54 protein-coding genes (2 of these 54 only partly in view) are annotated in these 57,671 nt (G+C 37.0%); 27 read left to right on the forward strand and 27 right to left on the reverse strand.

Features of this window, described 5'->3' with window-relative positions; genetic code table 11:
* Together CA834_RS04990 and CA834_RS04995 are read left to right on the forward strand one after the other, a co-directional pair.
* Nucleotides 1-530: the 3' portion of a 3-oxoacyl-ACP synthase III family protein gene (locus CA834_RS04990; RefSeq protein ID WP_094967568.1), read on the forward strand. Its footprint begins 442 nt before the window's first position; 530 of the gene's 972 nt are visible here — the last part of the coding sequence; the start codon falls outside the window, past its left edge; it ends in the stop codon at nucleotides 528-530.
* Nucleotides 531-543: 13 nt separating this feature from the next.
* Nucleotides 544-1,368 carry an SDR family oxidoreductase gene (locus tag CA834_RS04995; protein WP_094967569.1) on the forward strand — a complete coding sequence of 275 codons (825 nt, stop codon included), beginning with the start codon at nucleotides 544-546 and terminating at the stop codon, nucleotides 1,366-1,368.
* 21 nt (nucleotides 1,369-1,389) lie between these two features.
* On the opposite strand, the gene CA834_RS05000 is transcribed toward CA834_RS04995, so the two are convergent.
* Complete coding sequence (locus CA834_RS05000) at nucleotides 1,390-2,031, reverse strand: alpha/beta hydrolase (protein WP_094967570.1); 642 nt, start codon at nucleotides 2,029-2,031, stop codon at nucleotides 1,390-1,392.
* 45 nt (nucleotides 2,032-2,076) lie between these two features.
* On the opposite strand from CA834_RS05000, the gene CA834_RS05005 reads away from it, so the two are divergent.
* The 5 genes from CA834_RS05005 to CA834_RS05025 all read left to right on the forward strand — a co-directional run bounded on the left by CA834_RS05005 (nucleotide 2,077) and on the right by CA834_RS05025 (nucleotide 6,840).
* Nucleotides 2,077-2,502 carry a PaaI family thioesterase gene (locus tag CA834_RS05005; RefSeq protein WP_094967571.1) on the forward strand — a complete coding sequence of 142 codons (426 nt, stop codon included), beginning with the start codon at nucleotides 2,077-2,079 and terminating at the stop codon, nucleotides 2,500-2,502.
* Between the two features lie 3 nt (nucleotides 2,503-2,505).
* Complete coding sequence (locus CA834_RS05010) at nucleotides 2,506-3,627, forward strand: chorismate-binding protein (RefSeq protein ID WP_094967572.1); 1,122 nt, start codon at nucleotides 2,506-2,508, stop codon at nucleotides 3,625-3,627.
* A 33-nt stretch (nucleotides 3,628-3,660) separates the two neighbouring features.
* Nucleotides 3,661-5,421, forward strand: coding sequence for a 2-succinyl-5-enolpyruvyl-6-hydroxy-3-cyclohexene-1-carboxylate synthase (menD, locus tag CA834_RS05015; RefSeq protein ID WP_094967573.1), 1,761 nt, complete (start codon nucleotides 3,661-3,663; stop codon nucleotides 5,419-5,421).
* A gap of 103 nt (nucleotides 5,422-5,524) precedes the next feature.
* Nucleotides 5,525-5,863 carry a DUF2853 family protein gene (locus tag CA834_RS05020; RefSeq protein WP_094967574.1) on the forward strand — a complete coding sequence of 113 codons (339 nt, stop codon included), beginning with the start codon at nucleotides 5,525-5,527 and terminating at the stop codon, nucleotides 5,861-5,863.
* Between the two features lie 146 nt (nucleotides 5,864-6,009).
* Entirely contained in the window at nucleotides 6,010-6,840 is an 831-nt protein-coding gene (locus CA834_RS05025) for a CvfB family protein (protein ID WP_094967575.1), read from the forward strand.
* A gap of 8 nt (nucleotides 6,841-6,848) precedes the next feature.
* Here CA834_RS05025 and CA834_RS05030 read toward each other — a convergent pair whose 3' ends face one another.
* A complete protein-coding gene (locus CA834_RS05030) occupies nucleotides 6,849-7,235 on the reverse strand; it encodes a hypothetical protein (protein ID WP_133085453.1) in 387 nt (128 codons plus the stop codon).
* A gap of 136 nt (nucleotides 7,236-7,371) precedes the next feature.
* Here CA834_RS05030 and CA834_RS05035 point away from each other — a divergent pair, with 136 nt between their 5' ends.
* The 3 genes from CA834_RS05035 to CA834_RS05045 are packed head-to-tail and all read left to right on the forward strand — an operon-like array spanning nucleotide 7,372 to nucleotide 9,843.
* Nucleotides 7,372-8,211 (forward strand): 1,4-dihydroxy-2-naphthoyl-CoA synthase, encoded by an 840-nt coding sequence (locus tag CA834_RS05035; protein WP_094967577.1) that lies wholly within the window; start codon nucleotides 7,372-7,374, stop codon nucleotides 8,209-8,211.
* 15 nt (nucleotides 8,212-8,226) lie between these two features.
* A complete protein-coding gene (gene menA, locus CA834_RS05040) occupies nucleotides 8,227-9,132 on the forward strand; it encodes a 1,4-dihydroxy-2-naphthoate octaprenyltransferase (protein ID WP_206186844.1) in 906 nt (301 codons plus the stop codon).
* 36 nt (nucleotides 9,133-9,168) lie between these two features.
* Complete coding sequence (locus CA834_RS05045) at nucleotides 9,169-9,843, forward strand: metal-dependent hydrolase (protein WP_094967578.1); 675 nt, start codon at nucleotides 9,169-9,171, stop codon at nucleotides 9,841-9,843.
* Between the two features lie 49 nt (nucleotides 9,844-9,892).
* Here the strand turns inward: CA834_RS05045 and CA834_RS05050 are convergent, their stop codons facing one another.
* A complete protein-coding gene (locus CA834_RS05050) occupies nucleotides 9,893-10,786 on the reverse strand; it encodes a sterol desaturase family protein (RefSeq protein WP_094967579.1) in 894 nt (297 codons plus the stop codon).
* A gap of 123 nt (nucleotides 10,787-10,909) precedes the next feature.
* On the opposite strand from CA834_RS05050, the gene CA834_RS05055 reads away from it, so the two are divergent.
* The 5 genes from CA834_RS05055 to CA834_RS05075 all read left to right on the forward strand — a co-directional run bounded on the left by CA834_RS05055 (nucleotide 10,910) and on the right by CA834_RS05075 (nucleotide 15,541).
* Nucleotides 10,910-11,599, forward strand: coding sequence for a DUF2490 domain-containing protein (locus tag CA834_RS05055; protein ID WP_094967580.1), 690 nt, complete (start codon nucleotides 10,910-10,912; stop codon nucleotides 11,597-11,599).
* A gap of 32 nt (nucleotides 11,600-11,631) precedes the next feature.
* Nucleotides 11,632-12,393 carry a carbonic anhydrase family protein gene (locus CA834_RS05060; protein WP_094967581.1) on the forward strand — a complete coding sequence of 254 codons (762 nt, stop codon included), beginning with the start codon at nucleotides 11,632-11,634 and terminating at the stop codon, nucleotides 12,391-12,393.
* Nucleotides 12,394-12,485: 92 nt separating this feature from the next.
* The gene (locus tag CA834_RS05065; RefSeq protein ID WP_094967582.1) at nucleotides 12,486-13,526 is read left to right on the forward strand and encodes an o-succinylbenzoate synthase; all 1,041 of its coding nucleotides are present in this window, start codon (nucleotides 12,486-12,488) and stop codon (nucleotides 13,524-13,526) included.
* Nucleotides 13,523-14,458: a CPBP family intramembrane glutamic endopeptidase gene (locus CA834_RS05070; RefSeq protein WP_094967583.1), complete on the forward strand. Its 936-nt coding sequence runs from the start codon at nucleotides 13,523-13,525 to the stop codon at nucleotides 14,456-14,458. Before CA834_RS05065 ends, CA834_RS05070 begins: the two co-directional genes overlap by 4 nt.
* A complete protein-coding gene (locus tag CA834_RS05075) occupies nucleotides 14,459-15,541 on the forward strand; it encodes an AMP-binding protein (RefSeq protein WP_094967584.1) in 1,083 nt (360 codons plus the stop codon).
* A gap of 168 nt (nucleotides 15,542-15,709) precedes the next feature.
* On the opposite strand, the gene CA834_RS05080 is transcribed toward CA834_RS05075, so the two are convergent.
* The 3 genes from CA834_RS05080 to CA834_RS05090 all read right to left on the reverse strand — a co-directional run bounded on the left by CA834_RS05080 (nucleotide 15,710) and on the right by CA834_RS05090 (nucleotide 18,113).
* Nucleotides 15,710-16,567, reverse strand: coding sequence for an OmpA/MotB family protein (locus CA834_RS05080; protein ID WP_094967585.1), 858 nt, complete (start codon nucleotides 16,565-16,567; stop codon nucleotides 15,710-15,712).
* Between the two features lie 103 nt (nucleotides 16,568-16,670).
* Complete coding sequence (locus CA834_RS05085; protein ID WP_094967586.1) at nucleotides 16,671-17,663, reverse strand: glycosyltransferase family 2 protein; 993 nt, start codon at nucleotides 17,661-17,663, stop codon at nucleotides 16,671-16,673.
* Nucleotides 17,664-17,672: 9 nt separating this feature from the next.
* On the reverse strand, nucleotides 17,673-18,113 hold the full coding sequence (locus CA834_RS05090; RefSeq protein ID WP_094967587.1) for a type I restriction enzyme HsdR N-terminal domain-containing protein: 441 nt from the start codon (nucleotides 18,111-18,113) through the stop codon (nucleotides 17,673-17,675).
* 137 nt (nucleotides 18,114-18,250) lie between these two features.
* Here CA834_RS05090 and holA point away from each other — a divergent pair, with 137 nt between their 5' ends.
* Nucleotides 18,251-19,255: a DNA polymerase III subunit delta gene (gene holA, locus CA834_RS05095; protein WP_094967588.1), complete on the forward strand. Its 1,005-nt coding sequence runs from the start codon at nucleotides 18,251-18,253 to the stop codon at nucleotides 19,253-19,255.
* A 2-nt stretch (nucleotides 19,256-19,257) separates the two neighbouring features.
* Here the strand turns inward: holA and CA834_RS05100 are convergent, their stop codons facing one another.
* The 3 genes from CA834_RS05100 to CA834_RS05110 form a co-directional block, all read right to left on the reverse strand.
* Nucleotides 19,258-20,355 carry a T9SS type A sorting domain-containing protein gene (locus CA834_RS05100; RefSeq protein ID WP_094967589.1) on the reverse strand — a complete coding sequence of 366 codons (1,098 nt, stop codon included), beginning with the start codon at nucleotides 20,353-20,355 and terminating at the stop codon, nucleotides 19,258-19,260.
* 133 nt (nucleotides 20,356-20,488) lie between these two features.
* A complete protein-coding gene (locus CA834_RS05105) occupies nucleotides 20,489-22,690 on the reverse strand; it encodes a DUF748 domain-containing protein (protein ID WP_165764754.1) in 2,202 nt (733 codons plus the stop codon).
* Between the two features lie 194 nt (nucleotides 22,691-22,884).
* A complete protein-coding gene (locus tag CA834_RS05110) occupies nucleotides 22,885-23,538 on the reverse strand; it encodes a YceI family protein (RefSeq protein ID WP_094967591.1) in 654 nt (217 codons plus the stop codon).
* 145 nt (nucleotides 23,539-23,683) lie between these two features.
* On the opposite strand from CA834_RS05110, the gene CA834_RS05115 reads away from it, so the two are divergent.
* The 8 genes from CA834_RS05115 (at nucleotide 23,684) to CA834_RS05150 (ending at nucleotide 32,373) form a co-directional block, all read left to right on the forward strand.
* A complete protein-coding gene (locus CA834_RS05115; RefSeq protein ID WP_094967592.1) occupies nucleotides 23,684-24,238 on the forward strand; it encodes a nucleotide exchange factor GrpE in 555 nt (184 codons plus the stop codon).
* Between the two features lie 31 nt (nucleotides 24,239-24,269).
* The gene (gene dnaJ, locus CA834_RS05120; protein ID WP_094967593.1) at nucleotides 24,270-25,385 is read left to right on the forward strand and encodes a molecular chaperone DnaJ; all 1,116 of its coding nucleotides are present in this window, start codon (nucleotides 24,270-24,272) and stop codon (nucleotides 25,383-25,385) included.
* A 289-nt stretch (nucleotides 25,386-25,674) separates the two neighbouring features.
* Nucleotides 25,675-26,601: an ABC transporter ATP-binding protein gene (locus tag CA834_RS05125; protein ID WP_094967594.1), complete on the forward strand. Its 927-nt coding sequence runs from the start codon at nucleotides 25,675-25,677 to the stop codon at nucleotides 26,599-26,601.
* A gap of 2 nt (nucleotides 26,602-26,603) precedes the next feature.
* On the forward strand, nucleotides 26,604-27,917 hold the full coding sequence (locus CA834_RS05130; RefSeq protein WP_094967595.1) for an ABC transporter permease: 1,314 nt from the start codon (nucleotides 26,604-26,606) through the stop codon (nucleotides 27,915-27,917).
* Between the two features lies 1 nt (nucleotide 27,918).
* Complete coding sequence (locus CA834_RS05135) at nucleotides 27,919-28,743, forward strand: mechanosensitive ion channel family protein (protein WP_094967596.1); 825 nt, start codon at nucleotides 27,919-27,921, stop codon at nucleotides 28,741-28,743.
* A 155-nt stretch (nucleotides 28,744-28,898) separates the two neighbouring features.
* The gene (locus tag CA834_RS05140) at nucleotides 28,899-30,062 is read left to right on the forward strand and encodes a sigma-54-dependent transcriptional regulator (RefSeq protein WP_094967597.1); all 1,164 of its coding nucleotides are present in this window, start codon (nucleotides 28,899-28,901) and stop codon (nucleotides 30,060-30,062) included.
* A gap of 9 nt (nucleotides 30,063-30,071) precedes the next feature.
* Complete coding sequence (locus CA834_RS05145) at nucleotides 30,072-30,950, forward strand: PPK2 family polyphosphate kinase (protein WP_094967598.1); 879 nt, start codon at nucleotides 30,072-30,074, stop codon at nucleotides 30,948-30,950.
* Between the two features lie 16 nt (nucleotides 30,951-30,966).
* On the forward strand, nucleotides 30,967-32,373 hold the full coding sequence (locus tag CA834_RS05150; RefSeq protein WP_094967742.1) for a M20/M25/M40 family metallo-hydrolase: 1,407 nt from the start codon (nucleotides 30,967-30,969) through the stop codon (nucleotides 32,371-32,373).
* On the opposite strand, the gene CA834_RS14635 is transcribed toward CA834_RS05150, so the two are convergent.
* Complete coding sequence (locus tag CA834_RS14635; RefSeq protein WP_165764755.1) at nucleotides 32,363-32,506, reverse strand: hypothetical protein; 144 nt, start codon at nucleotides 32,504-32,506, stop codon at nucleotides 32,363-32,365. The genes CA834_RS05150 and CA834_RS14635 overlap by 11 nt on opposite strands.
* A gap of 54 nt (nucleotides 32,507-32,560) precedes the next feature.
* Between CA834_RS14635 and CA834_RS05155 the strand changes: the two genes are divergently transcribed.
* Nucleotides 32,561-33,127, forward strand: a complete 567-nt coding sequence (locus CA834_RS05155; RefSeq protein WP_094967599.1) for a hypothetical protein — start codon at nucleotides 32,561-32,563, stop codon at nucleotides 33,125-33,127.
* Here CA834_RS05155 and CA834_RS05160 read toward each other — a convergent pair whose 3' ends face one another.
* The 14 genes from CA834_RS05160 to lysA all read right to left on the reverse strand — a co-directional run bounded on the left by CA834_RS05160 (nucleotide 33,128) and on the right by lysA (nucleotide 54,023).
* Nucleotides 33,128-33,949, reverse strand: a complete 822-nt coding sequence (locus CA834_RS05160; RefSeq protein WP_165764756.1) for a M23 family metallopeptidase — start codon at nucleotides 33,947-33,949, stop codon at nucleotides 33,128-33,130.
* 244 nt (nucleotides 33,950-34,193) lie between these two features.
* On the reverse strand, nucleotides 34,194-36,896 hold the full coding sequence (locus tag CA834_RS05165; RefSeq protein ID WP_094967601.1) for a S9 family peptidase: 2,703 nt from the start codon (nucleotides 36,894-36,896) through the stop codon (nucleotides 34,194-34,196).
* A gap of 24 nt (nucleotides 36,897-36,920) precedes the next feature.
* Nucleotides 36,921-40,184, reverse strand: coding sequence for a S41 family peptidase (locus CA834_RS05170; protein WP_094967602.1), 3,264 nt, complete (start codon nucleotides 40,182-40,184; stop codon nucleotides 36,921-36,923).
* 33 nt (nucleotides 40,185-40,217) lie between these two features.
* Nucleotides 40,218-41,870, reverse strand: a complete 1,653-nt coding sequence (locus CA834_RS05175; protein ID WP_206186845.1) for an arylsulfatase — start codon at nucleotides 41,868-41,870, stop codon at nucleotides 40,218-40,220.
* Nucleotides 41,871-41,901: 31 nt separating this feature from the next.
* Nucleotides 41,902-43,089 (reverse strand): DUF1624 domain-containing protein, encoded by a 1,188-nt coding sequence (locus CA834_RS05180; RefSeq protein WP_094967603.1) that lies wholly within the window; start codon nucleotides 43,087-43,089, stop codon nucleotides 41,902-41,904.
* A gap of 87 nt (nucleotides 43,090-43,176) precedes the next feature.
* Nucleotides 43,177-44,385: an acyltransferase family protein gene (locus CA834_RS05185; protein WP_094967604.1), complete on the reverse strand. Its 1,209-nt coding sequence runs from the start codon at nucleotides 44,383-44,385 to the stop codon at nucleotides 43,177-43,179.
* Nucleotides 44,386-44,501: 116 nt separating this feature from the next.
* Nucleotides 44,502-45,866: an MFS transporter gene (locus CA834_RS05190; protein ID WP_094967605.1), complete on the reverse strand. Its 1,365-nt coding sequence runs from the start codon at nucleotides 45,864-45,866 to the stop codon at nucleotides 44,502-44,504.
* 19 nt (nucleotides 45,867-45,885) lie between these two features.
* Nucleotides 45,886-47,100: an acyltransferase family protein gene (locus CA834_RS05195; RefSeq protein WP_094967606.1), complete on the reverse strand. Its 1,215-nt coding sequence runs from the start codon at nucleotides 47,098-47,100 to the stop codon at nucleotides 45,886-45,888.
* 150 nt (nucleotides 47,101-47,250) lie between these two features.
* Nucleotides 47,251-48,168, reverse strand: a complete 918-nt coding sequence (locus CA834_RS05200; protein ID WP_094967607.1) for an ester cyclase — start codon at nucleotides 48,166-48,168, stop codon at nucleotides 47,251-47,253.
* Nucleotides 48,169-48,180: 12 nt separating this feature from the next.
* Nucleotides 48,181-48,936 (reverse strand): hypothetical protein, encoded by a 756-nt coding sequence (locus CA834_RS05205; protein ID WP_094967608.1) that lies wholly within the window; start codon nucleotides 48,934-48,936, stop codon nucleotides 48,181-48,183.
* 164 nt (nucleotides 48,937-49,100) lie between these two features.
* Nucleotides 49,101-49,844, reverse strand: a complete 744-nt coding sequence (locus tag CA834_RS05210; protein WP_094967609.1) for a LytR/AlgR family response regulator transcription factor — start codon at nucleotides 49,842-49,844, stop codon at nucleotides 49,101-49,103.
* Complete coding sequence (locus tag CA834_RS14695; protein WP_094967610.1) at nucleotides 49,844-51,733, reverse strand: tetratricopeptide repeat-containing sensor histidine kinase; 1,890 nt, start codon at nucleotides 51,731-51,733, stop codon at nucleotides 49,844-49,846. Before CA834_RS14695 ends, CA834_RS05210 begins: the two co-directional genes overlap by 1 nt.
* A 106-nt stretch (nucleotides 51,734-51,839) precedes the next feature.
* Entirely contained in the window at nucleotides 51,840-52,568 is a 729-nt protein-coding gene (locus CA834_RS05220; protein WP_094967611.1) for a hypothetical protein, read from the reverse strand.
* A gap of 234 nt (nucleotides 52,569-52,802) precedes the next feature.
* Nucleotides 52,803-54,023 carry a diaminopimelate decarboxylase gene (gene lysA / locus CA834_RS05225; protein WP_394346594.1) on the reverse strand — a complete coding sequence of 407 codons (1,221 nt, stop codon included), beginning with the start codon at nucleotides 54,021-54,023 and terminating at the stop codon, nucleotides 52,803-52,805.
* Between the two features lie 218 nt (nucleotides 54,024-54,241).
* On the opposite strand from lysA, the gene sucC reads away from it, so the two are divergent.
* On the forward strand, nucleotides 54,242-55,432 hold the full coding sequence (gene sucC / locus CA834_RS05230; protein ID WP_094967612.1) for an ADP-forming succinate--CoA ligase subunit beta: 1,191 nt from the start codon (nucleotides 54,242-54,244) through the stop codon (nucleotides 55,430-55,432).
* A 48-nt stretch (nucleotides 55,433-55,480) separates the two neighbouring features.
* On the opposite strand, the gene CA834_RS05235 is transcribed toward sucC, so the two are convergent.
* Both CA834_RS05235 and CA834_RS05240 read right to left on the reverse strand, forming a co-directional pair.
* A complete protein-coding gene (locus CA834_RS05235; RefSeq protein WP_094967613.1) occupies nucleotides 55,481-56,182 on the reverse strand; it encodes a phosphoadenylyl-sulfate reductase in 702 nt (233 codons plus the stop codon).
* An 83-nt stretch (nucleotides 56,183-56,265) separates the two neighbouring features.
* A complete protein-coding gene (locus CA834_RS05240) occupies nucleotides 56,266-56,508 on the reverse strand; it encodes a DUF1456 family protein (protein WP_094967614.1) in 243 nt (80 codons plus the stop codon).
* 491 nt (nucleotides 56,509-56,999) lie between these two features.
* On the opposite strand from CA834_RS05240, the gene CA834_RS05245 reads away from it, so the two are divergent.
* A complete protein-coding gene (locus CA834_RS05245; protein ID WP_094967615.1) occupies nucleotides 57,000-57,401 on the forward strand; it encodes a hypothetical protein in 402 nt (133 codons plus the stop codon).
* Between the two features lie 69 nt (nucleotides 57,402-57,470).
* Here the strand turns inward: CA834_RS05245 and uvrB are convergent, their stop codons facing one another.
* On the reverse strand, nucleotides 57,471-57,671 hold the 3' portion of the coding sequence (gene uvrB / locus CA834_RS05250) for an excinuclease ABC subunit UvrB (protein ID WP_094967616.1). Its footprint extends 1,806 nt past the window's final position; 201 of the gene's 2,007 nt are visible here — the last part of the coding sequence; its start codon lies off the right edge, out of view — the gene reads right to left on this strand; the stop codon is at nucleotides 57,471-57,473.

Consider the following 57,671-nt stretch of genomic DNA (forward strand, 5'->3'; position numbering starts at 1 on the left):
AACGTAGAGATGCGGTATTTTTTGGGGATGGCGCAGGAGCTATAGTTCTTTCTCAAACAACAGAAGATAAAGGTTTTGTTGAATTTATATTGCATGCTGATGGTACAGGAAAAGACCATTTTTCTATTCCTGCCGGCGGTTCTGAACAGCCAGCATCAGAAGAGAGTGTAAAAAACGGAGATCATTATTTTCAAATGAATGGAAAAGCCGTATATCAAACTGCTACCGAGGTAGTTCCTAAAAGCATCATTGAATTGCTAGAAAAAAACAGGGTATCCATAGATGCTATTAAATATATGATTCCTCATCAACCTAGTATCGGTATTTTAAAAGAAATTGCTAAACAGGTGGGTATACCTTTTGAAAAAGTACAGACCAATATGGACAAATATGCCAATACGTCTGGAGGAACTATTCCCATCGTTTTGGATGAAGTTTTAAAACAGGAGTCAATGGAACCCGGAGATTTATTGTTGTTTGCGGCAGTTGGGGCTGGCTGGACGTGGGGAACAGCTTTATATAAATGGTAAGAACACAAAACGTATGCTGTCAAACAAAACATTTTTAATAACAGGTATATCAGATGAAAATTCTTTGGCCATGTATGTCGCTAAGGAAATCTTAGCTAATGGTGGTCGGGTGATTTGCACGGGTTTAGGGGTTACAAGCCACCACGGGGATTTATCTGAGCGTGCAGCCCAATTTTTAAATACCAATTATAAGGATTTTGAAGACGCCGTAAAGCAGGAATTAGGCGAAGATGTCCAAACTGAAGTGTTGGATGTATCAATAGACAAAAGTATTGAAGACTTAGCTCTTAAATTTGAAGAACAAGGCGTAAAGCTCGATGGCTTTTTACATGCCATAGCTATGGATAAGACCATTAGAGGAAAACAGGTAAAACCTTTGGTACAAGTATCCCTAGATGAGTTTTGTGACACCATGAATGTCTCGGCTTATTCGTTAATCCGACTGAGTCATCATCTACTTAAATCTAATGTATTACAAGATGGGTCCTCCATTTGTTCCTTAAGTTATATTGCTGCCGAGAAGGTGACCTTTCACCCTTACAGAAACATAAGTATAGCGAAGGCTGCCTTAGAGCGCATAACCGTGGAGTTGGCAGATGAATTGGGTCGCTCTAGAAATATTAGGGCTAATGCCATCCGATTTTCAACCTATATTTCCAGTAAAGCAGGTAATGCTACCTTGACCCAAAAAGATGTGGATACGGCCAATAAAATGAGTCCACTACAAAATGCACGTCCAGAAGATTTGGCATACGAAGTCGTACACTTATTTAGACCCGAAGTGAGAATTACAGGCGAAATACGTCATGTCGATGGCGGTTACCATATAACCGGATAGTTTTCTTTTTAATGTAAGGTTTTATACTAAATCGTTGATATAATCTACATTTACTACATGTTTTCCTGTAAAGGGAAGAATGGTCAAACGCGAACCAAATAATCTTAGAGCCGTATCGGTTTCCTGTGCTATACGTTCTTCATTTAAATATTCATCCTCAGTACCATAGATGAGTTTTACTTTGGTATTTTCCGATAAATACTCAAAATCTTTGGACACCAACTCCTTGGGGATACCACCGGAATGAATAACCAATTGGTCGCACTGGATGTTGTGCTTTACCATATATCTCATAGCTACACTAACACCTTGGGAGTAGCCGAAAATGATAAAGGATTTATCTTTTGGGGGTAATTTTTCCTCCTTAAAAATAGCATCAAAATAATTTATGATATTTTTCATGCCGGTTGCCGTATTGTCTTTTGTGAGCCAATTAGCACCGACATACATCTTGGGCTGTATATAGTATTTGCTTGGGGCTTGAGGGGCAATGATATAATTCTTTTCAGCATCCAACCCTTTAAAATACCTTAAAAAATAACGACTTAAATAACCCATGCCATGACAGGCAAACCAGATAGTCTTTGTCCGTTGCGATAAAGTGTTTAAAGTAGAATAGGAGTTATGGTTAGTGTAGTTTATTTCTTTTTCGGTGGAATTCATTATTCTAAGTATCTTTGCAATCGACTTTAAAAATACTGTATTTCTATGCAAAAATCTAAAGAAGATTTTTTGGCCCAGATCAATGCCGTTAGTAAAAACACCTTGATGGAAACCTTGGATATTGAGATTGTTGATTTTGGAGATGACTATTTAATCGCTAGAATGCCAGTCACCAACAAAGTGCACCAGCCAGATGGTATTCTTCACGGTGGTGCAACCGCTGCTTTGGCAGAAAGTGTTGGAAGTTTTGCGTCACACATATTTATCGATACAGATAAATTTTTTGTTCGTGGATTGGAAATAACCGCAAATCATCTCAAAAGTGTAAAATCCGGATTTGTGTATGCTAAGGCCACCTTTTTGCACAAAGGACGCACCACTCAGCTTTTGGATATAAAAATCACGGATGAAGCTGATACTTTAATTTCTATTTGTAGGTTATCAACGATATCATTGCCAAAAGCTAACTAGATAATGTCTGAAGTCAATTCGTTTTTTAAAGATTTAGAAAAACAATTTGCTAATGATCTACCTTTTGTAGTTTACAGTAGACCAATTAATTCAATTATAAAATGTTGGCTTCAAAAGGATGCCGCATTACACCGAACTAATTTATTTGAGGAAAGTGGTTTTGTGTTCGCTCCATTTGATTTAAATGACCCAGCAATCGTTTTTCCTCAGGATAAATGTGAACATCAAATTTTAGAGGTCAATCAACTTGATGTAGACCCATTGGCTATTACAACGTTTTCAACAAATAATACCTCAAGGCAAGCGCATGTGAATCTAGTTTCCGAGGCCGTTGAAGCTATCAATAAAGGACCGCTTAAAAAAGTGGTGTTGTCTCGAGTTGAATCTAGACCAGCAGATCAGATTAATCCAATTGAAACCTTTAAACGCTTATTCAACACCTACAAAAATGCCATGGTGTATTGCTGGTATCATCCCAAGGTTGGTTTGTGGTTAGGGGCGACACCTGAATTGTTATTTAAGGTAGAAGGAAGTCAATTAACAGCAATTTCATTAGCTGGAACTCAGCCTTACAAAGATAATAGTGATCCCACCTGGACATCGAAAGAACTGCAAGAACAGCAAATTGTCACCGATTACATAGCCGAGCAGGTATCACTATATTCAGCCCAAACCAAAATTTCGGAAACCGAATCTATAAAAGCGGGTAATTTATGGCATCTTAAAACTCGGGTAACAAGTGTTTTGCATTCAACATCAAAATTAAAATTGATTATCGAAGCCTTGCATCCAACTCCCGCCGTGTGCGGATTTCCCAAACAAACAGCCAAGGATTTTATACTGAGTCATGAAGGGTATGAGCGCGAGTTTTACACGGGCTTTTTGGGTGAACTTAATTTAAAACAAAGAATGAACAGAAATACCAACAGACGTAATGTCGAGAATAATGCTTATGCATCTGTTAAAACCAATTCTAATTTCTACGTCAATTTACGCTGTATGCAAATTAAGGACGATAAAGTTTTAGTATATGTTGGTGGAGGCATTACCGAGGATTCTGTTCCAGAAAATGAATGGGAGGAAACCTCTAATAAGGCAAAGACAATTAGCAATGTCTTAAGATAAAAAACAGGGTTAATTTATTACTTTTGTTTGTTGATGGATTATTCTAAGATTCCTTTAGCCCAAACGGTCGTAACCTTATGTAAATGGCATAATATTGAACATGTCGTGATTTCTCCAGGAAGCAGAAATGCGCCTCTGACTATAGGCTTTACCAATGATGACTTTTTTAAATGCTTTAGTATTGTCGATGAGCGCTGCGCTGCTTTTTTCGCACTTGGCATTGCGCAGCAAACACAAAAGCCTGTTGCTGTGGTTTGTACCTCTGGAAGCGCGTTATTGAATTATTATCCCGCCATATCAGAAGCTTATTACAGTGATATTCCACTAGTTGTTTTATCGGCAGATAGACCGAAACATTTAGTTGATATTGGTGATGGGCAAACCATAAAACAAAAGAATGTTTATGGGGAGCATGTTCATTTTTCGGCAAATCTAAAATTAGATCTTCGGGATGAGGCCAAAAACCCTAAGCAAGACGAGGTTCCCATTTTTAAATCCATTGAGAATAAATTAGAGCGTATTTTAGGGTTGCAAAAAGATATACAAGCATATAACGAATCGGAAATTCATGAAGCATTGAACCAGAGCGCATTGCATTCGGGCCCAGTGCACATTAATATTCCATTTGACGAGCCTTTATATGATACAGTTAAAGATTTAAGTATTAAGCCTAAGCCCTATAAGCTCCCCAATCGCAACCAAAATATCGATGAATTTGAACTTAGGCCTTGTATAGATATTTGGCACCACGCCAAACGTAAAATGATTTTAGTGGGTGTTCTTGCGCCTAATTCTATAGAAGATAAGTGGTTACAGGAGCTCGCTGATGATGATAGTGTTTTGGTCTTTACCGAAACGACGTCAAATTTACATCACCCAGATTTTTTCCCTGGTATTGATAAGATTATTGCACCACTTAAAGCCGAAGAGTTTAAAGCCCTTCAACCAGATGTATTGTTGACTTTGGGAGGGATGGTAGTATCAAAAAAAATAAAAGCTTTTTTGCGTCAGTACAAACCAAAACATCATTGGCATGTTGGTCCTCATAATGCAAATGATACTTTTTTTTGTCTTGAAGAGCATTTCAGGGTAAGACCAAACACATTTTTTGAAAAATTTATGCCGCTGATTTCGCACCATACGAAAAGTGATTATAAACGACATTGGTTGACTGTACGAGCTAAACGGCGAAAAGAGCATCAAAGGTATTTGGAAACTATTCCTTTTTCAGACTTTGCCGCTTTCGATCTTATTCTAAAGGCTGTCCCAAAACAAAGTCAACTGCAAGTTGGCAATAGTTCAGCCATACGGTATACCCAGTTATTTCAGCTTCGAAAGGATATTAAGGTGTTTTGTAACCGGGGTACTAGTGGTATTGACGGCAGTACAAGCACAGCTATTGGTGCTTCGGTCGCTACAAATGAGCGAACGACCTTTATTGTGGGTGACCTTAGTTTTTTCTATGATAGTAATGCCTTATGGAATAATTATATACCTAATACCTTCAGGATTATTGTTGTCAATAACCAAGGTGGAGGAATTTTCAGGATTCTACCAGGTCACAAGAATACAGACAACTTTGATACATTTTTTGAAACCAAGCATACACTTAACGCTAAACAGTTGTGCCACATGTTTGATATAGAATATTATAGCGTGGCTGATAAAACTAATCTAGAGAATGAATTAAAATCATTTTTTAGTACATCAAAAAAACCTCGACTTCTAGAGGTGTTTACACCGTCGCGCGATAATGATAGCATATTATTGGACTACTTTGATTTTATAAAATAATCATTAGGTCAAATTTCTTTTTAAAGAGACGTCTTCCTTTAGAATGTGCCAAATTTTAGTTATATTTAGTTGATATTGAAGTTAATCTTAAAAATTTAATACAATGAGTAAAAGAGATGAGTTAATCGCTAAATACGCGGCTGATTTAAAAGATAAATGTGGTGTAAATCCTGATATGGATTTGCTAACCAAAGTGACCGTTGGTTTGGGCCCCTCTATTTACAACGCAGATTCGTCAACGGTTTCTGGTTCTGACGAAAAGGAGTTAGCGACGGTAAAGCACAATTTTTTGATTAAAAAGTTAGGCCTTTCAGAGAGTGCCGATTTAGATGGAGCAATTTCTTCCGTGTTAGACACCTATGGTCAGTCCAATAGAAATAAATACAGAGCTGTAGTCTATTATTTGTTGGTAAAGCATTTTAATAAAGCTTCGGTTTACTAATCGTATCTTGCTAAAAGTCGTAGAGCGCCACAATTTGATATTGTTGGCGTTTTTTATTTAATCATTTATGCCATTGAGGTCCACTTGGATGACTTATTTTAAGAGCAATAATTAAATTCTCATGGTTTTATATCTACCTTTGTGTTATGATTAAATTAGGAGAATATAATACACTTGAAATATTAAGAGACACGGAGCCAGGCTTGTTTTTGGGTGATGACGAAGAGAACGAAGTGTTATTACCAAACCGCTATGTGCCGGAAGCTTTTGAAATTGGAGATAAGCTAAAGGTCTTTGTCTATTTAGACAATGAAGAACGCCCCGTGGCTACAACAGACAAACCTTATATAACCAAAGACGGTTTTGCTCTTTTACGATGTAATCAAATAAATAAGTACGGTGCCTTTCTAGATTGGGGTTTGGTAAAGGAATTATTTTGTCCGTTTAAAGAACAAGCCTTTAAAATGAAGGCGGGAGGTTGGTATCTGGTGCACTGTTATTTAGACGAAGAAACAGAGCGCTTAGTGGCTTCAAGCAAGACCAACAGGTTTTTGGATAATAAAGACTTAACCGTTTCGCAATTTGAAGAAGTAGACTTAATTGTCTCTCACCCGTCAGAAATAGGAATGAATGTTATTGTTAACAAAAAGCATCTAGGCTTAATTTATAAGGATGATATTTTTAAGGATATCCAAGTGGGTGATCGTCTCAAGGGCATAGTAAAAAAAGTGCGCAGTGATAACAAATTAGACATCTCCTTAAATCAAATTGGTTACCGTAATATTGAGCCCACCGCAGAATTGATTTTAAACGCGCTTGAGGATAACAGTGGGTTTCTTCCCTTGCATGATAAATCTAGCCCAGACCAAATCAAGGAATTGCTTCAAATGAGTAAAAAAAGTTTTAAAAAGGCAATAGGCTCTTTATATAAGAATCGTCAGATAGAGATAAAGGCAGATGGTATTTATTTGAAATAAATAGTGTTTTATTTCTTAGGATGCAATGAGCTTTCAACCCAAATTATAGCTTCATGGATATTGCTAAAAATTTGCCTATTAAAATGAAAAAAGTGGTTTTCTATTTGATAAATCTTTTCAGTAATTGCTGAATAGGCTATTATAGCATATGCCTTACAATTGGGAAAGGTGGTATTAAACCTTGCAGCATCAGGGAGTACAATTGAATACGAATTAATCCGATTTGCAATAAAAGCAAAAGGTGAATTCCCGTAATGTTTTTTGATAAGTCCATGTATTTCTTCGAAACTGGAGTAATCAATATCCAATCCTTCTTTGAACTCAGCAATAAAATAATGGTCAAAGAAAAACACATCACCCAGATTAGTTTTGTAGTGGTGGTGCGTGTTATTCAAAATACTAGAATTTTTTATGGTCATATCAACTATTGAGCGGGCAAAGATATTGCGAGTACCTCATAAATTCAAACAAAAAATAGCCTTATGGCATTATTATTAATTCCTTATTTTTGCGGTTAAATCGTTGATAAGTATGAGCCAAATCAAATGGAAAGTTGCAAAGTCCTATGAAGATATCACCTACCATAAATGTAATGGTGTTGCGCGCATTGCTTTTAATAGACCAGATGTAAGAAATGCCTTTCGCCCAAAGACAACATCTGAACTCTATGATGCTTTCTACGATGCTAATGAGGACGTAAATATAGGTGTGGTTTTATTAAGTGCGGAGGGGCCATCTACCAAGGACGGTATCTGGAGTTTTTGTTCGGGTGGAGATCAGAAAGCTAGAGGGCATGAGGGATATGTTGGAGATGATGGTTATCATCGCCTAAATATCCTTGAGGTACAACGTCTAATACGATTTATGCCTAAGGCTGTTATAGCAGTGGTTCCCGGTTGGGCTGTTGGCGGTGGTCATAGTTTACATGTGGTTTGTGATTTGACACTGGCCAGTAAAGAGCACGCTATATTTAAGCAAACGGATGCTGATGTTACAAGTTTTGATGGAGGTTATGGCTCCGCTTATCTAGCCAAAATGGTTGGTCAGAAAAAAGCAAGAGAGATTTTCTTTTTAGGCAGAAATTATTCGGCACAGGAGGCCTTTGAAATGGGAATGGTCAATGCGGTAATTCCACATGCGGAATTAGAACAGACAGCCTATGAATGGGCACAGGAAATATTAGCAAAATCCCCTATATCAATAAAGATGTTGAAGTTTGCCATGAACCTTACTGATGATGGCATGGTAGGCCAGCAGGTATTTGCAGGTGAAGCAACACGATTAGCTTATATGACAGATGAAGCCAAAGAGGGCCGTGACGCTTTCCTTGAAAAACGTAAACCCAATTTCAATAAAAAATGGATTCCGTAAACCTACTTAAGTTTTATGAAGAATATTAGACCTTGGCTTTCGGCCATGCGCTTAAGAACACTACCGCTATCTGTTTCAGGAATAATTTTAGGCACTTGTTTTGCTATTTACAATGGCAAGTTCAACTGGTGGGTCATGGTTCTGGCTATTTTAACTACTATTAGTCTTCAGATACTATCCAATTTAGCGAACGATTATGGTGATGGTGTAAAAGGCACCGATAATGAAGATCGAGTTGGCCCAAAAAGAGCCATTCAAAGTGGTGAGATTACACCAGACGATATGCTTGAGGCCATAAAAACCAATATTGTCCTTATTATTATCCTTACGCTAGCCCTTATTTGGGCTGCTTTTGGACCGACAAACTTTTTGTTTTTATTATTATTTGTGTTTCTAGGGGGGCTGTCGGTTTATGCAGCTTTGAATTATACCATGGGAGATTCACCATACGGCTATAGAGCATTGGGCGATATCTTTGTATTCATCTTCTTTGGTTTGCTCAGTACAGCAGGGAGTTACTTATTGTATATGCACACGATAAATCACGTTGTTGTATTGCCAGCTATAGCTTTAGGCTTATTAAGTGTTGGTGTTTTAAACTTAAACAATATGCGTGATATAGAATCAGACCGAAAAGTAGGAAAAATAACCATGGCGGTGAAACTGGGTTTAAGCAGGGCTAAGGCTTATCATTTCTTTTTAATAATCGGTGCCATGGTCATCACATTGGTTTTTTCAATTTTATATTACGTAGAGCCTTATAATTTTTTATATCTCTTGGCTTTTATTCCGTTGACCATGCATATTATTAAGATTAAAAAGGCAAATTCTGCATCTGATTTTGATGCCCAGCTTAAGGTTTTGGCCCTATCAACATTTCTCTTTTCATTATTGTTAGGTATTGGCTATATTTTGTATTAATTTTAGAGGTATATTTAATCCTAAAAATCAGTTATAATGAAGATTACGTATTACGGCCACTCTTGTTTAGGTATACAAATTAAGGATATCAATATTTTGGTAGATCCGTTTATTTCAGGAAATGAAAAGGCGTCCCATATTGATATGGATAAAATTGAGGCGGATTATATTTTGGTGACCCATGCCCATGAAGATCACACCTTAGATGTAGAAGCCATCGCAAAACGAACGGGAGCCGTAATTGTTTCCAATTATGAAATTGTTGTTCATTATCAAAATTTAGGACTTAAGGGACACCCCATGAACCATGGTGGGTCTTGGGAGTTTGATTTTGGAAAATTAAAATATGTTAATGCCATTCACTCATCATCATTTCCCGATGGTACTTATGGTGGTAATCCAGGAGGATTTGTAATACAATCTGAAAAGACTATCTATATAGCAGGCGATACGGCTCTGAACTACGATATGCGCTTAATAGGCAAACGTTTTGATTTAGATTTAGCCGTTTTACCTATTGGCGATAATTTTACCATGGGACCAGAGGATGCAATTCAAGCAAGTCGCTATGTCGATTGTGACCAGATTTTAGGCTGTCATTACGATACCTTCGGCTATATTGAAATAGATAAACCAAGAGCAAAGGCCAAGTTCGATTCGAAACTAAAAAAACTTATTTTATTAGATATTGGTGAGAGCATGGATGTTTAGGTATGTCCAAAAGGATATCTCAGTGCGCTTTACAAAAAATCAGATAAAGCTATTTTAGGCGCCGTGATAACCAGTCCTCACGTAAATCCTCTGATACCTTTCCTGAACCGTCATGCTTCCACCCAGGAGGTCTCACAAGATATAAGAGGCGATGTTTTAAGGACTTTTTACCTAAAAAAGCATCTTTAAAAAGATACCACCATTCCAAAAAAGCAATTTTTACAGGATTATAGGTCTTGATGTTTTTAACCAAACCATAAGTTACTTTTTCATCTTCAAGTTCTGGTTGGAAACTGCCAAATAGCTTATCCCAGATAATTAAAATACCAGCATGGTTGCGGTCTAAATAAATGGGATTACTCCCATGGTGAACCCTATGGTGCGAAGGTGTATTGAAAATAGCTTCAAACCATTTTGGCATTTTATCAATAGCTTCGGTATGAATCCAAAACTGATACAATAAGCTTATGGACATTTGCAAAAGTATCATAGCTGGATGAAAACCTAATAAAGGTAACCATAGCCAAAATATAAATGTGTAAAAGCTACCCGACCACGTTTGCCTTAGAGCGGTACTTAAATTATAGTGCTCAGAGGAGTGGTGAACAACATGCGATGCCCAGAATAAACGACAACGATGTGATATGCGATGAAACCAATAATAGGAAAAATCATCCGCAAAAAATAGAAGTATAAAAGACCACCAAGCAATGGGAATCTCAAAAACCCTGTATGTATCATAAATCCAAAAGAACACCAATAAAACCAAAGCCTTACTTCCAAACCCCAGAATCACATTGCCTAAACCCATGGCAATTGAGGAAAAGGCGTCCTTTGCCTCATAGGTTTTAATGCGCTGTTTTGTCGTTACATACAACTCTAAGAGCATTGCCATAATAAAGAAAGGAATAGCGTATAGAATTATGTTGGGAAAGTCTGGCATCAGTTTTTCCCTAAAAATAAGATTTTTTATAATACTGATATGCGTTAATTATTAGTTAAATAATTTGTAAGATTTTTAACAATGAAAGTATTACTATTATATTTGCAATTGAATTGATTACTTATGAAATTAAAGCTTTTACTTCTAGTCTTGTTTGCCTGTCTTTATAATAGCTATGCTCAAGTAGATGAGTCGCAAACAGGCGCGTGGTATATGTATTTCTATAATCATCAATTCAAAGAGAGTCAGTTTGGGATTCAAGGTGATTTTCAATATCGCGATTGGCAGGGTATAGGTGATATGGAACAACTAATGTTACGTTCTGGTTTAACATTTACTCCAAAAGACAGTGGTGTAATGTTTACACTTGGCTATGCCAATATCACTACTGGGCAATTTGGTGAAAGTGACGACACGTTTGGTGAACATCGTATTTACCAAGAAGCACTAATACCTCAGAAGTTAGGCAATCGGTTTTACCTAGCACATCGTTTTAGGTATGAACAGCGCTTTGTTGAAAATCAAGACTTCAGAACACGTTACCGCTATAATTTATTTTTAAATATGCCCTTGAATAAAAAAGACCTAACGCCAAAGGCTATTTATGCCGCCTTATATAACGAATTATTTATCAATGGTCAAATGGACATAGGTGATAATAGAACTGTAGAATTATTTGATAGAAATAGAACCTATTTAGGCATGGGTTATGTTTTAAATCCCACTATCAGATTTCAATTGGGCTGGATGAATCAGAAGACGGAAAATTGGGGAAAAGGACAGTGGCAACTAAGTATGCATCATAATTTTTAAATAAATAGTAAACAATTAATATATAATTTAATATGAAAAAGTGGTTTAAAGTATTAGGTATCGCAGGTCTAGCGATTGGATTTGTATCCTGTGAAGGTACTGTAAAAAAAGAGGTTACAACCGAATCAAATGACATGATGGAAGTGGCTCAAGCACCAATAAAAAGTATACTCACAGCAGAGGAGCAGGCAGGTATGAGTCCTGATGAAATTATAGGTCGTCTCAAAAAAGGCAATGAAAACTTTGTGAGTAACAATCTTACCCAGCGTGACCATTCCGAGCAAAGACGGATGGCTATGATTGGTCAGTATCCAAAAGCCATTGTTTTATCCTGCGTAGATAGCAGAGTCCCTGTAGAAGACGTCTTCGATTTGGGAATAGGTGATATTTTTGTGGCTCGTGTAGCAGGTAATATCGAGAATAAGGACATTGTCGGCTCTATGGAATTTGCAACGGCAGTAGCGGGTTCTAAGTTGGTTATTGTGCTAGGTCATACTGCATGTGGTGCGGTAAAACACGCCATTGATAATACGGACGCAGCTTCTATGGAGATGAATGCTCTACAAGACCTGCTTAATGAAATTAAACCTTCGGTTGTTGCGACTGAGGTCAATGGCGAGATATCTTCAAAGAACGAAGCGTTTACAAATAGTGTTATAAAGATGAATGCCATAAAGACTGTGGAAGATATTCGTATCACATCACCTAAAATGGCTGCTTTAGAGCAGGAAGGCAAGATTAAGATTGTTGCTGCGGTCTATGATATGGCTACAGGTAAAGTTAAATTTATGTAAGTTTCTTCATAAATAGATTGGTTGGTTAGTTACAATGGCATCAATTTTATGATGCCATTGTTGGTTAAAATAGTTTATTTTTGAGTATTGTTATGAAAGCCAATTACCATAAGTTTATTCTAAAATTTAAGCGACCTAGTGGAACATCCAGAGGGGTTATGACCACTAAGGAAACCTGGTTTATCATTCTTGAAAAAGATGGCAAAACTGGTATTGGCGAGTGTGGTATTTTAAGGGGTCTATCTATTGATGACCGCGCTAATTACGAGGCTAAATTAAAATGGGTCTGCGAAAATATAGATAACGGCCTGGAGGCACTGTCTAATGAGCTCACTGAATGGCCAAGTATCTTTTTTGGACTAGAGATGGCCTTAAAATCCCTGGAAGCGAGCAACCCGTATGTCTTGTTTCCATCTGATTTTACAAACGGTTTAGCTAACATTCCAATAAATGGTTTAGTCTGGATGGGCACTGAAGAATTTATGCGCCAACAGATTAAAGAAAAAATTGAATCTGGTTTTGATTGCATAAAACTAAAAATTGGCGCTTTAGACTTCCACACGGAATTAAATATTTTGAAATCCATAAGAAAGGAGTTTTCTGTGTCGGATATAGAATTGCGTGTAGATGCCAATGGCGCATTTGCAGTGGACGAAGCCCTGATGAAATTAAAACGCCTTTCAGATTACCAATTACATTCCATAGAACAACCCATAAAACCAAGACAAATTGAAGCTATGGCGCAACTTTGCGCGCAATCACCATTGCCCATTGCCTTAGACGAAGAGTTAATAGGTGTTTTTAGTCATGCCGAAAAAGAGCAGCTTCTTCAAACTATTAAACCACAGTACATTATAGTAAAACCAAGTCTTGTGGGTGGGTATTCAGGAAGCCAGGAATGGATAGATATAGCTGAAGATTTACATACAAAGTGGTGGATTACCAGTGCTTTAGAGAGTAACATAGGCTTAAATGCCATTGCGCAATGGACCTTTACTTTAAATAACAGCATGCCTCAAGGTTTGGGCACTGGTGGATTATTTACCAATAATTTTGATTCGCCATTAAAGGTAAAAAATGGTACTTTGCAATATGATTTAGAGAAGAATTGGAACTTTAACTTATACGAATGAATTATATACAATTAGCATACAAAGGACATCGCGAATTCTGGATGTTTTTAATCACCGCCTGTGTTGTAGGTGGTATTTTTCTGGTCAATTTTGTCTTTTATCTCTTTACAGATCCTTCAGAGTTGGACCAGGCTTACGAATTAATGAAGCAAATACCATCAAATATTTCCCTAATAATCAACCTTATACCCTTTGCTTTTCTCTTGGCCTTACTTTTTATATTGGTTAAATTTATGCACCAACGGAGTATTTTATCCTTGACGACAACTAGGGCGAAAGTAGATTTTGGCCGTATATTTTTTGCCTTTATGATGGTGGCTACATTTACTTTGGTCACGTTTTTCATTGGTTACAGTATTGATTCCTCAGACTTAGTGTTTCAATTTGACCCTGCCAAATTTGCTGTTTTATTTCTAATTAGTATAATTCTTTTTCCATTTCAAATAGGGTTAGAGGAATACTTGTTTAGAGGTTATTTGATGCAACACATCGGCGTTATGGTTAAGAATAAGTGGTTTCCTTTAATACTTACTTCTATACTATTTGGTATAGCCCATAGCGCTAATCCAGAAGTAGCTGCCATAGGTTTTTGGAAAATGATGATTTTTTACATAGGTACGGGTTTATTGCTGGGAATCATGACTTTAATGGATGAGGGCTTGGAATTGGCCCTTGGCTTTCACCTAGGGAACAATTTATTGGCGTCTTTATTGGTTACGGCAGACTGGACAGCGCTGCAAACAGATGCTATTTTTAGAAGTACTGCCGAACCATCCATGAGTTTAATTTCAGAGATTCTTATACCTGTATTAGTTGTATATCCTATAATGTTACTCATTTTGGCAAAGCGCTATAAATGGTCTAATTGGAAAACACATCTTTTTGGTAAGGTTGAAGAACCGCCTAAAGAGAACTATAAAATTATTGAATAGATGACTCCCACTTACGACAAGATTCATAATCGTTTTAAATTTAATGGACTTCACTTTGATCATGAAGATTTAAAGGAAGTAGCCTACAGCCTTATAAAAGAAGGCGAACCCTATGAGAAGCATACGGGCAATTTTTTAATTGATTGGTTAAACGATGATGATTTCTTAATGGTAAATACATCAGGTTCTACCGGTCAACCGAAGGCGATAAAACTGAAAAAGCAGGCGATGGTAAACTCTGCTTTAGCGACAGGAAACTTTTTTGGATTAGAACCTGGTCATACAGCTATGGATTGTTTGCCAAGCCATTATATAGCTGGTAAGATGATGTTGGTTCGTGCCATGATTTTGGGACTTGAGATGGATTGCGTAGAGCCCAGTACGCATCCTATTTTCGATTACGAGAAGGTTTATGACTTTTGTGCCATGATTCCACTACAACTAAAGCACACCATTAACTACGTACATAATATTAAGACTATAATTATTGGAGGCGCCAAGGTAACCAAACCCCTAAAGGAGCGCATCAGTCAATGCCAATCCAAGGTTTATGAAACTTATGGCATGACCGAAACCATAACCCATGTAGCGGTAAGGCAATTAAAGTCAAAAGCAGGTAAGGGCGATACATATTTTAATGCCCTTCCTAACAATACGTTTAGACAAGATGATAGGAAGTGCTTGGTGATAAAGGCATCAAATTTGGGTGATGAAGAGGTGGTGACCAATGATGTGGTTGACTTAAAATCAGAAACCAGTTTTCAACTACTAGGACGATTCGACAATGTAATAAATTCAGGTGGTGTTAAGTTATTTCCCGAACAGATTGAAGATAAGTTCCAACCCATTATTGACGAACGATTCATCGTGGCAAGCGAATATGATGAGGGTTTAGGTGAAAAACTCATTCTCATCGTAGAGAATCCAAGAGACTCTATTGATAGTATTCGAAATAGAATAAAGTATTTAAAAGGGCTTACACGTTACGAGGTTCCAAAAACAATCTATGCTGTAGATAAGTTCGTAGAAACCGTGAACGGTAAAATCCACCGCAATAAGACCATAAAAGCAGCCATCGGTTAGATTTCAAACTTTTTAGTTGATTGTAAGTTTCAAAAATGGGTTGTGTATCAATTATACCGAATTACATTTAGGGCAAACCGGTAGGTCAACGATTCTTTGGGTCAACAATATGGCCATAAAAAAAGCCCAAGGAATTACCTTGGGCTTTTAGTTTAATTCTTCTCGCTGTTATTCACCAGCAGTTAAACTTTTCATTTCTTCTTCAATCATTTCGTAGAACTCATCAATTTTCGGTAATACAATGATTCTAGTTCTTCTGTTCTTAGCTCTGTTAGCAGCAGTGTCATTTTCAACTAGTGGCACGTGATAACTGCGACCAGCGGCAATTAGCTTTTGAGGATTGACTTCTAGTTCTTCTAAGACTCTTACGACAGAGGTTGCTCTCTTGACGCTTAAATCCCAGTTGTCCAATAAAGGTGGTTTGCTGTAAGGTACATTATCCGTGTGGGATTCTACCATCGCTTCAAAATTAGGTTTGCTCTTTATAACCTTAGCTACTTTAGCTAAAATCTCCTTAGCACGCTCTGTTACATTATAACTTCCACTTTTAAATAGCAACTTATCTGCAATAGAAATAAAGACAACCCCTTTTTCAACATTGATTTCAATGTCTGGGTCATCTATGCCTACTTCTTTCTTAAGACTAGTTACGATTGCCAATGTCACACTATCCTTTTTTGTTAAGGCGTCCTGCAAACGAGAAATCTTTAAATCCTTTTCCTTTAAACTTTCTAAAGACTTTTCAAGATTGTCTGCACCTTTTTGGGTTAGCGTTGTTAAGTTTCCTTTGGTGTCAATTAAATCTTGGTTGGCTTTACGTAAATCAGCCAATTGGTCTTTCATTGTCTCTACGCGGGCATTTGCTGCGGCAGCATCAGAAAGGCATGTGTTTAACTTTACGGTTGCGCTATTCAATAAATCTTGAGTTTCTTGTTGCTTTTCTTGTAGCGCTAAATATTCTTTCTTCGAGACACAAGAGGCAAACAAGAGCATTGAACAAACACTTAGTAACATTAATTTTTTCATAATAAATCAGAGTTTAAGTTGTCAATCATAACATCTCAAAATTAGACAAAAGAAAATTTCAAAAGGCATGGATTAACACTTTTTTTAACAGTTTTATAAACAGTTAAAAATGAGTCTTTCGTTTTATAAAATATAACCAGACAATGGAGTTAACGCTGTAATAATTGGGACGCTTTGGCAATTCCTTTCGAAGTTTTAAAAGCCGAGACAAATTGATATATAGACTTCCGTGCGCTTTTAGAATAGCTAGAAAATGTTTGGGTTGTAGTTTAATCAAAAAACGAAGCGCAGCAACACCATCAAGTAGCATTCTAATGAGGGTTCTTCCAAGAACGTGACTATCTGTGTTTTTTATCAAGGTATAGAGGCTATTCCTGAAGTTAAGATAGGTTTTCTTTGGACTTGTATTGCTCAGTGTTCCACCACCCAAATGATATACGGTCGATGTGCCTACATATTTGACTGTTAAATTTTGATTGTATGCTCTCCAACACAAATCAATTTCTTCCATATGCGCAAAATAAGTCTCATCAAATCCTCCCAATGACTTAAAAGTCTCATTCTTTATAAAGAAACAAGCGCCTGAGGCCCAGAGAATGTTCTTCTGATCGTCATACTGCCCCTTATCCTTCTCTATAGTATTGAAAATGCGCCCTCTACAGTATGGATACCCATATTTATCAATAAACCCTCCAGCAGCACCAGCATACTCGAAGGAGGTTTTGTCCTTATAATCTAATAATTTTGGTTGTATAATAACAGTGGTACTATCGCCACTAAATACCTCAATCACTGGTGTTAGCCAGTTATCAGTAACTTCTACGTCATTATTCAATAAACAGAGGATGGGTTCGGTAATAGCTTGCAAACCGTCGTTGTAGCCCTTTGCGTAACCGCCATTGATTTGAAGTTCAATAAGCTTTATGTGAGGGTAATGAGTCTTTAAAAATGGTATGGAATTATCGGTGGACGCATTATCAATAACATAGATTGTCGCATCACTTGAACATTTAATGACAGACGGCATAAATTGTTCTAATAACGCCACACCGTTCCAGTTTAAAATAACAACCGCTACATCTTTGGTTTTGTACATGTTTTAATTTTAGAGGCTTGGAATATCCTCTAGGAATTTATATTGTTTTGCACTGTAGTCCATTTGGCAATAATAATGATTTATTCCATTGGTCACCATTAAATAAGTAGAATCCAACACTAAATTATACCGAGCTATTTGGTCAAAGGTTTTTTGGTCAATTGTAATATCCGGAGCTTTGCACTCTACAATGAGATGGATGCTACCATCATTATTGTAAACAATAATATCGTAACGTTTCTTTAAGCCGTTAATGATGAGTTCCTTTTCAAGGTTAATTAAAGATTTAGGAACGGTCTTCTCATTCATGAGATAATGCACGCAGTGTTGACGAACCCATTCTTCAGGTTGAAGAACCACAAATTTTTTTCGGATGACATCAAATATAGAAACTTTATTTTCTGTACTTTTGAAACGGTAGTTGAACTTTGGAAAATTAAGGGTTTGCACAAGCGATAAAACTGATTCAGACCAAATTTAAGGTACAATACCACAAATCACAATTTTCAAATCCCAAATTCCAGAAAATAGCATTTTCCTATGCCGTTAAACTTAAGACTTGGGATAAATGTATTAGTTTTTCTAGGTTGGACGAAGTCAAGCAATTAGCACTATCAATAAAGAACGGAGATATCAAACCCATTTATTTTTTAATGGGGGAAGAGCCGTATTATATCGATAAAATTTCAGATTATATTGAAGAAACTGTTTTGGATGAGGCCGAAAAGGGTTTTAACCAAATGGTAATCTACGGACGCGATGTAAGTGTTGATGATATAATTAGTAATGCTAAGCGTTATCCAATGATGGCAGAGCGACAGGTGGTAATCGTAAAGGAGGCCCAAGACTTGAGTAGAACTATTGAAAAGTTGGCTAATTATGCAGCAAATCCTCAGCCAACTACCGTTTTAGTGATAAATTATAAATACAAGAAAATAGATAAGCGTAAGGCGTTGTATAAAGCCATTCAAAAATCTGGAGTTGTATTTGAAGGCAAGAAGCTATATGAAAACCAAGTAGCTGATTGGATTAGGCGAACGCTATCTGCTGCTAATTATAACATTTCGCCAAAAGCAGCACAGATGTTGGTTGAGTTTTTAGGGACAGATTTAAGTAAGATTGCGAACGAGCTCAATAAATTAAAAATAGTACTACCAGAAGGCACTCAAATTACACCAGAGCATATTGAAGAGAATATTGGAATCAGTAAGGATTTCAATAATTTTGAGTTGCGCAAGGCCATAGGAGATCGAAATGTGGTTAAGGCGCAACAAATCGCTAAGTATTTTGCAGAAAACCCTAAGGACAATCCAATGGTGGTGACCATAGCCTTATTGTTTAATTTCTTTTCACAATTATTGCACTTACATGGCATGAAGGATAAGTCTCCTAGAAACGTGGCTTCAGCCTTAAGAATTAATCCCTATTTTGTAAATGAGTATCTCAGTGCTGCACGTAATTACCCTATGAAAAAAGTAAGTACAATTATTTCCATGCTACGAGAATGCGACGTTAAGGGGAAAGGTGTAGGGGCTAATGCAATACCTCAAGGTGACTTGCTTAAAGAGTTGTTGGTCAAGATTTTAAATTGAACTTAGTGTTCAACAATTAACCGTTTTATTTGGGTTTTATTTAAATCCTCGTTTTTTATTTTAACGAGATAAACACCAGCAGCTAAATCGGAAATATCTATGGTAGTTTCCTCTGAAATTTTGACACATTGTCCCGTAACCGAATAAATCTTGGTTATACAATTGCTTTTATTCAACGTTATAGTTGTTTTAGCTGGGTTAGGGTAAAAACTTAAGATAGTATTAGCCTCGAAAGGTGAGTCCTTAGTTAAAGTAGATAAATTAACACGATATAGGCCTTGAGGAAAAGAGTCAGCTTCTTCAGCAGAAACTAGGTACTCCACACCATTAAGTGGTGTAATACCTTCTGTTTGAAATGAATAACCAGAGGGTGGATTTATCGATGTTTTAGTAAAGGTTGCATTAGAGAAAAGATCAGAACCCAAATCATTCAGTTGAATTAAAAAAGGACCATTCAAATCATAGCCGCAGAGGACTACAGAATTAAGGTTCGTGTCCAGAGTAGCGCCTGTCACCAGGCCATCACTTGGGATGACGTCAATTTGGGAAATAGTATATGTACCTGGCGTTTTCGGTATTTCGTAAATATTACTATTTAGGTCAGCCCAATTTTTTGTAAAGATATACAGCTTGTTGTTGAAATGGATAAGCGCTTCGGCATCAAAATTAGTACTGAATTCTTGCACGGAAAAATCCGTCTGCTCTAAATAATTGAAATTGATTATTTCGGCGCTAACTGAGGTGCTATTAAAATAGTCTGCGATTGGGATGCGCAATATACGGAGATTGGTCCTAGTGGCATCATAGTTTCCAAAATCACCTATGTAAATATAGTTTTCATCATAAGTTATATCTTCCCAATCCGTATTAGTTACATTTGAAACCGTAACAGTTCTTGTGACATTACCTGTGGTCAAATCAATACCATAAAGTTCGTTGGCATTGCTGGAATCATTGTGGGTAATAAGTGTATTATTAATATATATGAGGCCAGAAGTTTCACTTACCATATTATCTAGTGTTGTTTCTAGCGTGTATTGCTGAGCTTCTACACTAAAGGAAGCACTTAGGGTCAGCAAAAGAACTAGAGTAAACCTCATTCTATGAAAATTAGGTCTTAAATGTAGATATTCCTTTAATGGAGAACTAAAAAACCATTTAAAAGTGAATTTAATTAGGTTAAAAGGTCACTTAAGACTACTTCCAATGCAATAATATTGAAGTTTGGGAAATCTAATTCTTTGGTTTCTCAGCAGTTGGGTCGTCTGCCATCACAGTGAGCATGTCAAAATTAATCTTAAATCTATTTTGGGAACCGGTATTATCAGGTTCTTCGGTTTTAGAAGCAACAGCTTTAATATTGGTGTCTGGTTTTGTATTTTTTAAATAGGCATTGATATTTCTGAGCAAAGCAGAATTATAATTTTTGGAAAGTTCATTTAAAGTTATGTCATCTATGTGCATTACGGCAGCATCTCTTATATTCATACTATCCACTTGTGTTAGGTTTTTAATATACTTTTCAAAACCCTTTTCATCCTCTAGATAGTTTTTGCCACTCTCCGTTTCATATTGTTGCCCTAAGGTTGAAATGGCTAAAGCTTCCTTCTGTAGATCCGGGTCTACAAAATGCTCTAGTGTAACTTTTAAGCCTTCCTTTTCTGTTTCCATTTCTAAAAGCTTGTCTAACTTTTCATAATGCGTTTCAGTAGGTATAGTATCTGTATACTCAAATACCAATTCTTTGTAATCCTTAGGATTAACACCGACCAAACCTGCCAATGAACTTATAGGGTCAGAAGCGGCACCGGTAATTTTGTTTTTAAGGGTTGTCCAAACTAATTTTCCTATATTGACTTCGGGGTCATTCATATTTCCTCTAACAGGCACATTTAGATTAACGTCTCCGTTTTTATCCTTAAGAAGAAAAAGGGCAAATTTTAACGGTAAGGAAAAAAGACCACCCTTTGTATTTTCAACAGAAACATTTTTTACTAAGAGTTGATTTTCACTAAGGATCTCCCCATTGGTAATGTTAGATTTAGAATAATAGTAAAAGTCGCCAACGAGTATACTATGTCCAACATAGTAATTGGCATAGATGTTAATATCGGAAAGTAAAAAATTCTCAATAACCATGTCTAATTTTAGATTGTCGTATGCATTCGGGTTTATACCTAATTTAGATTTTAAGGTGCCTCGATTATTCAAAAGCATGTCAGCATAGATATCAATCCACTCTGATTTGCTGGAGATACTATCCGAGTCGATACTGATATTATTAAGATGATAGTCAAACCTATTACCAGTCAAGTTATCACTATAATCCATCAGTCCGGCATTCACTTTTAAATTATCAATAGCGTAAAATAGTTCTGGTTCAGACAAACCATCTACTTCCACTTCAACTTGCGCCTCAGTCTCTGATTCAGAATAGTCATCAAGTTTAAAAATCTGAAAAAAGTTGTTGGTTATAGAATCCATTTCAAAGTAAATATAGGGCTGAGTCAATTCGATTGCACCGAACTCATAAGAACTATTTGAATAGTCCATTTTTTTTAGTTCAGCATTCACACTGTTTGCTTTTAAAAAGGCCTTATTGTTTCTATCCTTCATTGAGAAATCAGTGACCTCTGTTGTCCCAAAAACTATAGCTTTTGTTGGATTGTTTGTGTTTCCGATTATTTCGACCTGACCATTTAAAACACCGCTGAATTCGTTAATGTCGGCATACTGTTTCACATAGGCATCGAACGCATTGAGATAGAGTTGGTTAATTTCTATTTTAGCATCGAATTCACCATCAACGGGATTAATATTAAGTGTAGACTTAAAATAGCCACCTGGCTTGAAATTAAATTTTAAATCCGCATTGCTCTTTTGGGTTTGGTCCCATAAAATCTCTGGTATAAAGAATGAAAAGTCTTCTATTTCCGTGGCCTTATTTACATTTTTATTGTCAAAATAAAAACTGGCATCTTTTAGTTCTAAATTGGAAAGGTCGTATTTAAAAGTCTCTTCTTTTTCTTCAGATACGACTTCTGAACTGTCAACAGCAGTATGAAAAGCGATTAAATCATCAAAATTAAAAGTAGAGTCCTTTAAAACTGTATTGACGATTAATCCTTTAACATAAAATTGCTCAAGATTTTTTTCATTGAAAATAAAGCGCAGGGGTTCAAGGTTTACAATTGCCGTGTCGAACGAAACAAATATGTCTTTTTCATTTTTTTCAAACATCTTGAAATCATAAATCCTAGCGGTGCTCGAAAAATAATTGTATTTCAATGAGCCAAGATTAATCTGTCTTCCTATGAGCTCTTTACTATTGTTGATTATATAGTTTTTAACAATAAGGGGGCTAACAATCATAACAATAATTATAATCGCAAGACTAATAGACAATAGTTTTAGCCTTTTTTTGGACTTAAACATTTTCATTGGTTTGATTTAAATAAGAGCCAAGTTGAGAACAGATTTAGTTGTGAAAATGAATATCAACTATCAAATGCTTGAGTAAAGTTAATAATTTTCGCGATTTGCAAGTGTGCTGTAATATTAAATTATAATCATAAAAAAAGCACTTACAAATGAGTAAGTGCTTTTTAAATCTACTGTTTTTTGATTTCTTAAATCATATCTGCTACTAAAGTGACCTTTAGTTCGATATCATCATTTATAAATTTATCCCCAAGATTATCAAAAAATGATTTAGAACCATATTTAACGTTCCACTTAGAGCGATCAATAGAAAAGGTTTCACTTGTTAAGGTCATAGTATTTCCATCAATACTAGTGGTAACTGGGAAACTAATGTTATTGGTTGCGTCTTTCATGGTTAAATTGCCGGAAAGCATGGTTTGTCCATTTTCTGTGCTCATACCAGTAACTTCGAACATCGCATTAGGATATGCTTCTACATCAAAAAAGTCAGCACTTTTTAAATGTCCAGTAAGATCAGCATTTTTTTCATTATCCATTGGGATGTCAAGAACCACTATACTCTTCATGTCAATAGCAAAATTGCCGCTCTCAATAGCGCCATCGGCAACTCTAACCTCGCCCTTAGCTATGTTTATGGTCCCATTGTGTGACCCAGTAGGTTTAAATCCTTTCCATGCGATGGACGACTTGTCCGTGTTTGCGCGATAGGATACCGCAGTTTCCTCAGCAACAGCAGCTTCTTTAGCCTCTTCAGTAACGGCTTCTTTAGCTGTGTCCTTACAATTTGTCAATACTACTAGTGCAGAAAATGCAAAAATTCTTAAAAATGATGTTTTCATAACGGTTTTTCTTTTGATTCGTGGCAAAGTTAGGTAATAGAAGGACGTATCACTTATAAAAAAATGTTAATGACATTTTGACATTTTAATAATAATGGCAGTACTTTTGCCAATAGTAACATGACGATTAAAAAAAGAACTCAAAATGAGTAAAACAGATAAAGAACATAAAGCTGAAGATCCACAAATGGAGGATACCGCAACCGCAACACCAGAAGTCAATGTTGAACAACAGAAAGATGAAAAGACCAAGGAAGTTCAATTAGAGGAACAGCTTGCAGAAGAGAAAGACAAGTTCATGCGCTTGTTTGCAGAATTTGAAAATTACAAAAAGCGTACAATTAAAGAACGGATGGACTTGTTTAAAACGGCGAGCCAAGATGTAATGCAGGCTATGCTTCCCATAATTGATGATTTTGAACGGGCCTTAACTCATATAGAGGAAGCCAATGAAGCAAAGGAATTGGGAAAGGGTGTGGCGTTAATATATAATAAATTAGTCAATACCCTTGAGCAAAAAGGGTTATCTAAAATAGAAGTTGAGCAAGGCGATACCTTTAATGCTGACGACCACGAAGCCGTAACGCAGATTCCTGCACCTTCACCAGAATTAAAAGGAAAAATAATAGATGTATTAGAGCGCGGCTATAAACTTGGAGATAAAGTTATTCGTTTTCCAAAGGTGGTTATAGGACAGTAAAACAAAAGCACCAAATTTTTAGGGCAGAATTATGAAAGAAGATTATTATGACATTTTAGGCGTAAGTAAAGGTGCGTCAGATTCAGAAATTAAAAAGGCCTATCGTAAGATGGCCTTAAAATATCATCCTGATAAAAATCCTGATGACAAGGATGCTGAAGCCAAATTTAAACAAGCTGCAGAAGCTTATGAGGTTTTAAGTAATCCAGATAAACGCGCCCGTTACGATCAGTTTGGTCATCAGGCGTTTGACGGCGCAGGTGGTTTTGGCGGAGGCAGTATGAATATGGATGACATCTTCAGCCAATTTGGTGATATATTTGGTGGGGCCTTTGGCGGTGGTGGATTTAGTGGTTTTGGTGGCGGTGGCCGACAACGTGTCGTTAAGGGCAGTAACCTTAGGATACGCGTAAAACTTACCATTGAAGAAATTGCTAATGGCGTTGAGAAGAAAATCAAGGTAAAACGAAAAGTGCAAGCTCCTGGTACTACCTATAAAACCTGTGGAACTTGTAATGGAAGTGGTCAGGTCACGAGAATAACCAACACCATTTTAGGTAGAATGCAAACCTCATCACCATGTCAATCGTGCGGTGGAGCAGGGCAAACCATAGACAAAAAGCCTGCTGACGCAGATGCAAATGGTCTCAAAGTAGCTGAGGAGACCGTTTCGGTGAAAATACCCGCCGGTGTTGTAGATGGTATGCAATTAAAAGTTACAGGCAAGGGAAATGATGCTCCTGGTAATGGTATTGCTGGAGATTTATTAGTAGCCATACAAGAAGAAGAACATACAACTTTAAAACGAGAAGGGGATAACCTTCATTATGATTTATATGTGAGCCTACCAGACGCCGTTCTCGGAACGTCTAAGGAAATTGACACGGTGACAGGGAAAGTTAGGATAAAAATTGAACCAGGTGTACAGTCCGGTAAAATTTTAAGGCTTAGAGGAAAAGGTATACCCAGTATTAACGGGTATGGCAAGGGAGATTTATTGGTCCATGTAAATGTTTGGACACCAAAGACCTTAAGCAAGAAGCAGAAAGACTTTTTTGAAAGCATGCGGGAAGACGAGCATTTTGAGCCAAAACCCGAAAGTTCGGATAAATCTTTTTTCGAAAAGGTTAAAGATATGTTCTCTTAAAAAGCCTCGGTTTAAGAAAAAATACTATCTTTGAGGTATCGCTAATGCTAATTAGCGGTAATTTTTCTTTTTCATAGCAATTTTTTCCCATCCTTATTTTTTAATAAGGGTGGGTTTTGTTTTTTTAAGGGCTTTTAGACCTAACAACGAATTATAAAAAGGCCCTAAAATGTATCTTTTTGCATCTAAAATTGAGCTTTAAAGGTGCTAGATTATTTCAGTTTTTTTATTAATTACTCTTTAACTTTAATATCTTTACATACTAACCTGAGAAAAAATTTCTAATTAAATGAATGACTTATTAGTTGCTGATTCCGTTTCAAAAAGTTACGGAAACTTTAAAGCACTAAATCAAGTGTCTATCGCAGTACCTAAAGGGAGTATTTTCGGATTACTAGGACCAAATGGTGCCGGTAAAACCACTCTTATAAGAATTATTAATCAAATAACAATGCCTGATGAGGGCAGGATATTGTTAGACGGTCAAGATTTAAGACCAGAACATATTAAGGATATTGGTTATCTTCCTGAAGAACGTGGATTGTACAAGTCTATGAAGGTAGGAGAACAGGCCCTGTATTTAGCTCAGCTTAAGGGAATGTCTAAAACTGAGGCCAAAACCAGATTAAAGTATTGGTTTGACAAATTAGATATAGGGGATTGGTGGAACAAAAAAATTCAAGAGTTAAGTAAAGGTCAAGCACAGAAAATTCAATTTGTGGTTACGGTATTGCATAGGCCAAAGCTATTGATTTTCGATGAACCTTTTTCAGGCTTTGACCCCATAAATGCCAATCTTATTAAAGATGAGATTCTGCAATTACGAGAAGAAGGTGCAACTGTTATTTTTTCTACCCATCGTATGGAGTCTGTAGAAGAGCTTTGTGATCATATCGCGCTTATTCATAAGTCTAACAAAGTACTAGATGGAAAGCTAAACGATATAAAACGACAGTATAAAACCAATACATTTGAAGTGGGGTTGCAATCAAATAAAAGCGAGGAGGTATTGCATGAAATCGAAAACAGCTTTCAGGTATTTCCAGCCACATTCAAAAACTTACATGATGATATAAAGCTCAATATTAAAATTGATGAAGCTACCTCGCCTAATGATTTACTGTCCTTTTTAACGGCAAGGGCAGAGGTTCATCATTTTGTTGAAGTATTGCCTTCGGCAAATGATATATTTATCGAAACTGTAACCAATAATTAAAAATGAATCACTTACCACTCATCATAAAACGGGAATATTTAACCAAGGTAAAGAATCGGTCATTTATTGTTATGACTTTTCTGAGTCCTCTAATAATGATAGGCCTTATAGCTGTTGTAGCCTATTTATCACAATTAAATAAGGATAAGGAACGCAGTATTTCTGTTCTGGATGAATCTGGATACTTGAGCGATGCGTTTCAAAACTCTGAAAATACTACCTATAGCTATCTTGAAGGATTGGATTTAAATACTGCTAAGAAACTGGTTAAGGAAAAAGAAGATTACGGCCTTTTGTACATTGGTAAATCCATTTCATTAGACGACATCTCAAATCATATAAAGTTTTATTCTGAAGACTCACCGTCCATTACCATTATTTCCAATCTAGAGCGTAAGATTGAAAAGCGTCTTCGGGAAATAAAATTACAACAAGATGGTGTTAGCATGCAACAAATTGAAGCATCTAAGATTCAGATAAATATTTCACAAGAGAGCTTTGAAGGAGAAACGAGTTCGAAAATGGACAATATTGTTAAATTGGCCTTTGGTGGGATAGCTGGATATCTTTTATTTATGTTCATAATCATTTATGGAAATATGATTATGAGAAGTGTTATTGAAGAAAAAACAAGCCGAATTATAGAGATTATAATTTCATCCGTTAAACCAGTGCAATTAATGATGGGTAAGATTATAGGGACTTCTCTGGCCGGTGTCACTCAATTTGTTATTTGGGTTTTACTTGGAGGTGTGCTGTTGGTTGTTGTGACGGCCATTTTTGGAATTGACATGGCTCAAATGAAGACACCCCAACAAGATATGGTAGATCAAGTAATGCAAAACCAAGGCGCACAGGCCGTTGCCGAGAGCTTGATTATTGCTATTGGTAACTTGCCTTTGCTTAATTTGATTATTGCTTTTATGTTTTTCTTTATTGGAGGTTATCTATTGTACAGTTCATTATACGCTGCAATTGGAGCAGCGGTAGACAATGAAACGGATACACAACAGTTTATGTTTCCTATAATTATGCCATTGGTCTTAGCGGTTTATGTAGGGTTCTTTACTGTAATTGAAGATCCTCACGGTGCCGTTTCCACCATATTTTCTTTTATACCCTTTACTTCTCCTGTGGTAATGTTAATGCGTATTCCCTTTGGAGTTCCTTTGTGGCAACAAGGTCTTTCTTTGTTAATTCTTATCGGTACTTTTATGTTTGCAGTTTGGCTTGGCGCAAAAATTTATCGTGTAGGTATTTTAATGTACGGTAAGAAGCCAACGTATAAAGAATTGTTTAAATGGATAAAATACTAGTATGGAGCGCTTAAAAGAGATACTCAACTATACCTTTAATTTTACCGAGAATATTTCTATAAGTATCAAGGGGATTCTTTTTGTCTTACTCGTCCTCATTATAATATCAGTTCTATTAAAAATTGTTCGAAGAATTGTCACCAGAAATCTGCCTAAAAGTGATGAGAAGAAATTTATAACTGTGTTCTCCTATGGCCGTTGGATTGTGTACCTCATTTTTCTATTGATTACGCTTAATGCTATCGGTGTTAATGTTACGGCTGTATTTGCGGCATCTGCCGCATTGCTAATTGGCGTAGGTTTGGCGCTTCAAACCTTATTTCAGGATATAATTTCAGGAATTTTTATTTTGATTGATCAAACGGTACATGTTGGTGATATTATTGAAATCGACGGAAAAATTGGAAAGGTTGAGGAGATAAAGCTCAGAACGACCCGCGCTGTGACTATTGATAATAAGGTACTAATACTTCCAAATCATTTGTATTTAACGAACTCTCTTTATAATTGGACTCAAAACGGAACCATAACTAGAGAATCTGTCGAAGTCGGTGTGGCTTACGGGAGTGATGTGCAATTGGTAAAGAAAATATTGTTACAGGTAGCGAACAACCACCCCGATGTAATTCCAACACCAGAGCCGACGGTAATTTTTATTGATTTTGGAGAAAGTTCATTAAATTTTAGGCTTGTTTTTACAATGAACGACAGTTTTAAGGCGCTTTTTCCCAAAAGTGACATACGATTTGAAATAGACAGGCTATTTAGGGAGAACAATATTACGATTCCTTTCCCACAGAGAGATGTGCATATTTTTCAGAAGTAAAATTTATGCCTTCTATGCTAGAAACCATAAAAAAAATTTGAACTAACTTATGTATTATTTTTTCTCATATAGTGTGCAATTGTAGGAAGATATGTATCGTTTAGCTCATCTAAACACCATCTAATTAAGAACACGAATTAACTTAAAAGTATAAGATGCCAAAAATATTAATAATTGAAGATGAAGCAGCCATTAGAAGGGTATTGGTCAAAATTCTTTCTGAAGAAAACGATACCTATCAAGTTGAGGAAGCTGAAGATGGTTTAGTTGGAATTGAAAAAATAAGAAAGGACGATTATGATTTGATTTTATGCGATATCAAAATGCCAAAAATGGACGGCGTTGAGGTATTGGAAGCCGTTAAGAAACTAAAGCCAGAAATTCCAATAGTCATGATTTCTGGTCATGGTGATTTAGATACAGCCGTTAATACGATGCGTCTTGGAGCCTTTGATTATATTTCGAAACCACCAGACCTAAATAGATTGTTGAATACCGTTCGTATAGCCTTAGATAGAAAGGAACTGGTTGTTGAGAATAAGATGTTAAAAAAGAAAGTAAGCAAGAACTATGAAATGATAGGTGACAGCGAGGCGATTGCTAAAATAAAAGACATGATAGACAAAGTGGCCCCAACTGATGCCCGAGTCTTAATAATGGGTCCGAATGGTACAGGTAAGGAATTGGTGGCACACTGGCTTCACCAAAAAAGCGACCGAAACAAAGGTCCAATGATTGAGGTTAACTGTGCGGCAATTCCTTCTGAATTAATAGAGAGTGAACTGTTTGGACATGTTAAAGGGGCTTTCACCTCCGCTGCCAAAGATAGAGCTGGTAAATTTGAAGCCGCTAACGGTGGGACTATTTTTTTAGACGAAATAGGAGATATGAGTCTTTCTGCTCAGGCTAAGGTGTTACGAGCTTTGCAGGAAAGCAGAATACAACGTGTAGGTAGTGATAAGGATATAAAAGTTAACGTGCGCGTAATCGCAGCAACCAATAAAAACTTAAAAAAGGAAATTGAAGAGGGTAAATTTCGAGAGGATTTATTTCATAGATTGGCAGTGATATTGATTGAGGTACCTTCATTAAACGATAGACGCGAAGACATACCTTTATTGATAGAGTACTTTACAGAAAAAATTTCACAAGAACAAGGCACTACCAAAAAGTCGTTTTCTTCAAATGCTATTAACTTGTTACAAAATTACGACTGGACTGGAAATATACGAGAACTTCGTAATGTCGTGGAAAGATTAATCATTTTGGGAGGCCAGGAGGTAAGTGAGGCTGATGTTAAAGCCTTTGCATCAAAATAGAAAACTATTATGCGAGATATTAAAATTCAAGACTTTAGAATTTCATCGAAAGTTAGTATCAAAGATTTACCAACATCTTATGACCTTGAAGCTAGTAAAAAGACCATCGAGAAAGAGATGCGTAAGATTAGTGAGGATTTGGCAGAGATACAAAATACTATGTATGCGCATGGTAAGTATGCTGTTTTAATGTGTATTCAAGGAATGGATACTGCTGGTAAAGACAGTTTAATTCGTGAAGTATTTAAGGAGTTTAACGTTAGGGGAATAGTGGCTCATAGTTTTAAAAAACCTTCACCACTAGAATTAAAGCACGATTATCTTTGGAGGCATTACAAGGCATTACCATCTAGAGGCAAGTTTGGGATTTTTAATCGTACCCATTATGAGAATGTTCTAGTTACTCGTGTGCATCCAAGTTACCTGCTTTACGAAAACATGCCTGATATCACTAGTGTAGCCAATGTCAATGATGATTTTTGGGACAAGCGTTTCAAAGAGATCAATAATTTTGAAAAGCATATTGCCGATAACGGCACAATTATTTTTAAGTTTTTTCTGAACATCTCAAAGGAAGAACAGAAAAATAGGCTCTTACGACGTTTAAATAAACCTTCGAAACACTGGAAATTTTCTCCAGGTGATCTTGATGAGCGTCAACTTTGGGATAATTACCAGGCTTGTTATGAGGATGTATTAAATAGAAGTTCAAAACCTCACGCGCCTTGGTTTAACATTCCAGCAGATGATAAGCCAACAGCCCGATATATTGTGGCTCGAATCATGTTTGATACCTTGAAAGCCTATAGCGATATTAAAAATCCAGAATTACCACCTGAGCAAAAAGCGCGTATTGAAGAGTATAAACAACAATTAGAAAATGAATAAAAACAAACTAACAAAAATGAGAACTGCAATAGTACTATGTATAATGTTGTTGTTTGGCGTTGGACAGGTTTCAGCGCAATCTGATGAAGCGGTTATTCAGACCATTTATAAGTCCTCATTAACGAACGGCAACAGTTATTCTTGGCTAGACCATTTGTCAAATAAAATTGGAGGTCGCCTCTCTGGCTCGCTCAATGCCCAAAAAGCCGTAGAATACACGAAAGCAGAATTGGAAAAACTTGGTTTGGATAAAGTATGGCTTCAGCCCGTTATGGTGCCTAAATGGGAACGCGGTGCGAAAGAGGAGGCCTTTTATGAGACAGAAAACAATAAATACAGAGTTAATATCTGCGCTCTAGGTGGGTCTGTCGCCACTGACGAAAATGGTTTACGGGCTGGAGTTGTAGAAGTACAAAATTTTGAAGAGCTAGAAAAATTAGGTAGGTCCAATATTGAAGGGAAGATAGTTTTTTACAATAGACCAATGCAAGCCGACTTAATCAGCACATTCAACGCTTATGGAGGCTGCGTTAATCAACGCTACGCTGGTGCTATGGAGGCGGTTAAATACGGTGCCGTTGGTGTTATAGTAAGGTCTATGAACTTAAGACTGGACGATTATCCCCATACAGGGAGTATGGGTTATGGCGAATTACCGGTGAAAGATCGTATACCTTCTGCTGCCATAAGTACGAATGACGCTAATAGGCTGAGCGAGGATTTGAAAAAGTCCAAAAATTTACAGTTTTATTTTAAGCAAAACTGCCAACAGTTTGAAGATGTCTTGTCTTATAATGTGATTGGAGAAATTACAGGCAGAGAATTTCCGAATGAGTATATTGTCGTAGGAGGTCACCTAGACTCTTGGGATTTAGGCGATGGTGCTCATGACGATGGGGCAGGTGTGGTACAGTCGATGGATGTCTTAAGACTTTTGAAAATAAGCGGCGTACAACCTAAAAGGAGTATTCGTGTTGTGCTTTTTATGAATGAAGAAAACGGCCTTCGTGGTGGTAGAAAATATGCTGAAGAGGCTAAAGCTAACAATGAGCGACATGTATTTGCCCTAGAAAGCGATGCAGGAGGTTTTACACCAAGAGGTTTCAGTTTTGATTGTAGTGATGTAGTATTTTCTAAGATTCTAGGATGGAAACCGTTATTTAAACCCTATTTAATACATTATTTTGAGAAAGGTGGGAGTGGGGCTGATATAGGACCTTTAAAAGACGAGAACATTGTCTTAGCAGGCCTGCGGCCTGATTCACAACGTTATTTTGACCATCATCACGCCTCCAATGATACGTTTGAACATGTTAATAAGCGTGAACTTGAACTTGGAGCTGCAACAATGACCTCATTAGTCTATTTAATGGATAAGTACGGTACTAACCCAATACCTGAGTCAACAAATATTAAGGACTAGTTTTCTTGAGTTGTTTCAATTTTTCTAGTCGGCGCTCTTGTTCTATTTTAATGGTTAAAAGTTGTTCATTAAAATATACACCATCAGCATGCATATCTGCTGGTGTTCTGTAAGACATTGATTTCTTTTTCATTTTTCTTTTTAAAATAAAAAATTGATTTTTTTTATGAGTTAATACTTTATTAATATGTTTAGATTTAGCGCTATTTTAACAATTATGATTATCCCAATGCTGATGAATGCACAGTCAGATAAATTACCCTATCATCAAATTCCTGAATATTCTGAGACTTATACAGCAGGTACGGTTACTGCTCGAATGATAGACGGGTTAGGCTTTCGATTCTATTGGGCTACTAATGGACTTACTGAAAAAGACCTAGAGTATAGGCCTAATTCGGAAGGTAGGTCTACCGAGGAGACCATTCAACATATTTATAGTTTGTCTAAAGTTATAATAAACTCGACATTGAATGCACCGAACTCCAGAACGTCTGAAACGTTAGATTATCAGCAGCTTCGTGAAAAAACATTAATCAATTTAAAAACTGCCGCTGATACTCTCAGGGGTAGCGAGGATATATCTAATTACAAGATTATTTTCGGTGAACAGGAATTTCCCTTTTGGAACCAAATCAACGGTCCAATTTCAGATGCTATATGGCATTGCGGTCAAATAGCTATTAATAGGAGAAGTTCTGGCAATCCCATTTCTTCGAGGGTAAATCACTTTTCAGGAACTGTAAAAGAGTAATCAGTGTTTCCTTTTATAAAACCGACCTTTTTTGAGTTTCTTGGTGTTTTGGCCCTTAAATTTAAACGGAATTGAGATACCTCTAGATTGGTGAATAACGAGATGGAGATGCGGTATGGTTGTAAACCCCGTCATACCAGAAATGGCTATTGGTTCACTATCTTCCACTCGGTCACCTACGGCAACTAATGCGCCGTCAAAGTCAAGGTGTACATAATTTGCTATGCTTCCATCGTCGTGAAGAATTAAAACCTTATTCCCTTTATCTACACATTTTGGAGTCCTGCAATGTTCTGTGGAATCTTCTTTGACAAAAAATACTGTGCCAGGGCGTATCGCCGTAATGGTATCACCAATTTGGGTACCTATATCTATGGCGTATTTGGAGTGCGGTTTATTGTGAGAAAAATTACCGCCAAAGGATTGAATTATCTTATAGCGTTTACCTCTTGGAAAGGGGAGCGAATATTCATACGTCCTGTCTATTTTACTATTGGGGTCCCCAAAGTTAGCCTTAAATTGAATAAAGCGTTTTAAATTGATTTTAGAAGTATCCTTAACACGATTTACTGGCAGAATTAAGGCATTTTTTAAGGTGTCCATATGCTTTAGCACACCGTAAGAATTACCTTTTATAAAGGTCTTGGTTGAGTCTAAAGATGACAACTTAATTTCTATTGGTGCAAGATAGGGATTGATGAAATCTATATAAACCGAATCGTTTTCTATTCGTTTTAATGTCTCGATAGTCTGAGCTTGTGACAATTGAAAAATACCTAATAGAATTGCTATTGGCAAAAAGAGTTTTGTTTTTTTACCCACCAAAAATGATTTACAGACCTGTTTAAACGAACCCTGCATAACTGTGCATTATTCTTTCTCTGATTTTTTTTCTTTTTTCAATTTAATATAGCGTGAAACCAATCGCATTCCCAAACGCGCAAATAAGATAATGGCGATAACCATTACCACATCAAACCCAGACATATTAATTAATTTAGTTACCTAAATATAAATTAAAACTATGGGTTTACCATTGGTTTAAGGCATATTTAACGACTATGAATCATTCCTTGACAACGCGAAAACCAACAAATTTACTGTCAATCATGGCTTCATCATTGGAATCAAAATAATCATAGGCACTATAGCCGTAAACACCACTTTCAAAATATTCAGCCACATTACCACCTATATCATAAAGCTGTGCATCATTAACAGCAACGGCTTTTGAGCTTCCTACAGGTTTAAGCAAAGTCCTTGAATTGGGTGTTACCTTTTCCATTAATTTAGCTGCATCACTTTTAACAATATCATAACCGGCCCAGGCATTAAATACGTTTTCGTTTTTAGCGGTCTTTCTTGCCGTTTTGTGCAGTGCTTGAGCTTCTTTGGTATTTGGTAATCTGTAGGATTCGCCAGTTTGCTGCGATAGCCATTTGATATAGTTTAGAGCTTGGGATTTGGATACTACTGCAGGATAATTATCATGACCAATAGTGAATTCAAATGAATTCTCAAATGTCTTAAATTGAGCATTAGTCACCTCAAACCGGCCAATAGAAATGGAGTCGGTTTTTAATGCAACCGTTTCTGGCATCAATTTACCATTTCGCAACTCCCCATATAGTCCCTTAGTGGTTTTAACCTCTTGTAGAGCCAACAGATTAGCAAGTGGGCTATCTTTTTTAAAGGCTTCATTGTTGGTGGACGGTTTATTTAAAAGGTACGTTTCAATCCAAGTTATCTCTTCTTCCATTTTGCGCAATTGATGCGTAATTTTCCCTAAACCATGCGGTTGTCCGGGGAACCATAAAAAGCGAACAGGAGCTTTACCGACTTGTTGCAGTCCTCGATAATACTCCCAACCTTGATCTCTTGGCACAGCTCTATCCTCACTGCCATGAAAAATTATGGTTGGTGTTTTGATTTTTTCGATTTCAAATAAGGGTGATTTTAAAATATAGTTTTCATTATAAGATTTCCCATTCATATCATCCCATGGTGCACCACCAAAATAATGCTCATCGAAACTTACACCAAAAACGCAGGTACCATAATCAGAAGTCCAGTTGACATCTCCTGCACCCGGAGCTGCAACCTTAAACATGTCTGGATATCTTAAGGTTAACATTGTTGTTATTATCGCTCCATTGGACCAACCCATAGTACCCATTTGTGCCTTGTCTATTTTTCCATCTTTGTGCAGCACTTCAATGCCTTTAATAATGTCCTCAAGTTCTGGTTCATAGTAATTCTCTCTAATACTTTCAACAAACGCTAACCCGTGATTGCTAGAACCATGATAATTAGGTTTAAGAACAAACATGCCGCGTTGTGCCAAAAGATTAGGGTAGGTACTCCAGCGCTCAGACCACAAATCTAAATCCACACCAGAAGGGCCGCCGTGTATAGAAAGCATTAAAGGGTAGCGTTGACCTTCTTTATAATTTTCAGGGTAATATAGGATACCGGTAACCTCTTCGTTGTTATACCCTTTCCAGACTATAACCTCACTTTTGGTAATTGGTTTCTTTTCCAATTTTTTATTTAGTTTCACCAGATTTTCTTCATTGGAAAACTTGTGCTCTTTTAAGTCGGCTATATGATAGGTTGGGAGGCGAGAGGCTGTAGAGTAGTTGTAAACGACTTTTGTACCATCATCGGAAACCTGCGATAGCCGAACATGGTCATTTTTATTGCCTAAGTCAATGGTCTTTTTAAACCAGTCACTTCCTTTTTTCTTATAGTACGCCAGTCTAATTGTTGCCTTATTTGCCAGTGGTACAATGACATCATTTCCCACAACTTGATATCCACCGGCATGGCCTAAGTCCCATTTTAAATCAACTTCTTTAGACTCCATTGACTCTATATCAAAATAAAAGAGCTTATTAATTCCTGGCCCATTGTATTTTGGATTATTGCCGTATTCTGAAGAAAAGTAAAATCCTTTGTGGTCACTGGTAAACGAAAACCCATAGGCAGGAAAATCAAAGTCTGCGAGAATTCGACGGGTCTCACCAGACTCAAGATTTTTTAGGTACTGATAGGGTTCTTTTTGTGCGTCTGATGCATAACTTCTACTGCGTTGCACACCATAGACTAACCACTTGCCATCTTTAGAAACTTCAAATCCAGCGAGTGGTTTTTGGTTATCCGTAATTCGATTTATCGTTTTCTCTTTAAGTGAATACGCATAAAGGTGGCTTGGTGTCCAGTGCAATGAATCTTCAACCACAATGACATCGTCCTTTTTATCTTCAGCCTCTTTTTCATATAATGTTTTTCCATCGTTAGAGGAGAACAATAGTGTGTTTTCATCTTTCCAAGAAATACCGGAAATCCCATTCTCAAATTCCTTTACCTCTTGAGCTTCTCCACCATAAATACTTAATTTCCACAACTTCTTGCTTTTATCTCTTGAAGACAGAAAATAGATATACTCACCATCTTTAGAAAATAGTGGACTGTAGTCGTTGTCCTCACCGTTGGTAAGTGGTATGGTCTTAAACCCATCGTCTGTTTTAATATCAAGGCGTGTCAAGTAAATATCGGACACGAATTTATCCTTCTTTTTTACGCCTTTTCGTTTTGTCCAGACAACCATTGAATTATCTGGAGAAAAGGCAACAGAACCCACAGATTCTGTATTAATGATATCCTCTGGTGTCCAACGTGTAGGATCTTTTTTCTCTTGACCAGACAAGGGTGCGCAAAACACTAAAGCGAGTGATGCTATTACGATAAGTCTTACTATAGTTTTCATTTATAAATCAATCAGTACTTAATTTTAATTTCCATTAGCGGGTTGCGGGAATTTAGGAGTTTTAATAACTCTTTTTACACCCAACTGTTTTAACAATTCCTCCACGGCACTTTCCAATTGGGGATCCTTACCATTACTCAATGATTTAGCATCTTGTCTTACCTCAATGTCTGGAGCTACCCCTTTATTTTCAGCAATCCATTCATTGTTGATAGGGTCAAATACGGCATTATCAGGTGCTGTGACCCTCCCACCGTCAATTAGTGCATAGTGTGTTGAAGATTTTACCAGTCCGCCCCAAGTAGTCATTCCAATTAGTTTTCCGGCGTTTTGTTGCCTAAAAACCCAAGGGAAGAAGTCACCTCCAGAACCGGCAAGTTCATTAATCAACAATACTTTTGGTCCTAAAATACCAGCAGGTAAGGTCATTGGTTTTCCATTAGGTACTTCATTGGTGAGAGCTGCGCGCAATTGTCTAGTCATAAGGTCAACCATATAATCATCTAATAATCCGCCGCCATTGAATCTTTCGTCAATTACAGCACCTTCTTTATCTTGTTGTGCAAAGAAATAACGATTGAACGACACAAAACCCGGCCCTCCTGTATTAGGAACCCAGACATAACCTAATCGTCCATTGGATAGTTTGTCAACCATGCGTCTATTATCTTCTACCCATGTACGTTGACGTAATGAATTCTCATTTCGTATAGGCTCGACGATTTCTTTCCAGTGGTCTTTAAAACTTGGTTTGTCATTTAAATGAAGGATAGTTTGTTTTCCTGCAGTACCATCAAGGTATTTATAAATATTGTCATCGGCCTTGATTTCCCTACCATTGATACCAACTATATAATAGCCTTCTTTTACCTTTAAGCCAGGTGCATCCAGTGGTCCACTAAGACCAGGATTCCAGCTTTCTGTCGTGTATATACGGTTAATTTTCCAACGGTCGCTATCTTGGTTCAAATCTGCACCCAACAAACCGACTTGGGTCCTCTCAGTATCAGGATAGTCTCCTCCTCCTACAAAACTGTGGCCAACAGACAACTCTCCATTTACTTGGTCTAGGACATAGGTTAGGTCTGCTCTGTGCTTAATAAATGGCACCAAAGGTTTGTAACGTTTGTAAACGGTATTCCAGTCTCTGCCGTGTATATTAGGATCATAGAAATAATCCTTTTCATAGCGCCACACTTCCTCAAATATTTGTTCCCACTCCGCAGAGCGGTCTAATTTCATCTGTAGGTCTACTTTTAATTGTTTTCCTCCTTTTGCATTGGCTCCTCCTGTAGCAACAACATTCCAATTACTGCCAAGTCTGGCAAGCATATGTTCACCGTTTGGTGTGATGTATACAGAGCTCGCATTATCTGCAAACTCTTTAAGCTCTTCATCCTTAAGGGTAAATTTATGCAGCGTTGCTCCACGACTATTTGGGATTAATTCAGCAATAAACACAGCCCCCTTTGGTCCAGCCATTATACTAACATAGTTCCGCGTAGGAACGGGTAGTGCTAAGGTGCGACGCCCTATATCCTTAAAATCTATAATTACGCCTTCCTCTTCTTTATCCTCTTTTTTAGAATCATCGTCCTTACTTTTTTCTTTGTCCTCATCTTCAGTCTCCTTAACTTTTTCTTCATCACTTTTAGGTTTAAAAGGCGAAGGGTCATTAGCGTCTAAATTAATGACATAGGCTGCATATGAGGCGTCAGAGGTGATAGCACTGGTATTGGCCCATCCCGAACCAAGTGCAACATTTGTACTAGCTAGGAAATAGAGTTGCTTTTTTCCTAAGTCCCAAGTAGGAGAGAAGGAGTCTGCAAAGGTATCTGTTATTGGAGTAGATTTTTTGGCTTCTACTGAATAGATAAGAATTTGTCTGAAGTTGTTCGAGCTAGACCGCTCATAAGCAATCCATTTAGAATCTGGTGACCACTTCAATTCAATTCTGCCACGATCGAGGTTGTTGGTCCCCACATCAAAAGTTGTCGTCTTCTTAGATTCTAAGTCAACCAGTCTCAGTCTAACATCATCATCCACGAAAGCAATAAATTTCCCATCGGGTGACCATGACGGATTCCATGCTAACTTAGATTCCCCTATAGAAATAGACTCTGGTTCAGACAGCCCATCTTGATTAGACAGCATTAAGGCATAGCCTTTTCTATCTGCATCAGAAAACCAAGCTATTTTATCGCCTTTAGGAGACCATAATGGTCTTCTGTCAGCAGTTCCTGAGCTGGCTGTAATATTTCTGGAGTCCCCGAATTCAGTCGGTACTGTAAAAATATCCCCTCGAGATTCCATAATAGCGCGTTTGCCGTTTGGTGATAGCGATACAAATCTTGAAGAATTAGAGACATTTTCCCATTTTGTTTCTGCCCAAGGAAAGTCACCAACGACATTAATTGTTAGCTGTTCAGTAGTACCTGAAGCGATATCATATTTGTGTAAATAGCCATCCCTTTCATAAATAAGTTTAGATTTATGTGCTGACAGCCATTTTACGTCAGAGCCTTTAAACGAGGTCACTTGTTTTAGGCTCATGGATTCGGTGTCATAAGACCATATATTAGCCACTAAATCCCTGTCTGAGATAAAGTAGATTTTATTTTCAAGCCACAAAGGTTGAATATCGGTAGTTTTATTATTTGGAAGTAATTGCTCTTCCTGTGTTGCCAAGTTTAAAATAATCAAGGGTGTGTTTTGACCACCTCTGTAGGCTCGCCACTCTACATCCCAGCGGTCCATTTTATCGATTATTAATTTTTTACCATCTGGTGATAATGCCCCATCATGACTCCATTGTCTTGTTAAGAGTTTTGGAGCGCCACCAGTGACATCAATCGTGTATAATCTGTTGTATGGACGTGGAGCCGTATCTCTAGAGCTTGCTAAAAGTATTGTCTTGCCATCTGGTGACCACCCTCTAACTTCTGCTCCTGAGGGATGCCAGGTTAATTGTTGGGGCTCTCCACCATTTTTTGAAACCAAAAACACTTGGTTTACGCCAGAGCGGTTAGATGTGAATGCTATCCATTCACCGTCTGGGGAAAAATAAGGATTTGATTCTACAGCAGCGGTACTGGTAAGTCGTTTAGCCTCCGTAGAATTAATTTCTGTAATCCATACATCACTACCGTAAGTGAAGACAATGTGGGAATCACTGATATCTGGTTGACGCAATAATCGCGTTCCTTGAGAAAAGCCTAAAGTGCAAATGAGAAAAGCCAAATTCGCAAGCAGTAATTGGGAATTAATTTTTTTTAGAATTGATATCATAATGAAATATTTAGTTTGTAATCTGGTTCTATTTTAATCTCTCGGTGTTGGAATAACGACGCCGACCTCTTTTTCATATCTTTTCCATTCCTTGATTAAATCATCATACACTAAAGGATAAACTTTGCTTAGGTCATTTGCTTCAGCCATATCATTCTTAAGGTTAAACAGTTTGAAATTTTCCATTTCAAACGGTAAATCGATATTACTCAGCTTCCAATCACCTTTAATGATAATGGCTCTACCACGGTGTTCAAATCCAAATACGTAATCTTCAGAATGTACTGTCTTAGCTTCGTCATTAATGATGGGGACCAGGGATGCCCCTCGTAACCTGCTAATGGGACGACCATTGAAAGTTTTCGGATAATCCACGCCTACCAATTCATAAAAAGTTGGTGCTAAGTCCATTAAGGTTAAAAGTGAATGGATGGTAGCACCTCTTTTCTTTACCATTGGTCCAGATATTAACATGGGAGTTGTAATACCACCTTCAGTGGGATAGCCTTTATAATATTTGAAAGGTGCTGAACCTGCCTCTGCCCATTGCTTACCATATGAAACATATGAATTTGCACTTCCCATATTTACATAAGTATTATCGTAAGTATTCCTTACATCTGGAGGTAAAAAACTAGAATTAAAAAAATCCTCAGCAGCAGCGCCGTTATCGGACATGATAACAATCATAGTATTATCATATTCACCAATCTCTTTGAGATGATTTATAAGGCGTCCTATATTAACATCCAAATTATCTACCATGCCGGCATATAGCTCCATTTTACGAGATTCAGCCATTTTTTCTTGTTGTGACAAACTATCCCAAGGTTTGATGTTGGGATGGAGTTCAGGTAATTGGATGTTTTGAGGAATAATACCTTTACTCTTTAAGCTCTGAAGGCGTGCAATGCGCAATGAGTCGTAGCCACCATCATAACGTCCTTTATATTTTTGCCAATATTTTTGATCTACCTGTAAGGGCCAATGAGGAGAGGTATAGGCTGCAAAACCAAAGAATGGTTTATTAGCTTTCTTGGCTTCGGATATATAACCAATGAGTTTGTCCGTGTATAGGTCTGTAGAATAGTTGCCTTCTGGCCAATCTGTTTTTTTTCCATTCTCGGTGTAGGAAGATATAGAATCCTTTAAAACACCCATATTACTGTAATGATTTCCCGCACCTTCAAGTAATACAAAAGATTTGTCAAATCCTTTATTATGTGGGTTGGCCTCTTCGGTTTTTCCTAAGTGCCATTTACCCACCATGAATGTCATATAATTTTTATCTTTCAGAAGTTGAGGCACAGTTACAACTCTATCCGTAATGCGGCCCTCATAGCCTTCAACTTTTGTAACATTATCTTGAGCCCCCATACCAGCTATATGGTTGTCGTTACCGGTCAATACCATTGAGCGTGTGACAGCACAGTATGGTGCAGTATGAAATCTACTAAATTTGATACCGTTTGCGGCTATGCGGTCCATGTTTGGGGTTTCAATGTCTCCACCATAAGCACCGATATCAGCATAACCTAAATCATCCGCTACAATTAATAAAATATTTAGAATTTCCTTTTGAGCCTGCTCTTGTGGTTTTTGATTGCTACTTAGTAAAATGAGAAATGGACAAATCAAAACTACGGTCTTGAAGCGCTTGGAGAGGTAAGGGTAAAAAGAGTTCAAAATAATGTCTAAATAGAAATAGCCCTTAAATTTACAAATAACTTAGCCACCATTTATCTTTATTTGTCAATTTATAAACCATGTATTTTTTGCAAATAGGGTATAACAGCAAAACAATAATTATCCAAATTAAATAAACAATGGCCAACGGGTAGCCGTAGCCTTGAAGGGCTCCGGTCATCATAGTTTCATTATCCAATATCATAAGCTTCCAGTCTTTACCGGTGATTAAGAGACCGAGGATGGCTCCTAAATGAATAAAAAGAATATGAAGGATATAATAGAAGAATGGAACACGACCAAAAACGGTTAGGAAGTCCGTAGCCTTATTTTTAAAGTTTTCCACAAACCTTAAAAACAGAAAAGAAGGACCTAATGTAATTAATAAATAGGCCATAGAAGGCGGATATTTATTGACATTAAAAAAGGATATTATAGTTTTTTCTGTAGTTTCTTGGACTTCCCAAGGTAATGGATCGGCGTAAAAATTCAGACCTCTTAAGATAAAGAATAAAACAATTGAAGTACTACCCATAACAAGTAATAGTCTGCCTCTGTTAACTTTGGATTTATCTGGATTGAACAATTCTCCAAAGCAATAGCCCAAAAGCATAACCCCAATCCAGGGTAGAATAGGATAGGAAAATGACACAATTTTCCCATCACCATAACTAAAAACACCACCTTGATGAAGCATAGACCATAATATGGATTCAAAACTTTGTCCTTCCATAGTAATGCCATCTAAGCTATTGTGCCCAAAAACAATGATGAGTCCAAGTATTAGAATAAGTCGTTTTGGAAGATAAACAGCCAGGCCTAAAACAATCATACTTAAACCGATAGCCCAGATAACCTGCAGGTTTGTGAAACCATAATTAACATCGAACCACCAAAGGAAGTTATTGATGACAATTTCTACAAAAATAAGCCAGATACCTCTTGTGATTAAAAATTTGGATAAATGGCCTGTATTCTTATTACGTCCGTATAAAAAGGCAGATGTACCGGCCAGAAACACAAAAACAGGAGCACAAAAGTGTGTAATGAACCTGGTACCAAACAAAATCATATTTGTAGACTCCATATTCTCTGGATAATTCCCTGCAAAAGCATTAATATGGAAGTAATCCCTTACATGATCTAAAGCCATTATGACCATGACAAGACCTCGCAGAATATCAATCGACCCAATTCTTGATGATTTGACTGATGACATATGTCTTTTAGTTAGGGTTAAAAGAGATGGGAGGTTTTAAAGATAGGAAAATAAGCATATGAAATTAGATTAATCGCTTTCCGATGATTATTTATCTACTGCCATTGTAACTTTTGAGGTTGTGCTTGGTTTTATATCCTTTAACTTTCTCGTATACCGCCTTCCATTTAAAAATTGTCCTATAACAGAACTTCTAACAAATAAATGATAGGTTAGAAAGCAAATAAAGAAAGTAGTGCACATCACAATTAAAAACTTAATTGTGGCAGGTAAGGCCCAATCTTTAATAAGAACCGGCAGTATTGCAGTAAAGGACAAATGAATAAGATATACCCAATACGAGGCATCTGAAATATAACGCATAATAGGTGAGTGGTTACTCGCATACCTGATAAACAAACCCGTGACTCCAAATATCAAGCACCAAACCATAACAGACTTAATAGCAATTGCACCCCATAAATTAAAACTTTCATGCCAGAAGAAATAGCCAGTAAATAAGGCCACACCTATTCCTGTAGATATAAAATCCAGTTTCATCATCCTATCTAATAGGTGTTTCGATTTAAATAGAACCCAACCTATGATATAAAAGAAGGCATAGTATGTAAATGTATTGACATCTGGGATAAAGGAACCAGAAGTGGCTACTTGTGAGGTATTCATAAATAGATACACCATTGCAGTGAAAATGGCCAAAACCAATATTCTTAAAACCGGTTGTTTAATCAACGTATTGAACATTTGCGTTAAATTGGATCCGAATTTTCGAAATCGCTTTGTGATTAAAGCTAGTAATACTGTGAATCCTGTAATAAGCGCTAAATAATAAAGGAACCATAAATGAAAGGTACTTCCCGGGATATAACCTTCAGATGTGGAGAAAAATGATAGAGCTGTCTCCATTGCTTGAGGGTCTCCTGCGAAAGATAACCGCGTATAGACAAAAGAAAAAATAATTGATGGCCATAGTAAAAAAACAAAGACCAAAAATGGAAAAACAATCCTTTGTACACGATTCTTTACCATGCGCAAGGGCTGCCGTTCATAAAATAACATAGCTCCAAAGAAACCGGCAACAAAAAAGAAAATCTGCATTCTAAATGCATGGATAAAATCCACGATATAGTCGTTGGTCCAATGGGTTGCGTTCGGGTCTTTCAAGGACCAGACGTTCCCCCAATCAGTGACTGCATAAGTTATCGCTGAATGAATAACTAAGCCTAAGAGCATCATTATAGCTCTTAGCGCATCCATGGAGTGGAGTCGTTCTGTTTTATGAGGAGTAGTTTTCATTTTATTCAAAAGTTTCTAATAGTGTTCTAGTTTGCCTTTTTTTTACGAGTTTATGAATAAAGTCAGTTACAGTGCAACCAGGACATGTGTATTTTAAATAATTCTCTGTTATGGGATTAATCTTCAATGACATGAGGTGTTACCAAGGTGTGGTCTAAAACGGTAAAGCTGTCGACCTTATCTTGATGATTTCTAAAATTAATGAACTGGACTATAATCCCCATAATTAGGGGCATTAATGCGGTAATGTAGAACACGTAATCCCAGCTAAAATTAGCTTTTAAAACACCCACTATGGCTGAGCCTGAGGCTCGACCCATATTAGATAAGGCCATGTATAGCGTAAACTGTGTTGCTGCTACGGTCTTCCAGCAAAGGTTCATGCCAGAAGCAAATACAGCGATACATAAAAATGTATATAAGGTGTAGTAAAGAAGAATAAATCCATATATATAGATATTGCTATTCCAAAAGCTAGTTGTAAAAGCAAAAATTGCAATTATACCCGCAATAAGTCCTAAGTATAGGGTAAGCATTTTCAGTTTCCCAAAATAATCGACCATATAGCCACCAATGAACATCCCTAAAAATCCAGCTAGTATATTTATAATTGAAAAGGCTTCCGAAAAGAAGGTGTTGGACCAACCTAATTCCTGAATTGTAAAGATGGGAAGAATAGTGTCTACAAGTCCGTACATAATTCCGATAATAAAAACGGCTACACAAAAAATAAGACTAGAACGCAATCTCACCACTCTATAAAGGCTCTTTAAAATCTGTTTCCAGCTTCTTAATTGACTTTCCTTAGATTCGTGATTTGCTTCGCCTTTGGTCCAAGGCATGATTTTTTCTCCTGGGCGCTCGGTGAAATAAATGGGCACAAGCATAATTAATGCTACAGCAATGGCTAAAGACGAAATGGCTAAGGAAAAACCAAGGTTATTGATTAGGGCCGTACCTACTATTAATGACACTGATGTACCAATAATCTTGGTGCCCCACATTAAGCCATTAGCCCTGGCTTGTTCATCAATGGGAATGACATCTACAGCCATACCATCTGTTGCTACATCTTGAAAAGCACCAAAAAAGCTGATAAAGAACCCTGTTAGCATTAAGCCTGACATGTTATTAAGGGGGTCTGGAACTAAGCCAATACTTAAAAAACTGAGAATAAGCCCGAGTTGACCAAAAATAACCCAAGGGCGTTTGCGTCCCATGGATAAAATAGTAAAACGATCCATAAGTGGAGCCATAAGTATTTTAAAACTCCATGGAATACCTATGATGCCAACGAACGCAGCAATGTCCAATGCTGATTTGTCATTCATGGCTAACCATGCCGGTATAGCAAAAAACGTTATGCCTTCCGGAATACCCTGGGCTGTGTATAATGCAGAAAATGAAAAATAACGGGATAGGGCACTGCCCGTTAAACTTCGACTGAACTTTAAGTTAAATCGCTTTGTGGGATTATTCATAGTGTCGTCGAGATAAGTTTCATTTATCTAATTGCAGCTGCGGTTGTTGTGCAAGATAGGCTTTTCGTATCTCTGAAATTTTTCTAGGGTAGGTTCTGCCATTTAAAAACTTGCCAATAAAAGTCGTTCTTACGAAATAATGATAAGTTGCAAAGCAAATGATACTTGTGGTCGTGGTTACAATTAGGAATTTAAATCCTGCAGCAATGTCCCAGTCGGCAATTAGTGCAGGTATGATTATGGTTAGAGGCAAATGGAATAAATAGACCCAATAGGATGAATCTGAAACATAGCGCATTCTCGCCGAGTGATGGCTCCCAAAGCGGATAAATAGACCGGTGATACCAAAGATGAGTAGCCAACAGCATAAGCATCTTATAACCATGATTAAATAAAGAGACAAACCGCTGGTATCTGCAAAAAAGTACCATGTAAATATGGCGGTACCTAAAAGTGTAAATTGCCAATCGTATCGTTTGAAGGTATTCAATAATGACTTGGCTTTAAAAAGTAACCAACCTACCATATAAAAATAAAAGTAAAAGAAAAAGGTACCCAATTCGGGCACAAAACTTGTGGAGGTGTTCACCCAAGTTCTATCCATAAATACTAGGATAAGTACCGTTAAAGCTGTAAATATTACAAGACGTACTATCGGTCTTTTAAAAATTTCAAAATAGTATTTGTTAATAGTGCCTGAGGTTTTTGGTAAGGTTTTAAAAAGACTTCCCAGAAAAAACGAGACGACGGAAAACATTATAAGGTAATACAAAAACCAAAGGTGCATGGTTTTATTAGGAATAAAGCTCGCAAGGTTTGGGAATCTTTCGGCAGCTATGGCAAAAGCGTCTGTATTGCCCTCAAAAACATTAAGGGTATATTGCATTCCACCAACAACGGGTACAAATAAAATAATCACAAAAACAACAAACGGCCAAGTGAGGCGCTGCATTCTATTTTTAAACATTTGCCGTTTTCCACGCTCATAGAATAACAGGGCAGCGAAAAATCCAGCCACCAACATAAATATGGGCATTCTAAATACATGGATTATAGAGCCAATCCACCCTAAATCTGGATTAAAGTTGTTAAGGTCTCGGATGAGCCAAGCGCCTTGTGGTTCTCCACCAGTATAGGTTATGACAGAATGTAAAACAACACCAAGCATCATCATGATGGCGCGCAGAGAATCTAGAGCGTGCAATCGCTCTGTTTTGTGTGGAATAGATTTCATAGAATTTTTTTAAAATAAAACAGGCAAATCAGTAACAGCTTTATCATTAACTAAACTCAATAACTTCAAACACTAAAACTTCTTTAAAGTGTATTGCAGTGCCATTACTGATTTTCTATCTTCACATAAAATGCCTGTTATTTGTATTTGCTACAGTTCTGGCATGTAGCCTAACTGCTGAAAGATTGTTAAATTATCATAATAGGCGTCCTCTCTAGAGGCCTTCCCATTTTCATCAAAGGTCCAAACGCTCATACCATGAGTTGTAATTGGTTTGTTGGTTGTTTTACCTTGAAAAGCTCCAGTATTGGTACCCGTGCATGTCCAATTGATTATGGCCTTATTTCCTGAAACCATGTAATTATCTAAAGCCACATGAAAATCAGGGAAACCACCAAAGAATACATCCATGAGGTCGGTACCATACCCATCTGAGCTTGTAATAATCACTTCACCATTTTGTGTACGCACAAAATCATTTGTCATAGCGGCCTTCATAGCCGGCTTGTCATACGCGTTCCAAGCTTTAACGATGGCATCAATACCTGCTTTAACAGTTTTCTCATCTACTGACATTGCTTTTTGGGCTTCAAGGGCTTGCATTTCCATGACAATGGCTGTTGGGTCCCAATAGCCATATTCCTTAACAATTTTATCCCCTACGATTTGAAATGTCATATGAATGGGCATATCCACGACCTTACCAGTAGCAGCAATGGTTCCTTGCCAGTCTAGCCAAGCGTTAACCCAAGTGTCGCCTTTGTCGGTAATCACCATTTCAAACTCTTGGTCTTTATCTAAAAAGCCGCGTTTTGAGTAATTGGCATCATTAGCCTTGTGATAAGCTACGATGTCCTTATTTAAAACAGGATTATCCTTAGTGTTAAAATAAGACTTAGAGGTATCAGCCAAAACCATCGCGTCCTTGTCGTAATTCATCGTATTGTAATTGTCTATGTGTTTTTTTACTACATCAATCTCTGGGGACTGTTGGGTGTATCTAGTGTCTTTCTGTTGGCATCCTACAAAAAGGATGGTCATAAGGCCTAATAAAATTATATTTTTCATTGTATTGGTTTTTTAGTTTTGTGTCATATAAAATTCTGGTCGCATTTCAGCTTCAATTTCTTCTATTTTTAACACATTTTGAAACATGTCATACATAGTTTTATCAATATCAGCGCCTAATAACTCATCATTAGCTTTTCCCTTAACGCCCATATCGTATTCATCTTTGGCGGCAACTGACACCATATAATATTCTGCTTCTGTACCAAAACCACTTTCATAAACTCTATAGTACATTTTAGAGCCCTTTGATGAAAACAGATTTTTGATAGCTTGCATTTTTTCCCTCACCACAGCTCTGTTGGCTGGAGTAACATATATCTTGTAATGTTCCCTGTAGTTTTCCCCTTCAGGTGTTTGGGTTATACCAGTAGGCATATAAGATAGTTCGGAATTTAGAGTTAGGATGTAATCTTTCTCTACGTCATAACATTTGTCCAAACGACTAAATAGAGGCCATACTTTGTCTCTACCAGCCTTTTCCGCCAATTGTACAACAGGTGACGGTTTATCCAATTCTGCCATATTATTTATAGGTCGTATAAAGTAATAATGATTGTTGTTGCCTCGCATAACGAGCATAGTGACATCATCTAAAGGATTGGCTTTAACAAGTGCACTGACTTCTGCTAAGATGGATTCATATTCCCCAGTCATTGATGGTTTTACAACATCTTCATGGATGTGATATTTTTGTTGGGCATTCATTGCCTTTGGTGCTAGGAGCAACACAACTGCCAAAAGCAATACTTTTTTAAAATTGTTCATAATTAATAGCTTTTAATGGTTAATGATAAGAAGTTCAATTTTATAATTGATATATCAAGTAAATGATAATCATTGGAAAACGAAAACGACTTAGGACGGAACGGTGTTTTCTTTATCCGAAGGCTAAAGTTTAATTATCTAAGGAATTTGATGTAGGAGTTTTACTATATCGTTTGAAGACGATTTAGTAATTCATCCTTTAAGGATTTACTTATCGGAATTGATTTTTTGACAATTACGATATGACTATTTGAAATTTCGGTGATTTGAGAAATATTTACAATGAAGGAGCGATGAACTCTCAAAAAGTGCCTTGAAGGTAACTTTTCATCTATATCTTTCAGTGTCATTACCAACAGGTATTCTTTATTTTTTGAATAGATGCGGCAGTAGTTTCTTTCGGCCTCGATATAAAGGATATCAGATATGTTAACCTTAACCATAGAATTCTGGTTTCTCACAAAAATACTGTCACTTAAAATATAGGACCCACTGTTTTGAGGTTCTACACCTGTTTTTTTTGACGCATTGGATGTAATTTGGCTAACAGTGAGCTCAATCGTACGTTGTAAATCTAATTTTTTAAAAGGTTTTGAAATAAAACCATAAGGGTGTGTTTTTTTAGCTCGGTTAAAATGTGCGTCATCAATATTTGCCGTAAGATAAATCACAGGAATATTATGTGACTTTTGCATGGCTTCTGCTGTCTCAATGCCATCTAGATTTCCTTTTAAGTTAATATCTAAAAGTAAGATATCGGGTCTATCCTCTTCAATGTTAAGCAAGGCGTCTTCACCTCGGGGGACAATACCAACTACCTCATAACCCAATTCCGTAAGCTGAAGCGAGATATTAGCGGCAATAATCATTTCGTCTTCAACAATTAGTATTTTAATTTTGTTGGGCATTAGGCTGCTGTATCAATTAAAAAGTCAAACTCTATATAAGTACCACTTTCTGAATATTCTGTCATTTTACCATTGAGCTGTTGCGTTAATAATTTCACTAACTGTGTACCAAAACCAGTACCTTTTGGGGCAAGACCTTTTATCTTTCCAACGCCATTATCTGATACTTTTAATTTTAAATGACTCCTGTTAATTTTTTCTAGACTAATAGAAATAGCACCATCATTATTCTCTGGAAAGGCATATTTTAAAGCATTGGTCAGTAACTCATTTACAATGAGGCCAATGGGAACTGCTGTATCAACATCTAAATCCAAGTTCTCCATAGCGCATTCTATCTTAACGCGGTCCTCTGCATTGAAGGTGTCTAAAATACCCTCACTAAGGTTCAAAAAATAATCTTTCATTTCTATACTGCCTAGATTTTCGCCTTGATACAACTTTTGGTGAATGATACCCATGGATTGTACGCGATTTTGACTTGCAATCATGGCGTCTTTGGTCGCAGAGTCTTCAATCTGTGCAGATTGTAATGCGATGAGGCTTTTCACCATTTCTAAATTATTCTTTACACGATGGTGAATTTCTTTGAGCAACAATTCATTCTCTGCATTTTTAGCTTTAATGATTTTTGTGGCTTTTCTATTTTTATTAAAGAAATAGAGCAATGAAACTAAGAGTAGCCCTAATAATGCTGTAACTGCAATTATCAAGTTTTGAGTCTTGCTTTTTTGAACCAATAATAAGGCTTGACTGGCAAGTGCTTCATCTTTTTTGCCTGTTTCATATTTAACGATTGTTTCCGTTTCAAGATTGGCAACTTTTCCCTCGAGAACCTCTATCTTGTTATTAAGGGCTTTATCTTTATAAAGCAGGGCATTCTCAAAATCGCCAAGTCCAGCATAAGTTGCTGAAAGGTCTAGATAGGGTTGTATAATAGAAGTTTGTTCTTTGTCCTCGTATGCCGCAACGCCAGCTGTTAAGTGTGTTAAGGCATTTGAGTAATCGTTTTTCATGAGATAGACCTGACCTATTTCTGTTCTGTAAGTCGCGCAACGCTCTTCTCCAACATGGGTCTTGCAAAGTTCCCAAGCTTTTATATAGTCTTTCAGGGCATTGTCATAGTCTTTAGCTTTAACATAGACCTCACCTCTGTAAGAATACGCCCTAACCGGAACGAATATCTCCTCAGGTGCTTTGGTTTTTATGAGTTCTAAACAATAATCTGCAGCTTTATAGGCTTTATCAAATTCGCCCAGCTCACCATAACCAATGATTAGATTAAACTGGGCAATTGCTACTGAGGCATATTCGCCAGCGTTTTCTAGAATTGGAATCGCCTTATTGGTATAGGCAATGGATTTTTCAAAATCTTCCATCACTTGATATAACACGCCTAGTGTGCGGTAAGCACTACCTAGGCCTTTCTCATCATCTAATTCCTCATAAAGTCCAATCGCTTTAAATAAAACCTCTTGGGATTTTTCAAGTTCTCGTATGTTAAGATAATCTATGGATAAGGTTCTGTAGGTATCCGCAATTTTCTTTTTATTGCCACTCTTTTCATAGTATTCTAAAGCTTTTTCAGAGTGGTATACTATCGAGTCTGACGGGAAAATGCCATTATAGCCGTGCCAATTGGCAAGTTCTTCATGAACTTCCGCTATTGTTTGGGGCGATTCCGAATCTAAACTCCGTTTTAGAGTTTGTAGTCCTATGGCGTGAAAATTATCTAAGTCAGTACCTGTATAAGCATTTTGGCGCATCCAAGATAAAGAAGAGTCAATAGATACGTTTTGTAATTCTTTTGGGCTCAATATGTTAGACTGCGAAAGCCCTAGGTATGTTGAGAGACATACCATTAATAATGTGAAGATAGTTTTAATCATAAGCCCTTAATGGTCGGGATTAAAAGACTTAGGGGAATGTTAAAGATATAAAAAAAAGCGTTACTAAGGCAACGCTTTTAAATATACTGATGTAAAATTACACCTATTAATCTTCTTTACTCATAGAGTCACTCTTATCATAAATATAGCCCCAAGAATCTTCGACAGCACTTCTATACATAGCTCTCAAATTATCTGTTTTCTTTTTGCCGTGGGCTTTTTCATATACGGTCCAAACACCGTCTCTTGTTTCATCTAAGTCTGCATATTTATCAAAAGGCCAAGCGACTAAATAGTCTGGAGAATCTTTCGACCCACCTTCAAAACTATACCAGTAGCCACGTTCATCTCCTTCGGCTTTTTTAATTTCTGCCGAAAGCGCCTTTATGACAGTCATAAACTCTTGGTTGTTTTTTACTTGGAAATAGGTGACCCATACTTTATCCATAGCAACTGAACTGTCATTACTTATTTCTGGCATGTAGGAGATTATGGAAGTATATATCTCTTCCATGTGAGGGGAAACGAAAGAAGGGAACACGCTACGGCACTTGCCTGAGGCCTCATCAGCGCCTTCATCCATTTCTGCCCAATTTTCCATTCTGCTAGTTACCGCGTAAACACTACCTTTTCCTTGTAAACGGCTCCAAAAGTTCCAGGTATCGGTTCCTCCGTTTTCAGCATAACATTCTTTGTACATTTTAACGCCCTCTGCAAATTGTGCCTCATGGCCCATTTTAACTTTAATGTGTGTAAGGTTCTCAATGAAGCTGGCATTATCTTGTCCTAAGAGAAAAAAAGGAACGGCAAGCAATGATAAACATAATTTTTTCATAATGTAATTGGTTTAAAAGGTTAATTAATAGCTTACCAAACACAAAAAAACTAAAGCCTTATGACTTTAATCAAATAGGAATAGGTTCGTAAAAATGGGGGCAATTATATTAAGTATTAATTGCTATACTTTATGTGATGTGAAGATAATTATATCGTAAAAGTAAGAAAAATATTCATATCAACTATATGTGAAAAATAATTTAAATCAAAAAGGGTAATCACTTTAGAAAAGTTAAATAGTAATCTCGATTTGATTATTTAAGATATCCTTGAACGTTTCAGATTTTCTAATAAGATGTGCTTTACCTTTATGAAAAAGAACTTCAGCAGGGCGATACCGTGAGTTGTAATTACTCGCCATAGTAAAACAATAGGCACCTGCATTTTTGAAGCATAGAATATCACCTTCCTTGATTTCAGTAATACGTCTGTTGTTGGCAAAGGTATCCGTTTCACAGATATAGCCTACTACAGAGTAAAAACGCTCTTTCCCTTCAGGATTTGAAAGGTTAATGATTTCGTGTTGTGAACCGTAGAGCATGGGTCGTATTAAATGATTAAACCCAGAATCTACTTGTGCAAAAACCGTAGACGTAGTTTGCTTTACCACATTAACCTTGGTTAAAAACACACCGGACTCACTCACTAAAAATTTTCCGGGTTCAAAAGAAAGGGTTAGGTCTCTCCCATAGTCAGAACAAAAGTCGTTAAAGCGCTTAGACAGTTTTGTGCCAAGCTCCTCTATGTTAGTTTCAACATCACCAGGCTTGTAAGGGACCTTGAATCCGGAACCGAAATCAATGAATTCGAGGTTTTTGAAATTTTTAGCGGTTTCGAACAGAATTTCACTAGCGTACAAAAACACTTCAATATCAAGAATATCACTGCCCGTATGCATATGTACCCCATTGACCGTCATACCCGTATTTTCCACAATACGCAACAGAAGTGGGATTTGATGAATAGAAATCCCAAATTTGCTGTCTATATGTCCTACCGAAATATTGGTATTGCCACCAGCCATAACATGAGGATTAATGCGTATACATACAGGGGTATTGGGATGCTTACTTCCAAATTGCTCTAAAATTGACAAGTTATCGATGTTGATTTGCACCCCTAATGATGCGACCGTTTCAATCTCTTCCAATGACACCCCATTTGGAGTATAAATAATGTCTTGCGGCTCAAATCCTGCTCTCAGTCCCAATTGTACTTCTTGAATAGAAACGGTGTCTAGACCAGAGCCTAGGGTCTTAAAGAGTTTTAGAACTGAAATATTAGACAAGGCCTTAACAGCATAATTCAGTTTTAGATTTTCTACACTATTAAACGCTTCTGTGAGCCGGTTGTATTGATGGATAATTTTTTCCGAATTATAAACATAAACCGGGCTACCAAATTCTTCTGCTATCTGTAAAAGTTGTGTTTCCAAACCAAAATATTTATTCAAATCTAATTTTTTTATCACACCCCATCTATGTTCACTAACATTTATTTCAAAATATTTACATTATGTTAATTATATAACACTAGTATTTAGGATTTCAGAATGGTTTTACTAGATTTTCAAATTCTCAAAAGAAAAGGGTTTTAATTTCACCTCAAAAATTATTTGAGAAACGCAATTAGTATGCTTATTTTTGCCCAACAAAAAATGACTGACAACAAATGAATTTACACGAATATCAAGGTAAGGAATTATTAAGCAGTTTTGGTGTGCGTATACAGCGCGGAATAGTGGCTAAAAATGCTAAAGAAGCAGTAGATGCTGCCAAACAATTGACGGTGGAGACGGGAACAGCATGGTATGTGGTTAAAGCGCAGGTGCACGCTGGCGGACGCGGAAAAGGCGGTGGTGTAAAACTGGCGAAAAACCTTCAAGAAGTTGAGGATATTGCAGGTCAAATTATAGGTATGAATCTGGTAACACCTCAAACTTCAAAAGAAGGGAAGAAGGTGCATCAAGTTCTCATTGCCGAAGATGTCTATTATCCAGGTGACAATGAACCCGAAGAATATTATATGTCTGTATTGTTGAACAGAAGTACGGGTAAAAATATGATTATGTATTCAACAGAAGGCGGTATGGATATTGAGCAAGTTGCTGAAGAAACACCACACTTAATTTTTACTGAAGAAATAGATCCTACCTTAGGCATTTTACCTTTTCAAGCACGCCGAGTAGCTTTTAATCTTGGTTTGTCAGGTACAGCGTTTAAGGAAATGACCAAATTTGTTACGGCACTTTATACAGCATATGTAAAATCTGATGCTTCGTTATTTGAAATTAACCCCGTCCTAAAAACCAGTGATGATAAAATTATGGCAGTAGACTCTAAAGTAACTTTAGATGATAATGCTTTATATAGACATAGGGATTTAGCACAACTAAGAGATTTACGAGAGGAAAACCCGATTGAGGTAGAAGCTGGTTCATTAGGTTTAAATTATGTTGACCTAGATGGCAACGTGGGTTGTATGGTAAATGGTGCTGGATTAGCTATGGCCACAATGGATTTGATAAAACAAGCTGGTGGTGAGCCTGCCAATTTCCTTGATGTTGGTGGTACGGCCGATGCAGCGAGGGTGGAGGCAGCCTTTAAGATTATTCTCAAAGACCCTAATGTGAAAGCCATCCTCATTAATATTTTTGGTGGTATTGTACGATGCGATCGTGTGGCGCAAGGTGTGATTGATGCCTACAAAAACATGGGTAATATCACAGTACCAATTATCGTGCGTTTACAAGGCACCAATGCCGATATAGCAAAAGACTTAATTGATAATTCTGGATTAGATGTGTTAAGCGCAACAGAATTCCAAGAGGCGGCAGATAAAGTACAAGAGGTTTTATCTTAAGAAAGCTTATTTTAAATTTTTAGAAGCACCTTTAACAAGGTGCTTTTTTTATAAATGTAATCCACACTCCGTTTTTGGACTATTGTTCCATCTACCTGTGCGATCTTCTCCAGGAACTGTACAATGTTTGCATCCAATAGAATGGTAACCTTTAGCGACAAGGGGATGAAAAGGAAGATTGTGTTCTTCGATATAACTATCGCGCTGCGCTTTACTGATGTCCAATAGCGGATAAAATTTTAAAATATCACCTCTTAATTCAAACGTGTCCAAAGTTGCTCTGTGATCGCTTTGCCATTTCATGAGTCCCGAGACCCAAACCTTATATTTACTTTTAATAGCATCAAGCGGATTTACCTTATTTATGGAGCAACAGAAATCGGGATTCTTTTTCCAGGTTTCGTCCTTAGATGTAAATTCGTGTTCTTCCTTAAGGGCACTAATAGAGGTTACCTTAAGTCCGTAGGTTTTGGTTAGTTGTTCCTTATAAGCTAGGGTCTCTTCAAAATGATAGCCCGTGTCTATAAAGAAGACCTCTTGGTCCGTATTGATGTCTGAAAAAAGTTTTAGCAAGAAGGCCGATGTTGCGGCAAAAGAACTTGTAAGCATCACCTCCGTAACATCAAAATCCACGTATAATTGCTTGATGCGTTCTCTCACCGTTAAAGGTTTGTATTTTACATTCAAACGCTTTAAGGTGTCTTCGGAAATTTGGAATTTTGGTGTTAAGGAATTTGAAGTTTCAAACATCTATTTATTAATAAGGATATTGCAAGGTATTAGCTTAAGCTTAGAAAGAAAAACAAACTGTCAGCTTTTACGAAGTTCACAAATTAAGGCTTCTTTTTTTGAGGTTTTGGCATTGGCCCTCTTAAATGGATAATTAATCCATTAAGAAAATTCCTGAGTATTTGGTCGCCACATTCCATGTATTTTGGATGGTCCTCTTTTCTGAAAAAGGCATTGAGTTCGCTCTTGGATACTCTGAAATCCACCAATTCCAATATCTTTATGATGTCGTCGTCTCTCAACTTATGGGCTACTCTTAATTTTTTAAATATATCATTATTGGTCATTTCAAAATACGTTTACAATATGCACAAAGGTAAGCATCAGTAAAAAGAATCGATTTAAAATTCTAAGAATGTTGCTGCCTTACTCGTGCTCCGGAATTCTAATGCACCGGCAGCATACTTCCAAATAAAGATAAATAAATAAAACGAATAGGAGCTATATCGCATGTAGTCATGGAAATGGCGTTTGCTAGAATCTTACAAAATTTTAGTTGATGACACCAAATATTTTTAATCATAGCTTTTTAAGAAGCTCCATCGTAAAATATGTAACTTATATGTAATCAGCGTATTGAATAAGGGTGTTTTGATAAAATATCGACTTAATTAAATCAAAGATAACACGCAATAGTGCACTATACGGGGTGTTTGAGAATGATAAACGTTTAAATTTTCCGACTAAGTACAATTTGTTTTTCGATGAGATACACCATATCAACGACAATAAAATAATGCAACGTTTTAACTTTACTACATATTAAATACCCTCACAAATGATCAACCGCGCTGAAAAATTAAGCCTACTATCTGAAATGATTGCATTTGCCCAGATAGACGACAATATAAAATCTATTGAGTATAACTTTTTGTTGAGTATTGCTGAGCAATTAGAAATTTCTAAGGAAGATTTTGAGTATTTGTTTAAGCATCCTGTTACGTATGTTCACTTAAAAACGCATAGTGAGCGTATAGTTCAATTTCACAGGCTGGTCTTATTGATGAACCTCGACCAAACTATATCCCCTAAGCAGCTAGTTAAAATCCATAATTTTGGTTTGCGTATGGGCTTAAGTCATGAATCTATAAACCGCGTGTTGGATTTAATGGACAGTTTCCCGAATAAGATTGTACCTCCAGATTTTTTGATCGATATATTTAAGGTGCAATACAACTAGTATTGTTCCATTTTAAGTGTGAGATGAGGCTAAGTTTCTCTGATGAGGGTTGCCGGTTTCACTTAACGCTTACTTTAATTTTAAGGTTTCCAACCGCTCTTGATAGGCTGTGATTTCATCCCTAAATCTTGCAGCTTCCATAAAATCAAGTGCTTTTGCTGCCTGTTCCATTTGTTTCCGCTTTTCTCTTATTTTCTTTTCTAAATCACTTTTTGAGAGATACTTGCTTTCAGGTTCAGCTGCTATTTTAGCCTCTAGCTCGGTTTTATA

This window comes from Winogradskyella aurantia, assembly GCF_002266855.1.
In the GTDB taxonomy this organism is placed as follows: Bacteria; Bacteroidota; Bacteroidia; order Flavobacteriales; family Flavobacteriaceae; genus Winogradskyella; species Winogradskyella aurantia.

Excerpts from the sequence above, each read along its gene's own strand:
- CA834_RS05180 (WP_094967603.1), bottom strand. The coding sequence starts at position 43,089 with ATGTCATCAGTCAAATCATCAAGAATTGGGTCGATTGATATTCTGCGA.
- CA834_RS05115 (WP_094967592.1), top strand. The coding sequence starts at position 23,684 with ATGAGTAAAACAGATAAAGAACATAAAGCTGAAGATCCACAAATGGAG.
- CA834_RS05190 (WP_094967605.1), bottom strand. The coding sequence starts at position 45,866 with ATGAATAATCCCACAAAGCGATTTAACTTAAAGTTCAGTCGAAGTTTA.
- menD (WP_094967573.1), top strand. The coding sequence starts at position 3,661 with ATGGATTATTCTAAGATTCCTTTAGCCCAAACGGTCGTAACCTTATGT.
- CA834_RS05070 (WP_094967583.1), top strand. The coding sequence starts at position 13,523 with ATGAATTATATACAATTAGCATACAAAGGACATCGCGAATTCTGGATG.
- CA834_RS05155 (WP_094967599.1), top strand. The coding sequence starts at position 32,561 with ATGTTTAGATTTAGCGCTATTTTAACAATTATGATTATCCCAATGCTG.
- CA834_RS05170 (WP_094967602.1), bottom strand. The coding sequence starts at position 40,184 with ATGATATCAATTCTAAAAAAAATTAATTCCCAATTACTGCTTGCGAAT.
- CA834_RS05100 (WP_094967589.1), bottom strand. The coding sequence starts at position 20,355 with ATGAGGTTTACTCTAGTTCTTTTGCTGACCCTAAGTGCTTCCTTTAGT.
- CA834_RS05165 (WP_094967601.1), bottom strand. The coding sequence starts at position 36,896 with ATGAAAACTATAGTAAGACTTATCGTAATAGCATCACTCGCTTTAGTG.
- CA834_RS05150 (WP_094967742.1), top strand. The coding sequence starts at position 30,967 with ATGAGAACTGCAATAGTACTATGTATAATGTTGTTGTTTGGCGTTGGA.
- CA834_RS05135 (WP_094967596.1), top strand. The coding sequence starts at position 27,919 with ATGGAGCGCTTAAAAGAGATACTCAACTATACCTTTAATTTTACCGAG.
- CA834_RS05055 (WP_094967580.1), top strand. The coding sequence starts at position 10,910 with ATGAAATTAAAGCTTTTACTTCTAGTCTTGTTTGCCTGTCTTTATAAT.
- CA834_RS05235 (WP_094967613.1), bottom strand. The coding sequence starts at position 56,182 with ATGTTTGAAACTTCAAATTCCTTAACACCAAAATTCCAAATTTCCGAA.
- CA834_RS05185 (WP_094967604.1), bottom strand. The coding sequence starts at position 44,385 with ATGAAAACTACTCCTCATAAAACAGAACGACTCCACTCCATGGATGCG.
- CA834_RS05085 (WP_094967586.1), bottom strand. The coding sequence starts at position 17,663 with ATGTACAAAACCAAAGATGTAGCGGTTGTTATTTTAAACTGGAACGGT.
- CA834_RS05220 (WP_094967611.1), bottom strand. The coding sequence starts at position 52,568 with ATGAAAAAATTATGTTTATCATTGCTTGCCGTTCCTTTTTTTCTCTTA.
- menA (WP_206186844.1), top strand. The coding sequence starts at position 8,227 with ATGAAGAATATTAGACCTTGGCTTTCGGCCATGCGCTTAAGAACACTA.
- CA834_RS05080 (WP_094967585.1), bottom strand. The coding sequence starts at position 16,567 with ATGAAAAAATTAATGTTACTAAGTGTTTGTTCAATGCTCTTGTTTGCC.
- CA834_RS05075 (WP_094967584.1), top strand. The coding sequence starts at position 14,459 with ATGACTCCCACTTACGACAAGATTCATAATCGTTTTAAATTTAATGGA.
- CA834_RS05025 (WP_094967575.1), top strand. The coding sequence starts at position 6,010 with ATGATTAAATTAGGAGAATATAATACACTTGAAATATTAAGAGACACG.
- CA834_RS05195 (WP_094967606.1), bottom strand. The coding sequence starts at position 47,100 with ATGAAATCTATTCCACACAAAACAGAGCGATTGCACGCTCTAGATTCT.
- CA834_RS14635 (WP_165764755.1), bottom strand. The coding sequence starts at position 32,506 with ATGAAAAAGAAATCAATGTCTTACAGAACACCAGCAGATATGCATGCT.
- CA834_RS05110 (WP_094967591.1), bottom strand. The coding sequence starts at position 23,538 with ATGAAAACATCATTTTTAAGAATTTTTGCATTTTCTGCACTAGTAGTA.
- CA834_RS05130 (WP_094967595.1), top strand. The coding sequence starts at position 26,604 with ATGAATCACTTACCACTCATCATAAAACGGGAATATTTAACCAAGGTA.
- CA834_RS05145 (WP_094967598.1), top strand. The coding sequence starts at position 30,072 with ATGCGAGATATTAAAATTCAAGACTTTAGAATTTCATCGAAAGTTAGT.
- CA834_RS05000 (WP_094967570.1), bottom strand. The coding sequence starts at position 2,031 with ATGAATTCCACCGAAAAAGAAATAAACTACACTAACCATAACTCCTAT.
- CA834_RS05140 (WP_094967597.1), top strand. The coding sequence starts at position 28,899 with ATGCCAAAAATATTAATAATTGAAGATGAAGCAGCCATTAGAAGGGTA.
- CA834_RS05005 (WP_094967571.1), top strand. The coding sequence starts at position 2,077 with ATGCAAAAATCTAAAGAAGATTTTTTGGCCCAGATCAATGCCGTTAGT.
- CA834_RS05050 (WP_094967579.1), bottom strand. The coding sequence starts at position 10,786 with ATGCCAGACTTTCCCAACATAATTCTATACGCTATTCCTTTCTTTATT.
- CA834_RS05240 (WP_094967614.1), bottom strand. The coding sequence starts at position 56,508 with ATGACCAATAATGATATATTTAAAAAATTAAGAGTAGCCCATAAGTTG.
- CA834_RS14695 (WP_094967610.1), bottom strand. The coding sequence starts at position 51,733 with ATGATTAAAACTATCTTCACATTATTAATGGTATGTCTCTCAACATAC.
- CA834_RS05245 (WP_094967615.1), top strand. The coding sequence starts at position 57,000 with ATGATCAACCGCGCTGAAAAATTAAGCCTACTATCTGAAATGATTGCA.
- CA834_RS05035 (WP_094967577.1), top strand. The coding sequence starts at position 7,372 with ATGAGCCAAATCAAATGGAAAGTTGCAAAGTCCTATGAAGATATCACC.
- CA834_RS05205 (WP_094967608.1), bottom strand. The coding sequence starts at position 48,936 with ATGAACAATTTTAAAAAAGTATTGCTTTTGGCAGTTGTGTTGCTCCTA.
- CA834_RS05105 (WP_165764754.1), bottom strand. The coding sequence starts at position 22,690 with ATGTTTAAGTCCAAAAAAAGGCTAAAACTATTGTCTATTAGTCTTGCG.
- CA834_RS05010 (WP_094967572.1), top strand. The coding sequence starts at position 2,506 with ATGTCTGAAGTCAATTCGTTTTTTAAAGATTTAGAAAAACAATTTGCT.
- CA834_RS05060 (WP_094967581.1), top strand. The coding sequence starts at position 11,632 with ATGAAAAAGTGGTTTAAAGTATTAGGTATCGCAGGTCTAGCGATTGGA.
- dnaJ (WP_094967593.1), top strand. The coding sequence starts at position 24,270 with ATGAAAGAAGATTATTATGACATTTTAGGCGTAAGTAAAGGTGCGTCA.
- CA834_RS05065 (WP_094967582.1), top strand. The coding sequence starts at position 12,486 with ATGAAAGCCAATTACCATAAGTTTATTCTAAAATTTAAGCGACCTAGT.
- CA834_RS05020 (WP_094967574.1), top strand. The coding sequence starts at position 5,525 with ATGAGTAAAAGAGATGAGTTAATCGCTAAATACGCGGCTGATTTAAAA.
- CA834_RS05210 (WP_094967609.1), bottom strand. The coding sequence starts at position 49,844 with ATGCCCAACAAAATTAAAATACTAATTGTTGAAGACGAAATGATTATT.
- CA834_RS05200 (WP_094967607.1), bottom strand. The coding sequence starts at position 48,168 with ATGAAAAATATAATTTTATTAGGCCTTATGACCATCCTTTTTGTAGGA.
- CA834_RS05045 (WP_094967578.1), top strand. The coding sequence starts at position 9,169 with ATGAAGATTACGTATTACGGCCACTCTTGTTTAGGTATACAAATTAAG.
- CA834_RS05125 (WP_094967594.1), top strand. The coding sequence starts at position 25,675 with ATGAATGACTTATTAGTTGCTGATTCCGTTTCAAAAAGTTACGGAAAC.
- sucC (WP_094967612.1), top strand. The coding sequence starts at position 54,242 with ATGAATTTACACGAATATCAAGGTAAGGAATTATTAAGCAGTTTTGGT.
- CA834_RS04995 (WP_094967569.1), top strand. The coding sequence starts at position 544 with ATGCTGTCAAACAAAACATTTTTAATAACAGGTATATCAGATGAAAAT.